Genomic DNA, 57,671 nt, shown 5'->3' with positions numbered 1-57,671 from the left:
TTCACCTCCGAACTTTCATTCAGCACTTCAATGCCCCATATCTGGATTTTTTTAGGATTCCAGTTATGATAAGAGTCATCGCGCGCGTAAGTCTCGAATCGGGTAAGGTTCGTAACCACATTCAGGTCGAACATCAGGTGTTGGGGTACGCCGGCTCTGTCTCCACTGTGGAACTGGTTGCCGCCGCCACGGAAAATACCATCAAAGACGCCCGTATATGCCCCATCATATCCCGTAGTGGCATATTGTCCCCAGGGTACATGCTTGATCCTGGTCTTGTCCACGGAGAACTCTACGAAATCGGGAAATTCAAGGGGAGCACTCCACGCAGCATAAAGGGTGTCAATCGCCCCTTCGGGAAGGAAGATGGTCCGGGTTTGTATCTCACCGGACAACTTCCAATCGGGTAATAAGGTAGTAGCGGCTTTTGCATCTACTTTTGTATAGGTCTCACCCCCGTTGGTTTCATGCTTTACCTCCACGCCTACTGCTTCTTCCGACATACTCCAGGTTAACTGCATGCCTTCCGGTAATGGTTTCATCTGGGTGATGAATTTTGGGGTAGCACTGAGGATATATTGTTCTCCGTATATTGTGCCGCTACACTCGAGATTGAGGGATTTGTTACCCTCCTTGTCATAGGTTTGCACGAAGAACCGTTGGGTACCCTCGGTCAATCCTTCTATCAGGACCGATAAGGTATCGTTATTGGCTTTCCATTCGGCAGCCTGCACCACCACGGAGTCTTTCTTTCCCTCTGTGGTCCATCTGATGATACATTTCTCGGCACTGTTGGCATAATACATCATACCCTGAATTCTGGCACGTTCGTAGCCGCCCAATACGACCAGCGTATCCGCTCTGCCCACGTATATCCGTTCGCCCCTGTCCAGGAAATCCTGGTGCGTATCGTTTATGTCGCTACAATTATACAACATAACGATAAAAACTGACAATATTATTAATTTTCTCATACGATTTATCCAGTTAAAGTTATTCTTTCACTTCGCCGTAAAATGCCAGTTCGCTCACAACGGAACATAGCATGCCGGACCATGACTCAAGCATTTCGAATCGCACGTACCTTACTGTCGGTATATCACGAGGGAAGACAAATTCTTCTCCTGCCGCGGCAAAAGCTTCGTCTTCGGCGGAGTTCTGGCCGAGAGGCAAACCGGAAGGTTTGAACGAACGACACTCTTTCAAAAGTATCCACCCCTCCAGCGGATCATTTGCATTGCCGGTGCCCGGGTCGGTGGCACGGCCATACACCCGGTAGTGCTTGGGTGCTCCATGTTGATACAACACGTCAGCTCCGGGACGTTGCCATAACAGGAAGCGGCTGAGTTTTGCATCCACACCCAGGTCAATCGTATATCTATGGGGAAATTCAACCGGAAAGGCGGTATGTATGAAGTTGGTATTTCCCACCACATCATCGAACGCATTACGGGTAGGGTTCCCACTATAATGATTCCATGTCTCATCTCCGGCAATATAAATGTATTTGAACAGCTTCTTGTCCAGGTAATCTTCACGCCATGGGGTCAGGGTGAAGAAGAGTGTATCGGAGATGTTATCCCACCTGTCACGCACATAAATACCAAACCTGTTCTCTTCGTCGGGAAGACCCCTCACTGTCAATGTATCGCTTTGCTGGGAGGTATAAAGTATCTGGTGTTCTACCATCTCGCCCTGGCCTTCCGTCTGTTTCAGCACGTAGATGCTCACTTCCTCTTTTACATCATTGTCTTTGAATTGAAGAAGAAAGCCTCCGAAATCGACCGAATACTCCATCGAATTTCTGATTCGCTCAATCGGAGGAGCCAGAGGATTGATGGTTACTTCAACCGGCTGGGAGGCGATCTCCTTGCGGTTGACGGTATATAACCTGACCGTTCTCGGGGATGTGTCGCCCAGTCCGCTAATAGACAGTGTGTCAATATAGGACGATACTTTTACATCCCTTAATTTTCCCGTTGAAGTGGTAAATTCTGCCCTGACATATTGTATGTCCACATTTTCAGGCAATTCGTAAGCCAGCACCGCGCCTCCCGGTGTATTGCGTAATACACGCACCTCCTTTACCGGATCGGGTGCGGAACCTCCTTTTCCCCCTATCGGTTCATGTTCGAAATCACCGTTGCATGAAAAAAGGAAAGATAGGCAAAATAATACTATATATATATGTTTCATTTCTATCGTTGTTATAGGTTAATCCCATTGGGGACTTTGTACTAATTTATCATTTTTGTACAGATCTGCATTGCTGATAGGCCAGAAGTAATCTTTCAGTAAGAACCTCCTTGTGGCAATGTAGTTCACCTGGTAGTAGCCCAACTCATCTTTCTGGCTTACGTTCCAGCCCCGGATGGGCTGATTGAGATATTGCATGGCCAGTCGCCAACGCCGTAAGTCGTAGAAGCGTTGTCCTTCGAAGGACAATTCAATCAGTCTCTCCCGTCGGATAATCTCCCGCATGCCTGATTTTGTGGTCGGTTTGGTCGGATTATTGGAATATTCCACCCATGTCTCCACCAGACCTCCGGTCTCTTTGTCCAAACCCGCTTTGTCGCGCACTTTCTGTATATATTCATATACCTCATTGTCCGGCACTGATTTACATTCATTCAATGCCTCGGCATAAAGCAGGTAAAGATCCGCTAAACGGATGATCGGAAAGGCATAACTGATTGTATTCCCCGTATCCTGTCCTTGCCTCATGATCAGTTTATAACTGACCAGCTTTTTGGCGAAGTATCCAGTGATACTGTAGTTATCCAGCGCCCTGCCTGCGATTTGTCCTGCCTTATTATGGATTTCAAATGCTTTTTTGTCACTGGCAGCCTCCATATTGAACCACTTTCCCCCGTCAAATCCCAGATAGGCATAGTAACGCGGTTCCCTGTAGAAGTTGAGATAGGCAGTCTTGAAATCCTTGATCAGGTAGTAATCATGATTTTCCGGCACATCCATCACCTTATAGCGGTCATCATAATGATAGGTTTTGTCTTCGTTGATCGGTACGCCATGCTGGGTATAGAACTGCTCTACCACATTCAAGGTGGGGTTATGCATTGATTTCACCCATGGGATCTTCTGGCCTTGGTGATAGGCGGTAAGAGGTGCGTTCACGATGCCTTGCAGGGTTGTTACATCGTTATTGCCCAGTCCCCAGATCAACTCTTTCGAGAATCTGGATGTGATGGTATTACGGAGTGTCAGCTCGAGCAGGGTAGTATCGGAAACAGCCTCTTGCAGGCCTGTCAACCGGTCGTCAAACTCATACAACTCATGTCCTGCCGTGTGAGCCACATCAATCGCTTCTTTAAGGGCGTCACGTGCTGCCTCCCATTTCGTAGGATCTTCTTCGGAAGCGATGTAATTCACTCCCTCCTTGTTCACGTAATCTTTAAAGTCGGGATTTCCATTGAAAAGCGGACTGGCTGCAAGCGTCAATACTTTGGCTTTTATGGCCAAGGCGGCAGGAAGGGTGAGGCGTCCCATCTCCGTGGCATACGCTTTTATCGCCAGGGGAAGCGCCGGATCAATGAGCTCTTTGTCTGCCGTGGCTTCATCGATCAACTCCACGATATATTTTACCACTTCATCTACCGGTTCACGTATCACTTTTACATCTTCCACAGATGCCGATACCGGGATATTCTCCCGGATAATGGGGATGGGTCCGTATAACTGCATCAGGAAGTAATGATAGAAAGCTTTGAGCACCTTCACCTCTGCGATCCACCGGTCCCGTTCGGAAGACAAGAGATCGGGTACCTTTTCGATATTTTCAAGAAAGATATTACAATCGCGTATGGCTACAAACAGGTTTGTCCCGTCATTGCTCCCGCTCCAGTAATTCAGGTAAGGACTGTTTGTATTCTGTAATCCTTTCGCAATCCTGAAACTTGTGGTGTTGGAGTAGTAATAGGTTACCTCGGCACAGTTCCATACCTCGTCCCCTGTAGATAAGGCCGGATTTCTCCATACATTTCCATGGGGAGGAATATAGGAATAGCAGGTAGCCAGAAACCGTTCTGCATTTTGTCTGTTGGAAAAAGCCAGATCCATTGTAGGCACATCGTCGGGTATGATATCCAGATAATCACTGCAAGAGGAAAGGGACAATATCCATATTCCGATTGCAATTATAGTAAATTTCGATGATTTCATATGATCAAATTATTTTTTTCTATTCACATTCGTTACCTATTAAAAACTGAGATTCAATCCTATATTATACACTTTCTGTACAGGATATCCTAATCCGTTTCCACCCATTTCCACATCCCACATTTTGAATTTGCTGAATGTCAATAGATTTATTCCACTCAGATAGATTCGTAAGGAGGCAATATTCATCTTCCTGGATAACTCTTTGGGAAGTGTATAACCAAATTCGGCCGATTTGAGTCGCAGAAATGAACCGTCTCTCATATACCAGGTGCTCCGTTGTGTGTTGTTGGATTGTATTGTCTCTGAAAGACGGGGCCATAAAGCATATATGTTCCTGTTCTCCTCCGACCAGTAGCTGTCGGCCCAGGCTTGCAACATCGCGTTATTTTGTTTTTTTCCGGCTACTACGTTATTGACATCCAGGAAGGGACCTGTCCTGACAGGATCAATAAAAAATGCTGATTGACCGGATCCCTGGAAGAAGAAAGAAAAGTCGAAATCCTTGTATCCTGTAGACAATCCAAATCCATACATGATTTTTGGTATTGTAGGATAACCTATCGGTACATTGTCCTGACTATCGATAATGCCATCATCATTTACATCCATGTATTTGATATCACCCGGCAGGTAATCGCCGAAAGTTTGTAAAGGTGAATTGGCAATATCGGCTTCATCAATAAATAATCGTTCCGCGATAAGACCGGTGGCCTGGCTCATGTTCAATCCTACCCATGATAGCCAGGGATAAGGATACTTCGGTTCATCATACACCTTGAATTGATTGGTGGTATAGACAAAGTTGGCCCTGCCGGTGACCCAGAAATCTTTGTTGAAACTATGGTTCCCGTCGATCGAAATTTCATATCCGGAAGAAGAGGCTTCCCCCACATTGGCTCGCAGAGGAGCCTGTAAACCCATGGTAGAGGGTATGGAGGATCGGTCCATTAAAATATTTTTCCGTTCCTCGGTAAAATAATCAGCCTGGATATCGATTACATTGAACAGCCCGATTTCTATACCCAGGTTCAGTTTTGCGGAAGTCTCCCAGGTAATATTTTCGTTGGCATACCGGGAAATGGAAACCCCGGCCGGCTTATATTCGAAATCCTGTCCAAAAGATATCGGTTGCTTATCCGGATTCACCAGATTTACTTTGGATAAGTAGAAGAAACGGTCGTTCTGGTCCCCGATGGCATCATTCCCCACCAATCCATAGGTAGCTTTCAGTTTTAACTTACTGATATTTTTCTTCAATTCTTCATTCCAGAAACTCTCGTTGGAAGCCAGCCATCCCACTCCTACAGAGGGAAAGAACCCGAAGCGTTCATTCTTGGAAAACCTCTCTGAACCATTGTATCCGAAGTTGAACTCGAAGAAATACCTGGAATCAAAAGCATAGGTGGCACGACCGGAGAGACCCATATTACGGTGGGCCAGGGTTGCCTGCAGATCGTCGGTTCCTGCCGAATGCAGGGACTCCCTCATGGTGCCTACCAACAGTCCCGATACGGCATGTTTTTCGGCAAAAGTCCTGTTATAGTCTGCTACTCCCTCGAAATAGAAGGAGGTGCTGATCCGTTTTTGATTGGGATCGGTGGCTTTGGTAGAAAGAAAATCAGTGCCGGTCTCCGGATTCAGGTTCGTCAATGAATATTTATCCTGATACCTGTCATAATAGCCTACAGAATAATAAAAGGGCTGGTAACTCCTCACTATATCGAAATAGGCATCCCTTGTAGTACTTCCCATACCTCTCACCGCCAGTCCCTGGGTAATAAAATCCAGTTTTTGCTTAAATTCCACCTGTGCTATCATTACCGATTGCGAATAGTCTTTATATCCTCTCACCATCTCGGCATAGGGATTGAGATATTCACCTTCACCTCCGGAGTTCCCGAATAACGAGTGTTTCGCGTACGAAAATTCGGGTGTAGGTTCGTAGTATTTGGGAAACTTGACCGGGTTTGCAGCCATTACCATATTATAAACCTGTGTTCCCGAATAGATGGGTCCCGTATAATCCTCAAATGTTCCGCTCACCTTCACGTTCAATTCGGTGGTACTGGTCAGGTTGAGGTTCGTATTGGCACGGATCTGTATCCTCTGCAGATCGATATTGTTGTTGTAATTGTTTTTCGGGTCTACCTTCAATACCCCACGGTCTTTGGTAGCGCTTCCTGCCACATAGTAACGCGCCACTTTACCACCTCCGTTGAGGTTTAAATTGACCCGCTGGTTGGAAGTTACATCTTTGAACAGTTCATCATACCAGTTTACAGCCGGATAGACATATGGATTGGTTCCCCTTTTGGTAGCATCGATCTGTTGGTTGGAATATTCGCGCCGGGGATTTCCTCTTGTCAGTTTCGCCTCGTTGTGTAATATCATATAGGAGACGGGATCTACGATATCTATTTTCTTCGTAGCCATGGAAAAGGAATTCTCTGCACGGACATTAAACTGTACTTTCCCTTCCCTCCCTTCTTTGGTGGTGACTAGGATCACACCATTGGCACCCCGTGCTCCATAAAGGGCTGTGGCGCTCGCATCCTTCATGATGGAGAAGGTGGCAATGTCATCGACCTGTAGGCGGGCCAGGTCGGTTGAAGAGAGCTCCACGTTATCAATCAGGATCAGCGGGTCTTTCTTGTAGCCGAATGTGGTTACCCCTCGAATAAAGAACTCTGCATTATCGAGCCCCGGTTCACCGCTCCTCTGATAGGAAACAATACCGGCGATCCGGCCCCCCAGGGCAGTGGTGAGGTTGCTGCTCGGGGTTTTCAGTTCAGATGGCCTGATCGTGGATACTGAACTGATCACGCTTTCCTTCTTCTGCTTGGCGAAAGCCACTACTGTCACTTCGTCCAGTTCACTCACCTTTTCCTGCATTACTATTGTGATGGTTGTTTTTCCGGCTACAGGGATTGTCTGACTATCCATGCCTATAAAAGAAACTACAAGCAGATCTTTTTCAGTAACATCCAGTTTGAAGGTCCCGTCCATGTCTGTCAGAACTCCACTGGTTGTTCCGTCAATAGTAATGGTTGCACCCGGAAGGGGCTCACCGTGAATATCGATCACTTTGCCCGTTATTTGCCGTTTAACGGATTGCTGTGGAGTCTCTCCTGCATTCAATAGTCCGGGATACAACAGACCAAGGAAGAACAGTAACATGATTATTCTCCAGCATGGCTGTTTCTCAGCAATGGAGACTTTTCTTAATCGTTTCTTGTTCATACAATAAATTTAGGTAGTTTAAAAATTAGGTAACTGATTAGTAATTATACGTCTATAAATCATTTTACAAAAGATTTTACCATCACAGCCGGTTTGTTCCCTTTATTGACAAGCGTGTAGCGCTTGGCAGCTGCCGGTACCACAAAAGTTTCCGCATAGTTGAAATCACGTTCCATCCCATCTTCTGTTTTCAATGTAACAGAACAACCTTCAACCAGCATCCATACATGACATTTATCTTGTGTTTCTATACAAATTTCATCTTCGAACGAATAGCGGTGGACATCATAAAAATGTTCCCTGTGCGTAGGGAGGTGTTCTAATGTATAGGAATCCGTTTTCTCCAGTATGTAAGGATGGCATATCAACTCTTCCGATACCATATCGCCCTGACGATCAAAACGGACATTATTCATACCATGTCTAATATTGATCGGACGGGGCTTTCCATCCATATCAAGCCGCATCCAGTCGTACATCTTGAAAGTAAAAATATAAGGAGCACTGCTGATCTCCAGTACCAGATTATTCTTTCCCGAAGCATGTATGGTCCCGTTGGGTATAAGATATAGCTTATGCTTTTCTGCCGGAAATACCTGGACGTAGTGCGGTATGTCTATTTCCACCGCTTCACGCTGGCTGCGTACAAGATCATTATAGAACTCCTCCTTGTCCACTCCTTCACGGAAACCAAGATACACCATTGCATCCTCTTTCCGATCCATTATATAATAGGTTTCGTCCTGAGTGAACGGCATCCCGAAATGTTCTTTGATATAGGCATTGTCGGGATGGCACTGTACCGATAGATTGCCTCCGTCGAAAGTGTCCAGGAAATCAAACCGGATAGGGAAGTCATACTGAAACCGTGCTGCAGCATCTCCCAATACCTCCCGGTGATTGTTATACATCAGGAAATCAAAAGATACCTCCAGTAACCGTTCATCACTCTCGAACAATAATCCATTCTCCAGGACCATCAGTTCAAAGGACCATGCCAGATTATCAGCCACATCCTTCAATCCTTCGAAATGCTGTTTCATCCATGTGCCACCCCATACACCCGGCTCGAACCAGGGCCGCGGCCTGAAATAGTTCCGCCCCATTGCATCTAATCCTTCTCTCAATTCATCTCCCGACATAAAGAGATAGTGATCGATCCGTTGTTCGTCCACAATCAGGTCTATCTGCGGCAATAATTTCCTTTTATGGTCATTCAGAACCCGCCAGTCGATAAAATAGAACCGTTTATACATCTGTTTTGAATCCATCGGTTCTTCAACTCCGAGATTCGTTATGCATTCCGCTCTCATCCGGAATTGCAGTTCATTTTTCGGTAGATCCACATATATCAGCGGTGCCTGCCATCCGCAGAGGGAAGCGCCACAACCCACTACGATGTTTATGTCGGCATTGGGATCAGGTTTTATACTCTTCAGTTTTTCATTATCATACCAGTCGGATAACTGCCTGTCAGTAATTTTCCCGAAAACCGGATCATCACCGCCAAGGAAGGGTTCGAGCATCCCTTCGATTATAACAGGTGGGTGAAGGGCTGCATCTACATGAAACCACAAGGCTTTTTTACCCATCTTTACCAACTCCTGATCTATGCTTGCCATCAGGTTTTCCCACAAAACTCCCACATAGCCCTCTATGACTACTGTTTTGTGTTGTATGATCCATTTTGCCAGCTCTTCGTTTCCTGCTTTTATCTTTCCGTTTCCGAGCGGAAAACCGGGGTAGATATTGTATTTCCCCGGTGTTGTATGGGGAGCCTTTTCGGGAATAAGTGGCTGCGTGGTCTTTCTTTTCTCGCTATGGGTAGTTTGGTTATCGATTTGATAAAGGTGCATAGCGGCTCCCACTACCGGCGCATTTTCCCACAGCTCGTTTGTTTTTATGCATACTTCACTTCCTATTTGAGCGATAAGCCTGTCCAGAAAAATATCGGAAGCTTTGCTGATATTTCCACCAATGACAACTGTATCGGCATTGAACCGCTCACTCCAGTAACCCAATACCTGTGCCAAATTTGCGGTGAAACGATCAAATATATCCAAAGCTGCCTGATTCCCTTCCCGTGCTTTTTCAGCCAGTTCTTTCACACCCTCTGCCCTCGTCCCCGTCTCTTTCAGCCACTCCTGGATAAACCAGCGGGTAGATAATTTATCATCCGCAATGCCGTTGTCCAAAGGCCAATTGTATAAAAAACCATTTTCAGGAACTCCTTCACCACAGGTCTGAGGGATGCCGTCTATCAGGAAGGCAGAACCGAATCCTGTACCCAGTGATACAAATATTGATCGTTTGGATCCGCGTAGGGCTCCCCCATAATATTCTCCCAAAGCGTAGGCTGCGGCATCGTTGATGAACGAAACAGGGGTAGCGGCATTCTTGAATACACGCTTTATGCACTGTTTGACGTTCAATCCGAATAAAGCCTCATATTTTCCCACTCCGGCAATCTTCGATATCCCTTTCTCATAGTCAAAAGGCCCCGGCATAGCTATCCCTATACCGGATATATTCTCTTCGCCATGTTTATCGACCACTCCGGCTATAAATGAATCCCAACTGTTTATTATCTGGCTTGCTGAAGCCTCAGGATTTATATTCTCCTTATAAACAGTATTGCCCTTTACATCCCCGTTTCCACATTTTATCAGCGATGAAGAGATATGAGATCCTCCTACATCAATGCCTATGTAATATCTACTCATGATAGTTTTAAATTATAATAAGTATATATGTTTATATGTATAGTCATATATACATAATGCAAAGAAATAAATATCTTTTTTCACAGGCAAGGAAAAAGAAATCAATTTTAAAAAATAGGAGGTTAAATAATATTAATAAGGCTGATATTCTATTCTCTATCACAAATAAAATTTAATTATGCAGTATGCGATATCCAAGATTTATCATGTATATTTGCTGAAAATTATGATTGTTCTGTACATAGATAATAACGGCATCAAAATATGATTCATTAGCATGAAGATATCCATAGATTACGACAGTCCTGTCCCATTGTATGCACAAATAGAGGAGCAGTTAAGAATTATAATCACACAGCCGGAATATAAGAATGGAAAGAAATTACCCAATGAAGTGGATTTGGCCAAGCAGTTGGGTGTATCCAGGAACACCTTGCGTCAGGCGATCAACAAATTGGTTTTCGAAGGACTGCTAAGCAGGAAAAAGGGAATTGGAACAGTTGTGGAGAAGACATCCATTAGTTCAAAGGCAAAAAACTGGCTTAGTTTTTCACAGGAGATGAAGGCCCAGGGAATAACGCCGACTAATTATGAGTTACATATAAACTGGGAAAGGCCACCCAGTGATGTCTGTGCTTTTTTCGACCTGAAAGAGAACACGAAGATATTGAAACTGGATCGTTTGAGGGGTAATCCTGAATATCCGTTTGTCTTTTTCCGCTCCTATTTCAGCCCGAGGGTAGGGCTTACCGGGAACGAAGACTTTTCCCGCCCTTTGTACGACATATTGGAAAAGGAATGTAATTCTATCGCCAAGACTTCGAAGGAGGAGATAAGCGCTTTGGCGGCGGACAAGTTTTTAGCCGATAAACTTGACGTGAAAGTAGGAGACCCTATCCTTAAGCGGAAACGTTTTGTGTATGATCCCGGTGGACGCGCGTTAGAATGGAATGTCGGTTACTATCGTGCGGATAGTTTTATATATACCCTGGAATTTGAGCGGAATATATAAAACGAGCATAGGTTCTTTATCACTCCATATTAATGTGACTTCCCTGCTTTCTTCCACCAGATGATAAAACCGGTTATCGGCAGGGAGCAGCCAATAAGCGATATGAGGGAATACAAAATAATTCCGGGCAGACCGATAATTTCACCTGTGTGAAGAGGTAGCGATATTTCAATAAATTGCCGATGGAGAGGCTTGTCCCTGAATCGGTCCAAAGAGCGCATTTCTCCCTTCTTATCGAAAGTAACAACATCATTCACCTTTGCCCCGAGGAGATTATTCGTATTGATCTTCCTTACGGTATACCTGGGGGTAGTTTCGTCAGGCATCACAATTGTGGTAGTGGCGTGATAATTAAGATACTCATCCGCCATCTTCTGCACTTTCTCAAGAGGAAATATCCCCATACTTACCGTATCTGTCTTTTCTGCTTCTTTTTCCAGCATTTCCTGAAGGAGGGCAGCGAAAGAATCGGAAACTTCATTATTGGCAGGTGTCTCTTTTTTCAGGATGGACTCTCCTCCGAGGGTTACGATAATGGCATTTTTCATCCATGGATAGGTTATGTATAATCCGGTGATAGCCATCAATAGAAGTATTAACAATGCATAGAACCCGAAAATCTTGTGCAAGCCGAGGATTACCTGAAATGGTTTGGCTTTCCATCTTACAAGGAGGGAGGTCCTGAGTGTCCTCCATTTCCACGACCTTGGCCACCATAGAACCAACCCTGAGATAAGCATAAAAATAAATATCAGCACGGAAGCACCTACGATTTGTTTCCCTCTCTCTCCCAAGGAGAGGTTGCGATGCAGGCTCAGCATAGTCTGGAAGAATCGGTCCGAACTGTGGTCATAGGTGCCTTTTATTTCCTCGCATGTGTAAGGATTGAAGTAACCCGTACCTGCCGAATGGGTATTTTTGTCGGTATAGCTTATGATAAGGTTCTTTCTTTTGCTTGCAGGAATAACGATTGACCGGATTTCAAGATCTTTGGCCTGAAAAATGACTTCTATCTCATCTATACCAAGCAAGTCTCCCTGTGTAGGAATGGAAGCATTGATCAGTTGCCTGTTCGTGAAATCCTTGAAAGGAGAACGGAAGGCATAGATGCTCCCTGCAAGGCAGATGATGAATATCACAATGGTAGAGAGGAGTCCCAGCCAAAGATGTGATAACGACATAACATATCTTAGCAGGGACTCTTTTCTTCCTTTTTTTCGGAATAACGATCTAACCAACCGCATAGTGGGATATAAGGCTTATTTTTTACCGGGCGAAGTAATATCTTTTACGATTTCCAGGTATTGCTCATATTGTGCTTCTGTGAAAACCTGTTTGAGGACATTCTTCCTTTCGTCATCATATTTTTTCCAATACTCTGCGGCCAGTTCAGAATTACCATGATAGAAATCGTGTGCATCGTGGAATGATTTTTCAAATGCTTTGTTGGCTGCTTCGAGCATTTGTGCCTGCGACTCATCCAGTTTCAGTTCTGTCTTTATCCGGGTTACTATCTCTTCGGAATATCCGGGACGTTTGCGACTGTTCTTTTCTATAAATTCCTCGTATCGCCTGGTCTGGTCCGTGTTCAGGAATGTGGCCACTTCTGCAGATTGCTGTTTACGTACTTCATCCATTTTTTCGAACATGGCGACCCTGTCTACTTTACCGTCTGCTCCTGTATAGGATGCGCGGTTTGCTTCTCCGATCAGACGGTATTTCTCAATTACTTCGTCGAACTGCTTTTCCTGTTCCGCCGATAGACCGAGTTCCTGCTTGAGTGCGTTGTAATCGGGGCCTCTTCTCCTGTTTTGCTGGTTATGACTTACTGAATCTGCTTTTTCTGTTCCGGCAGCAGACTCTTCAGCATTTGTACTTTTTTTTCCATTGCAGGAAGGGGTAATCAATGCGATCACAAGGGCGAAAATTGTAATTTGTAAGATTTTCATTATATACATTTTTAATAAGTTTCTATTCTTGATATGACATCGTTTTACAAGGTACAAAAATACATGTGTAATCGGTTATGTACAATCGCTATTTATAATTAAATTTTATCTGATTTTATCTTTAATAGATAGAAAAAATACCTACTAATGGTAATCTGACAGGATAAAATCGATGTGTGAATACTCAAAAATGGCTATTGCGGGGAATAAAACCTACCTATACCTTTGTAGCTGAATAAGTCGGCATTTACCCCTTCTCCATAATACCCATATTATATAAGCATGTTGATGGAGATTTTAAGGAAATGAATGCATGCTGTTGTTTAAGGTATATCGTTGTAATGAATATAAGAATCATAGTTCTGTCCTTTTTTTTCCTGGTAGGAGGTTTGATTGTATTGGCATTCGGTGCGGACCTCCCTGTTTCCGGCGTGGTACGTTCATCGAATGGTGAACCGATCGAGATGGTGCAGGTGTATGTGAAGGAGATCGCTTCCGGTGTGATGACGGATGACAAGGGTGTTTTTCGGTTGGATCTGCCGGCCGGAGAGTATGAACTTACTTTTTCACATCTGAACTACGAAAGCGCACTCCTGCGAATCAGTGTGAAGAATGGTGGTACGAATACAATTCCCGATGTGATACTGAATGAAAATCCGGTGATGTTGGCCGATGTGGTTGTCACGGGTAGCATGGCCGATGCGATGGAGAAGAAAGGATTTGCGGTGAATGTGATTGAAACGCAGACAATAGCCTTGCAATCCGTGCAGGTGAACGAAATTCTCGACCGTACGGCAGGTGTGCGCATTCGTCAGGATGGAGGCATGGGATCGAGGGTGAACTACAATATCAACGGGTTATCGGGGAATTCCATCAAGATCTTTATCGACGGAGTCCCCGCATCCAATTACGGACCCTCTTTCTCCCTGAGTAGTATACCATCCGCCCTGATCGAGAGGATAGAGGTCTATAAAGGTGTTGTTCCAGGCTATCTCTCCGAGGATGCTTTGGGAGGAGCGATCAATATTATTCTGAAGCAAAGAAGAAAAAAATCCCTGACCACATCCTATTCTGCAGGTTCATTCAATACGCATCAATGGAATGCGGCAGGAAGTTACCGGTGGAATAACGGTTTCACGGTCGATGCTTCTGCATTTTACAATTACAGCGACAACAGTTACAAAGTATGGGGGAAGGATATCACTTTTACCGATACGGATACATGGCATAAGATAGATTCCAGGGGCGAAAAAGTGACCCGTTTTCACGATGGTTACCAGTCGTTTGGTGGTAAGTTCAATATTGGTTTCACAGATGTGAAGTGGGCGGATCAGTTCCTCTTGGGAGTTGTCCTGTCGCAATCCTACAACGAAATTCAAAATGGAGCTACCATGCAGGTGGTATATGGGAATCGGCATAGTCGTCGCAAGTCTGATGTCTTTACATTCGATTACAGTAAAAAAGATTTTCTGATTGACGGACTGTCGCTCAGGATCGATGCGAGTTATTCCTTCCTGCATCGTCAGACAATTGATACGGTGGGTATTCAGCACGACTGGCGTGGACCGATCATGAAAGATGGTGAATACATATACTACCTGTATGCAGGGGAAGTGGGTGCAGAAGCAGGAGGTCGCAAGACCGCCGCGATTGACAAGGATTACGCCACTATGGTGCGGGGTAGCCTGAGTTATCATATCAATGAGAATCACGGTTTTTTTGCCAATTATATGTTCAATGACTTCCGGAGGAAAGTGTCAGACGAATTCCAGCCGGCGGCACTGCAAGCGTTGGCAAATACACGTGATTTGCAAAAGAATACGGTTGCTTTCACCTACGAGAATATAGCGTTCTCAGGCAGATTAAGAACCAACCTGTTTTATAAGCATTACTTCCAGACTGTGGTATCCAACGAGCCCAAACTGCAGAATAACGAATATATACTGGATCAATTCCGGAGGGAAATCGATCATAACGGCTATGGTGCGACCTTCTCGTTTGCACTGACGCCCGATTTATATTTACTGGCTTCGATGGAAAAAGCCTTGCGCCTGCCCAGTGCCAATGAATTGTTTGGAAACGGCTCCGACAATTCGCTTGCCGCGCTCACACTAAAACCCGAGAGTAGCCTTAATGCCAATCTGGGATTTAATTATGGTTTCAAGGTCAACAGGGTACACTCTTTCAACTTCAACTCATCAGTTTATCTGAGGGATACGAGAGATATGATCAGGGCGACACTCAACGGACATTACAGTTTTACCTACGCAGAAAATCTGGAAAGTGTGTTTACAAGGGGTGTTGATGCCGAGTTTGCCTATAATTATGCCGAGAAAGTAGATTTCCGGTTTAATATCTCCAAGTTCGATGTGCTGTTCAATACAAAATACGACCAGAAGGGGGATCCATACAATTTCTACCGGATGCAGATAAAGAATGAACCGTCATTCAAATTTAACGGGCAAGCTGCTTATTTCTTCCGTAATATTCTGCAACACGGTTCCAAAACTTCGGTGTATGGCAATATCAATTACGTAAATGGTTTCTACCGGAATTGGTCGAATGTGGGCAGCAAAAATCAGGATTATATTCCGGAACAATATCCCGTAGATTTTGGAATTACCCATACTTTCCCGGAAAGTAAGTGGGTTTTTAGTCTTGATGCAAAAAATGTACTGGATCAGCAGGTTTTTGACAATTTCGGCTTGCAAAAGCCTGGTAAAGCGCTTTATGCAAAAATAACGTACTTTATTTTTTAGAGTTATATAATCACTTTATTCAAATTTTTAATAAACAACAATGAAATACTTAACATTCAAATCAACATTGGCAGCCTGTACTATGGTATTGGCGCTGTTCGTTTCATGTGAAAAAAATGACGCAGGTCCTGATGATAATGGAAATACAATTGAATACGATTTTCATATTGCTTTTGCCAATGGATCGGAGTCCATTTCCGGAACATTGGTACAGGGAGTGGAGGACTTAACCCAAGGGACTATCAGTCCTAACGTAGGATGGGAATTAGAGTCGTCACGTACGGCACGTATATTCGCATCAAAAGATGGTTCTACAATTTACAGTCTGAATTATACGGTAGGAACCATCGAAAAATTGACCTATCACGGAGGTGATAATTATTCGAAAGTTAATACCATAGATACTTCTATTCCGTTAGGAGCAAAAGCGGTACGTTTCACAAAAATCAATGAAGATATCGCTTCGGTGCATTATATCAGTGCAACGGCACAATATGAAAATCCCGCCGATACCAAGAGTAAATATTTAGGACATAAAATGGTGGCAAGTATCGGGATTCTTGATCTGAAAACAATGCAGCTTAAATCCGGATACAACAATAACATTATTGTAGATATGGGTGAAGAGCTGGCAGCGCAGGGATATAATATTACCCGTATCGATTGTCCGGTACTCTCCGGTGGTAAATTGTATTATGGGGCAGCCGTAAGCAAATTCAATCCGGAGACAGGAAAAAATACAGCTACCGACAAGACATTCACCCTGATAATAGACTACAACGATTTAAGTAAAACATCTGTTATCTATACCGACAAGGTAAAAGGTGCTACTAACGGTTACCGTACCCCTACCCAGCATGTGAACGAAGCAGGAGAAATCCTTCAGATGGTCAGTGGTGTAAACCCTGATACAAAAAAGAACGAAGTACATATCGTGAAGATCAAAAACGGTCAATACGATGAAATGTTTGATTATAACCTGAGCACAAAATTAGGAAAAGAGTCCAGTAGTAACGGTTGGTTCTATGCCGGTAACGGTATCGGATATATTCCTTATGAAGATTTGACTGCAGATAAGATACAGATGGGTGTTAATCCTAGTGGAGAGCCAACCTATTCTGCTATGTGGAAATTTGCTCGTATGGATTTCAACAAAGGTACGGTTGTCGACCTGAATGTGCCGGATGATCTGTGGCTCACACAATATCAGAATGCACCGGTACGCAATGGCAAGCTCTATATCGCACTTTCGCCGGTAGGCAAAGACGGACACGTTTATATATTTGACGTGAAGTCAGAGAGCAAAGATGGAACCAAAGGGGCAAGTATCACAGGTACCGGAGCCGATCAATACTTTATCGGTATTTACTAAAATTTAAAAGGTTACGCATTGAGAAGAATCTTTCTTCCATAACAAAAAGTCCGGTAAACATTTCTTTACCGGCTTTTGTTGTTTTTTAATGTGGTAGTTTTGGTTTTGACATGTTTCATACGCCCCTATAAAAAGTCAGGTAGTTGCATGAGGACGCTTATTCTTACGCTTGTTTTACTCATCTCTGCTGTAGTATCCCTGTTCGTGGGAGTGGCAGATATCTCTGTTTCCGATATTTTACATTGGAGTGCAGATAAAATGACCTTGATTTCCATCAGTCGTATTCCCCGAACTGCTGCTTTGATACTGGCAGGGGTGGGGATGAGTATCTCGGGGGTAATTATGCAGCAGATGACACAGAACAAGTTTGTCGCCCCCACTACAGCCGGAACGCTCGAAGCGGCTAAGATGGGGCTGCTTATCTTCCTTATTTTTATTCCTATGGCAGGATCGGCTATAAAGATGCTACTTGCTTTCCTTTTTACATTTATCGCCAGCCTTATCTTTTTAGCTATCGTTCGTAAGATCCGTTACCGTAACGTGGTATTTGTACCGCTGGTAGGGTTGATGTTCGGAGGAATTATCGGATCTATATCCACCTTTTTCGCTGTGAGAATGAACATCGTGCAGGATACCAATGCCTGGATGATGGGAGACTTCTCGGGAATTCTGCAAGGGCGCTATGAGTTGATTTACCTGAGCTTGCCTGCCATCATCATCACTTACCTCTATGCGAACAAGTTTACCGTGGTTGGGATGGGGGAGGATTTTACCAGGAATCTGGGATTGAATTACAAGTCGATCATGAATATAGGTCTTTTTTGTGTATCTCTCACCGTAAGTGCGGTGGTGATTACAGCGGGGGCTATACCCTTTCTGGGATTGATCGTACCCAATGTGGTGAGTCTCCTGTTTGGAGATAACCTGAAAAAAACATTGCCATTAGTCGCCCTTTCAGGTGCTATTTTCCTGCTGTTGTGTGATATTGTCGGACGGATAGTAATCTATCCTTACGAGGTGCCGATCGGAGTGACGGTAAGTATTATCGGGGCCATCATATTTCTCATATTGATTTTAAGGAAGAGATGAAGGGAATAAAAAAGAATTTTCTGATTACGATCCTGTTGCTGTTGGTTATGGCAGCGCTCTTTCTTTTCTATAATATGGGGAATAATTGGGAGTTCGCTTTGCGGTTGCGCGGCGTAAAGATCGCTGCGATCCTCGTCGTCTCTTGCTGTGTGGCCTACTCTTCTGTGGCTTTTCAGACACTTACCAATAACCGCATCCTTACACCCTCCATCATGGGATTTGAGTCAGTGTACCTGTTGATCCAGACTATCATCGTATTTGTCTATGGTGATCAGACCTTCAGGGTGCTCGGTAGCCTGGATAACTTCTTCCTGTCGGTATTGGGAATGATAGGATTTGCTTTCCTGCTCTATTTGCTGATTTACAAAAAAGGCAAAGACAATCTCTATTTGCTGTTGTTGGTAGGGATTATATTGGGTACGCTCTTCAACAGCCTTAGTTCGTTTATGCAGTTGCTGATCGACCCGAACGATTATTTCATCGTGCAGGGAAAGATGTTCGCCAGCTTTAACAAGATAAACCGGGATTTACTGTGGCCTTCGTCGGCAGTATTGGTAGTGCTTCTGGTTATTGGTTTCCGTACGACCAAATATCTGGACGTTTTGGCGTTAGGAAGGGATCATGCGATTAATCTGGGACTGAATTACAACCGTATGGTACAGCTTTTTCTGGTAATCATCGCCGTGTTGGTGTCGGTCTCCACGGCGCTGGTCGGACCAATCACTTTCCTGGGCTTGCTGGTGACCAATCTCACATATGAGTTGTTTAAGACACACCGACATGGCATTATCATTGCTGCCTGTTGCCTGGTCACTGCCGTTACGCTGTTGAGTGGGCAGTTCGTGATGGAGCGGCTTTTTCATCTATCCATTCCTGTAAGCGCTATCATCAATCTGGTGGGAGGATTGTATTTTATGTTTTTATTGTTACGTGTAAGGAAGCTATGATTGAAGTAAAAAATATATCGAAACAATACGGGAGAAAAATTGTGCTGGACGGTGTCGACCTGCAATTTCCCATAGGGAAGATCACTTCGCTTATAGGGAGCAACGGTGCCGGAAAAAGCACCCTGCTCTCTATTGTCAGCCGTTTGCTGGCACAAGATGGGGGGATTGTGACGGTGGATGGGAAAAACGTGGCCGAATACAAGAACAAGGTATTGGCACAAAGGCTCTCCATCCTGAAGCAATCCAACCACGTGCGGTTGAAACTGACCGTACGGGAACTGGTATCTTTCGGCCGGTTTCCCTATTCGCAGGATAAACTGACTGACGAGGATCAGGAAAAAGTGGACAGGGCGATCCTTTTTCTGGACCTGAAAAAAATTGAAGATGCCTATATTGATGAATTGAGCGGAGGACAGAAGCAAAGGGTTTATATGGCGATGGTGGTAGCACAGGATACCGAGTATGTACTGCTTGATGAGCCTCTCAACAATCTCGATATGAAACATTCTGTGCAGACAATGAAAATCTTGCGCAAGTTGGCGGATGAGTGGCACAAGACCATCATCATCGTGTTGCACGATATCAATTTTGCATCCCACTACTCCGATTATATTGTTGCACTAAAGGATGGTAAGGTGAAATATTGCGATACGACGGACAACATTATCAACGAGAAAGTGTTAGAAGATGTGTTCGATATAAAGATCTCCGTTTCGGAGTTTAACGGCAAGAAAGTGTGTAATTATTTTATGTAAGAGTCAGGAATTTAGATTTTCAATTGTTATTCAATTGATTTTCAGTTGTTGTTCAATAGTTGTTCGATTGTATTTATCCCGCAAGACGGGAAATAACATGAACGAAGTGAATGAATAACTCCGAATCATCCCGCAAAGCGGGGAATAACTACTGAATAACGTGAGCGAAGCGAGCGAATAACAATCGAATAACGGCGAAGCCGAATAACTTCCAAGTTCTCAATCATCAAATCAAAAAATTATGAAATCAAGAATATTCCTTTTCGTATTGGGTGCAGTTATCGCCCTGTCCGGTTGTACCGGCAATCAGCAGCAGAGAGAGACAACAGGGAAGACTGTTACAGTAATCCACAGTTTAGACACTGTAGAGGTGCCTGTAAACCCCCAACGGGTGGTGGCGCTTGACTTTTCCGCACTGGAAAATCTGGATTACCTCGGTATTAAACCTGTCGCCATTCCAAAATCAGGGGTACCGGGTCACCTGATCAAATACAAGGATGATCCTTCTATAGCCGATGTAGGTACGGTTGTAGAGGTCAATTTAGAGAAAATCAATGAACTGCACCCCGACCTGATCATTATCGGTGGTCGGTTGGCCGATTTCTATAAAGACCTCTCCGCAATTGCGCCGGTAATCTATCCTACTGTGATGGGAACTACCGATTTCCTTGGTGCTTTTAAAAGAAATCTGGATGATTTAGGGCGGATATTCGACAAACAGGAAGAGGTAGACCGCGCGTTTGCGGAGATCAAAACCAAGGTTGGGGAGATAAAAGAAAAAGTGGCTGCTTCAGATGATCGTGCGCTGATACTTCTTCACAACAGGGGACGGTTCAGCGCATATGGTAGTGGTTCTCGATTCGGTATCATCCATGATGTAATGGGATTCCAGGAAGCAGAAAAAGGATTGGGCACTCATGTTCACGGTACTCCGGTATCGAGTGAATTTGTCCAGAAAGCCAATCCGGATATTATCTTTATTGTCGATCGGAGTATGATCGTGGGAAATGCCGTGATGGATAAGGAAGAGGTGGAAAATAAGCTTGTGAAGCAAACCAATGCTGCTCAGAACGGGAAGATATTCTATCTGAATCCGGAAGTATGGTACCTTGCCGGTGGCGGGATCGCATCAGTCAATATGATGATAGACGAGGTGTCGGAGGCACTTTAAAATAAAACTATCGCCTTACGTACGGCTGTTGCTGTGGTATTGATCGTGGCGGGTCCTTTACAGAAAAAAGATGACCTCCCCCAAAACTAGTTATCAGGTAATTTGTAATTATTATCTTTGTATCTGATGCTAAAATTATGATCTCTATATTGATTATTGAATGAAACTGAAAATAACCCTGATCCTTTGTTGTTGTGCCGCTTTACTGTCTGCACAGCAGAAACCGTCGCAGGAGTGGCTCGACCGTAAGTTTTCCATGTTTATCCATTTCGGATTATATTCCGTGTATGGAGGTGTATATGAAGGTGAACCTGTCAAGTGGGGCTATAGTGAACAGATACAATCGTTTGCGGGAATTTTCAGCGACTGGTATGGAAATACTGCGACCAGGTTCAATCCTATCCATTGGAATCCTGATAGCATTGTCTCCCTGGCAAAGCAGGCCGGAATGGGATCGATCGTATTTACATCCAAACATCACGACGGATTCTGTATGTACCATTCCGCCCATACTGAGTATAATATTGTAGATGCTACTCCTTACGGCAGGGATTTGATGAAAGAACTGGCCGAAGCTTGTCAGCAGGGTGGAGTTGCATTTGGTGTTTACTTTTCATTGATCGACTGGCACTTCCCGCAAGCCTATCCTATCTCGAGCCATAACGCCGATCCGCTTACCCCCGAGCACTATGCGTTCAACCTGAAGCAGGTGGAGGAGATCATGACTAACTATGGACCTCTCTCTGAAATTTGGTTCGATATGGGGTCACTTACCCCCGAACAGAGTAAGGGGTTGTATGAACTGGTCAACCGGTTACAACCACAATGTATGATCAGTGGCCGACTGGGGAACGATTATATGGATTTCTCGGTGATGGGCGATAACGAATATCCCGATTACCAAATCGGTGTACCCTGGCAGACAGCCGCCTCTATATTCGATGAGACCTGGGGTTACCGTTCGTGGCAAGAGAGGGGAGAGGTGGCTCCCAAAGTCAGGGAAAAAATAGAGAGTCTTATCAAGGTTATCAGCCGGGGGGGTAACTTTTTGCTCAATATCGGTCCGAAAGGGGATGGCGGTGTGGTCGATTTCGAGCGTGAGGTATTGACTCAGATCGGTCAATGGGTAAAAGCCAATAGTGAAGCGATCTACGAAACCCAATCCAACCCCTTCCGTCATCCATTCTCTTGGGGTGATATCACTACTAAAGCAGACCGTTTGTATGCTTTTGTGGAAAGAATGCCTGACTCAAAGAAAATAAATCTGTCCGGATTTAAGGCTAAAGTAAAAGGGGTGAATCTGTTGTCATCCGGAGAGTTGTTGCCCTACGCGCAAGAGAAAGATCAGCTGAAGATCGATCTTTCTGCTGTTACTCCCGATAAAACTATCCCGGTGCTGAAGATTACTTTTGAAAATGGATACAGTATCATACCTCCTTCAGTTGTTATGAAAGGTGTTATCAGCCCCCGAAATGCGGTCTCCCTCTTTGGCCATTCGAGCCTCAACTATTATGCCGGTTATAAGAGCGTGATCGGTTACGATTGGTTGTTTCGTTCCGGTAAACGCTCCGTTTCTCCACAGATTATTTTCACCGAGAATGAGAAGGGAAGATCCATAGAACTGGCAATCGAAGGCCAAAAGGAATCCATCATCCTGCAGCCTGATGCGTCCCGGACAGTCAGGTTGCCAGAAAATAGCGTGAAATGGGGTAACGTATATAGAAAAGCGGGAAGAGGTGTCTTTGGTAACGTAGAAGAAGAAGGTATACAAGAGGTGGATGTGAATGCCGTCGGTTCACGGTGGGTAGCAGTTGATGATTTCCGTTATGGAAAGAGCTATACCGAGCTAATTCTCCCGCGCGCGAGTGTCGTCTTCCTGCAGGAATTGGAGTCGGCACGCGAACAAACAGCCGCGGTCAGGATTGAAAGTGGCAATGCCGTTTATATCCTGCTCAACGGAGAGTATATTACGGCACATTTCTCTCCCGACAGGATAAAACAGCAGGAAGAGATCGTACTATTACCGCTGAAGCAAGGAAGAAACCAGCTTGTCATTAAATATTATAACGGATTTGAAAAAGAACTCTCCTACGGAATCACACCTTTGGATGAGTGGACGGTTTATAACCGTAAGCTTTCTCCGGTCACGCTCGAAAGAGTGGATGATCATCGCGTTTCCATCCGTTCCGGAGATTCATCTTCCAATGTTTCACCGTTACGGATGAACAATATCAGTGTGATTTTGCGTTAATTTTAAAATTCGCATCTCATTGATTATCTTTGCATAATGAAACCAATATTTATACAATATCCCAAATGCGGCACCTGCCGTAAAGCTGTCAAATGGTTGGAAAAAAACAGTGTGGATGTGATTTCAAGGCACATTGTGGAAGAGAATCCAACCTGCGAAGAACTTGCGGAGTGGATCGACAAGAGCGGTCTGCCTATCAGTCGTTTTTTCAATACATCGGGACTGGTCTACAAGGAACAGAACCTGAAAGAAAAGGTGAAAACGGCTTCCCGTGATGAATTACTCGATATTCTCTCTTCCAATGGTATGGTGGTAAAACGACCTATTATCGTGGCTGACGATTTTGTGCTAGTCGGCTTTAACGAAATAGAGTGGAAAGAAAAGTTAGTATGAAGATTGCCCATATAGAATTTCCGGATAATCCGGTATTCCTCGCTCCGATGGAGGATGTGAGCGATATAGGCTTTCGGCTGTTGTGTAAGCAGTTCGGTGCTGATATGGTTTATACCGAATTTGTGTCGAGTGATGCCCTTATCCGCGACATAAAGAAGACTAAGCAGAAGATTCTCTTTAGTGAGGAAGAACGCCCTCTCGGAATACAGATCTATGGCAGTGATCCCGATGCGATGGTAGAAGCGGCCAAGATATGCGAAGAGGCGAATCCCGATTTGATTGATATCAATTTTGGTTGTCCGGTAAAGAAAATTGCCGGCAAGGGCGCCGGATCAGGAATGATGAAGACTCCTGACGTGATGCTTGATATCACATCGAAGGTAGTCAGGGCGGTAAATAAACCGGTCACAGTCAAGACCCGGTTAGGGTGGGATGATAACTCCAAGATTATTGTATTATTAGCAGAGCAGTTGCAGGACTGCGGTATAGCAGCATTGACCATCCACGGGCGTACCCGCTCGCAGATGTATAAAGGAGAAGCTGACTGGACGCTGATCCGGGAGGTGAAGGATAATTCCCGTATGCATATTCCTATTATTGGCAATGGCGATGTGACTACAGTAGAGCAATGCCGGCGGCGATTCGACGAGACCGGTGTGGATGCCGTGATGGTCGGGCGCGGGAGTATCGGTGCTCCATGGATATTCAGAGAATTGAAGCATTATTTGCAGACCGGCGAACATCTTCCCAAAGAATCGTTTCATTGGTACCTGGATATCCTGAAAAAGCAGGTACTCGAAAGTGTGGAACGAATCGACGAAACGCGGGGAATCCTCCATATGCGTCGTCACCTTGCCGCTACGCCCATATTCAAGGGTATCCCCGATTTCAAGGCTACTCGTATTGCCATGCTTCGTGCCAGTACTCTTGAAGAGTTATTCACTATCATGGATGAAATCCCGGAAAAATATCAGATGTATTAAAAAGAGTATCCTTTTTACTTTTTTATCAGGTTTTTTATCTCTTCTCCCCGGACATCATCATACATCTCAAACCGCTGTCTTTTGTCCCTCAATTTAATGGAGACTTGTTTATCCACATGTGATGAACGGAATGGTGTAGATATTGTAGATGCGCGTGTTGATAATAGTTTTTGTCCGCTGATAATTGACAATGCTTCCCCAAGGAGAGGGTCGTTCGTATCTCCAAAATCAAACAAGAACAGAATTTCCAGTTCATCAATCTTATAATTGGGATTAAATCCGGCTGTGAAATCTGATTCCCCTTTACTATTGTAATATTTTACTACGATCGGCTGCATTCCCCATTTGTTTTGCGGATCATTTTTTTCATAAAGGGAAATAGAACCCACATTTTTCCCATAGGTCGTTTCACCGATAAGAATTACCTCCATATAAGGTTTTAATCCGTTGATAACGAATTCGCTGGCAGATGCTGTCCATCCGCTGGTCAGTACAAACAGACGAGGCAAATTCAAGGATGGAATCGGGATTGAAGTATCCATGATCTTATCAATGAAATAATTCTTGTTGTAATCGGCTCCATGTTCTTTTTGTAACTCTTTATGAACGATGCTGTTATATTCTGCAGTAACCAATATATTTTTGATAGACCTGTCTTTTACCAATGCACTCGCCAGGGCTATTGCGGAAGATACGGCTCCTCCACTGTTATAGCGAAGATCGAGTACCATCTCATTGATTCCTTGAGATTGAAAATTGTTGAGTTTTGAGATCAAAAGTTTATCATAGTCGTTACTGTCGTCTCCTTTATCCCGGGCGAAAAAATTATATACCAGATAGCCTATTTTTTTATCTCCTAGGGTATATACTTTGTCAAGATAGACCGGATTTTCGGCAAATTTCGAATGCATTTGAATGGATTCCTCTCCCGAATCCTCCAGATAATAACTTTTTTCATCCGGGTGGTAAGTCCAGTCTGCCATGTGCAACCGTTTTGTTCCGCTGCCACCGAATAAACTACTGTAATTCTTAGGTGTAATATCTTTACCGTCTACCTGCATAATAAACCTTCCCCTATTGATCCCTTTTGCTTCTGCATCTGTTCCTGCCTTGGGGTAAAGCACCAGGGCAAAATATTTACTGCCGGCCTGGTCAGCCTTTATAAAAATATATTCGAATCCTATTTCTGCGGAGCTTATACCGCTAAGATTATCCAATAAATCGACATAACTTTCCTGAATCCACGAAAAACGGTCACCGTCAGGATTGGTGGTAGGATGGAATGTATATAAAATGGATCTGAAGAAATTTCTTGGATTGAGGGAATAGTTCGGTTTTGAAGGAATCTTGTTATTCCATAAATAATAAACAGACATTTCATCATATATCCATTCATTGACGTAATTGATGTTTTTTTTGGTGGCAGTGAAAGCCGCTCCCGTAACAGTTGCATTATTTGTCCATACTGATCCGCCGTTTTCTAAAATAGCGCTGGCAGTGGGAGGGTTTGTCGTATTGTCAATTATAGCTGGGTAGATTTTTTCACTTCCATTATTGTACTTTACAGTAAATGATTGATTTGTAGCGTTGTATGTAGCTGAAACAACATTTTCCTGATCTGTATCAGGTGTATCTTTCGGATCGCAGGATGAAAATCCAATTATCAATGTGGTAATGATAGAGAAAATGAAAAATAGTTGTTTCATAATGACGGATTTTTTTAAAATATTGATCTGTTTTACTACGAAAGTAGAAAAGATTTGACTATTGTGTACGAAATTTCAGATATTTAACGTCCCTTTACCTTGTCGAATGATCTCCGGTTCGTCGGAAGTGCAATCCACTACCGTAGAAGGCTCAATCCCTCCAAAACCTCCGTCGATCACTATATCGACAATACCTTCCCATTTCTCATGGATCAATTCGGGATCGGTTGTATATTCTATCTCTTCATTATTTTCTTTCAACGATGAGTTCAACACAGGGTTGCCAAGAAGTGCTACAACTTCCCGGATAATATTATTGTCGGGTACACGAATACCAACTGTCTTTTTGTTTTTGTAGATTTTAGGTAACGACGAGGTGGTAGGTAAGATGAAAGTGAACGGCCCGGGCAGATTCCGTTTCATCAGTTTAAAAACTGGCGTATTTACTTTGGCATATTCACTGATAGCACTCAAGTCGTTGCAAATAATCGAGAGATTACTTTTTTGAGGATTGATCCCTTTCAATTCGCATATCTTCTCTACCGCCCGCACGTTTAACGCATCACATCCCATACCATAAAGGGTATCGGTCGGATAGATCACAATACCTCCCTCCCGTAATACCGAAACTACTTTTTCAACTTCCCGGGGATTAGGGTTTTCATTATATATTTTTACTAACATAGTCTGCAAATATAGCGAAAGCCGAGAGAAATGCCAAACTTGTTTGACCATTTCCGAGGCTCCTCTCATATTTTAAAATGTATATAAAAAAAGCTTCGACCTTATCAATCGAAGCCTTTTTCTTTATAGTTGCCGGTATATTATCCGTAGATTACGTTTCCGTTTTCATCGCGGTTCTCATCCAGACCGTTGCTGTATTGTTTCATTGCGCGGAGACTCATACCCATGCTCGAAAAACCTCCATCGTTGTAGAGATTCTGCATGGTAACCTTACGGGTGAGATCGGAAAACATCACGATACAATAGTCGGCGCAATCGTCGGCATCGGCATTTCCGATAGGAGACATCCGTTCGGAAAAATCCATCAGGTCGGTCATCCCTTTTACACCGCTACCGGCTGTAGTCATTGTAGGTGATTGTGAAATGGTATTCACCCGTACTCCCTTGTCACGCCCATAGATGTATCCAAAACTACGGGTGATTGATTCGAGCAGCGCTTTGGCATCGGCCATATCATTGTAACCGTAAAATACACGTTGGGCAGCTACATAGGTAAGTGCAAGCATTGAACCTCCTCTTTCAACAGCATCCAATTTGCGGGCTACCTGCAGCATCTTGTGAAAAGAGATGGCTGAGATGTCGAGTGTCTTCGCCAACATATCGTAATCGAGATCGTCATATGTTCGTTTCTTGCGGACATTGGGCGACATGCCAATGGAATGGAGTACGAAATCAATCCTTCCTCCCAGTATCTCCATCGATTTGGAAAAGACCATCTCCAGATCTTCCACATTGGTGGCATCTGCCGGAAGGATCTCTGCGTTCAGCTTCTCTCCCAGTTTTGCCGTATCACCCATGCGGACTGCTACCGGAGTGTTGGATAAGGTGATGATAGCACCCTCTTCAACGGCTCTTTCGGCTACTTTCCAGGCGATAGACTGATCGTTTAACGCACCGAAGATAATACCTCTTTTACCTTTTAATAAATTGTGAGTCATATTTTTTCAATTTTCAATTTTGCCATGATTCTCATCGAAAAACTGCGCAAATTTACAAAAAATGTGCAATTACTAAACGTTTAGAGTGAAAATAAGTTCTTGATATCCGTAAAAAAGAGGATAGAACCTCATGAATGCGGAACCCCCCGAAAGTTTAATAAGAAACTTTCGGGGGGCAGTTCAAATTTTTCCCGGTACGAAAATTATGCAGCTTTTACCGCATCATTTTCTACTGTGATTCCTTTCCATACAATGGCTGCAATCGCGGCACCAATCAGCGGTGCTACAATGAATAACCAGAGCTGAGCCAATGCTGCACCTCCTTCGAAAATCGCCGGTCCTATGCTACGGGCGGGATTCACTGAAGTTCCCGTGATGGGGATACATACAATGTGTACCAGTACCAATGCCAATCCGATCGCCAGGCCGGCAAACTTATTCAGGCCATTCTTGGCCGTCACCCCCAGTACAACCAGTACGAAGATGAAAGTAAATACCGTTTCGGCTACAAAGGCTACACCTATCTGTCCTTCGGCAAAACCATTAGCCCCGGTAAGGGTAGTGGTAGAACCGGAATCTTTTGCAAGAAACCAAAGGATGGAAGAACCTATAATTGCACCGATCACCTGAAAGATCATATACATGCCTGCATCTTTGCCGCTCATCCTACCCAAGAGAAATACTCCCAGCGTGATAGCCGGATTGATATGACATCCCGAAATACTACCGATAGCATAAGCCATTGCCACTACCGAAAGGCCGAATGCAAACGCAACGCCTAACGTACCCACAGAATCAAAAGGCTGCCCTGCCCCTGCAAACACGGCTGCGCCGCAGCCCATTAATACCAGTACCATTGTACCGATCATTTCTGCTAAATACTTCTTCATGAATTTTTGATATTTTGATGAAACATACACTACGTTGCAAAGAAAGAAAATAAATTGTAATAATATACAGATTATGAAGAAAATTGAGGATTCACTCCCCAATTTTTTTCTCTACCATATTATCACCTTTACCAATAGCCTGTTTTGATTGTTTTTACCAAATTTTATGTGAAACCCAATGAACATTTGCCCAGTCAATTGTTATTATTGATAGAAATTTTGCTTATGACGGTCACCTATATATATCATAGTTGTTTTTTGATTGAATTTGAAGGATTTTCGTTGCTCTTCGACTATTATAAAGATGCGCCCCGTGAAGACGGTTCGGAATGGATAAAGGATTGGCTCCTCAATAAGGAGGAGGAACTTTATGTATTGTGTTCGCACTCGCACTACGATCATTTTAATCCGGATATTCTTTCATGGAAGGAGCGGAAAAAGAATATCCGCTATATTTTTTCCAGTGAATTGCGGGAGAGTGGAGTAACCATGGCAAATGATGCTATTTATCTTGAAAAAGAAGAAATCTATCGTGACCAGCGTCTTATGATAAAAGCATTTGGATCTACTGATGTGGGCGGCTCTTTTTTGATAGAATACAATAACAGACAGTTTTTTCATGCCGGCGACCTGAACAATTGGCATTGGATCGAAGAGGTAAGTACCGAAGAGGCACTTTCCTACGAAAATAATTTTTTATGTGAACTGGAGCTGTTGGCGGAGGATACCAATCGGCTTTATCTGGCGATGTTTCCCGTTGATCCGAGGTTGGGAGATTTTTTTACGCGGGGTGCCGAACAATTTGTTGCACGTATAAAGACCGATCTTTTCCTGCCCATGCATTTTGGAGATAATTATGACAAGGCGAACCGATTTGAGGAGGTTGCTGCGCGGTACGATTGCCAGTTTCTGCCATTATCGCATCCTGGACAATCGTTTAGATTTGAGTAAGAAGAACCAAGACTATTAGAACCAGGACTTGGGATTTAAATTTCGCCAATTTTCAACTTTCAATTAAAAAAGATTATGGAAATAAAAGCAAGATTCGACCATTACAACATCAATGTGTTCGATTTACAGAAAAGTATTGATTTTTATGACAAGGCATTGGGTCTGAAAGAGATCCGGCGGAAAGAAGCGTCTGACGGCTCCTATATAATCGTCTTTCTGGGAGACGGGGTTACGGGTTTTTCACTCGAACTCACCTGGCTTCGCGACTGGGACAGGCCTTATAATATGGGTGATAACGAGCAGCACCTGTGTCTCCGTGTGGAAGGAGACTATGATGAGGTAAGGGCTTTCCATAAGGAAATGGGCTGTGTCTGCTACGAAAATCATAAAATGGGACTTTATTTTATCATCGATCCTGATGGATATTGGATAGAAGTATTACCTTTGAAGAGATAAATAGAAAACTATGGATTTTTTCAATTACAATCGCCGTCCTACCATCGATGTGCATGTAGGAAACATCACTATGGGCGGAAATTGGCCGGTTGTCGTGCAGACAATGACCAACACTAATACGCTCGATACCGAAGGAAGCGTAGCCCAATGTGAAAGGATCATCGCGGTGGGTGCCGACCTGATCCGTCTGACAACTCAGGGTGTGCGTGAGGCCAATAATTTACGTGAAATACATCAACAATTGAGAGACAAGGGATATGTCACCCCTCTCTCTGCCGACATCCATTTTAATCCCCGTGCAGCAGAGGTCGCCGCTACTATTGCCGAAAAAGTACGTATTAATCCCGGCAATTTTGTAGACAAGCAAAAGACTTTCGCAGAGTTGATCTATACCGATGAGGAGTACGCTCAGGAACTGGAAAAAATACGCTCCAAAGTGATCCCCTTTCTCCGGATATGTAAGGAGTATGGGACGGCTGTCCGTATCGGTGTGAATCATGGTTCGCTGTCCGATCGTATCATGAGCCGTTATGGCGATACACCCGAAGGGATGGTGGAATCCTGTATGGAATATCTGCGGATCGCTGTGGAAGAAGACTTCACCGATATCGTGATATCAATGAAAGCTTCCAATACATTACTGATGACCAAAGCGGTTCGTTTGCTGGTGGCGACCATGGATAAGGAGGATATCCATTTTCCGCTCCATCTGGGAGTGACTGAAGCCGGGGACGGAGAAGATGGACGGATGAAATCGGCTGTTGGTATAGGAGCTTTGCTGAGTGACGGATTAGGTGATACTATCCGGGTTTCGTTGAGTGAAGATCCTGAAGTGGAAGTACCCGTGGCAAGGAAATTGGTGGATTATGTAAACCTGAGGAAAGGGCATACCCCCATTTTAGGAAATCTCTATCCCGGCTTTTCCCCTTTCTCCACAGAAAGGCGTGCAACGGATACCGTATGGAATATAGGAGGAGAACATCTGCCTGTGGTAATTTCCGACAGGAGTAAAATCGACGATATGTCGATTAATCCTCATTTCATTCCCGATTATATATATGTAGGAAGCCGTATACCGGCTAATTTTCCCAGAGGAATGAAATCTATCGTCGATTATCCCTGCTGGGAAGAAAAAATAGATAATTTCCCGCTTTTCATGGTCACTTCTATCGATAAGGTAAGAGATTGCAATGCGGCTGTGAAATTTCTGCGTATTTCCTATTCCGAACTCTCGGATGAGTTGATTGGTTTTCTGAAAGATACTCCCCGGATTGCGGTGATTCTTACTACCACCCACCAGAATGGGGTTGGTGAGCAGAGAGCATTCTTCCACGCGCTATTGAACGCCGATTGTCGTGTGCCGGTTATCATTCAACGGAGTTATACTGAGGATGAAGCGGAAGATATTCAGGTGAAAGCCGGTGTGGATTTCGGTACGGTTCTCCTCGACGGGTTCGGGAACGGTATTATGATGAGTAATCAAGGACAGATTGATATTGCCAATATCGATGCCTATGCTTTCGGTATTTTGCAGGCTGCACGTGTGCGGACAAGTAAGACCGAGTTTATCTCCTGTCCCAGTTGTGGAAGGACCTTATTCGATTTGCAGACTACGGTTGCTCTGGTGAAACAGCATTTCTCCCATCTCAAGCACTTGAAAATAGGGGTGATGGGTTGCATTGTGAACGGACCCGGTGAGATGGCTGATGCCGATTACGGATATGTAGGTGCCGAACACGGTAAAATTTCATTATACCGGAAGAAAGAGCTGGTAGAGAAAAATATCCCACAGGCTGAGGCTGTGGAACATCTGATCCGACTAATCAAAGATCATGGCGACTGGGTTGAGCCGGAAAGAAATTGATCTGTAGTGATTGTACCGGTCGGCTTAGAAAGATAATCACTTAAATGATAAAATGATTGTTGCAATTTTTTGGAAATTTCCAAAAAAAGCAGTAATATTGCACCCGCTTTCCGTGAAACTAAAAACTGAGAGAGGTCCCATAGCTCAGTTGGTCAGAGCACCTGACTCATAATCAGGGAGTCCTTGGTTCAAGCCCAAGTGGGACCACTTTTTTTAAAAATAATCGGCTGTATATCAATAATATATACAGCCGATTATTTTTAAAAAGGTAATATATCTGATAATAAATTTCAACCGATATCTTTTCCTTCTCTTCTTTGCAAATCGAAAAAAAAATTTCTATTTAGTGAAAAATCACGTTTGATAGCTGTTTCTTTATTTCTGTCATCCCCTTGATAGAAGGGTGCCCACCTATTTTATCGATATTCTTAAGTTGTACAGATGTTGTCTTATAGTGTGAACAGAGTGATGTCTGGGTATTTGTTATTTCAGCTTTCAGATCTGAATTTATTACATTCACAATTTTTGCTTTAGGATATTGTTTGGTCAGATAGTCGAGCATATAGGCAAAGGCGGGTCGGAATGATTTTAAATCGTCTTCAGTCCAGTCATTGTATTTATAATTCCCCAGAGGAACGTTCGCCCAACTATCGTTGGTACCGCCAAAAATGATAATCAGGTCGGGACTTCCTAAATTTTTCATTCTTGTGATAAAAGAAGAAGCGGTACTATTTGCACCATTATATCCGGTATTACAAATTGTAGATCCGGAATATGAATTGTTTATTTCCAAAATAGCTTCGCCCTCCTGTAAGAGTTGATGCCACCACGTTTGCTCCACTTTTACAACATCATTTATATTGTTCCAATCCGGATACCAATAAGGGTTTGTATTGGGGTTCACAAAATCCTTGAAAGTAGAATAGGAATCTCCCAATATACTTACTTTACTACCCTTGCCTATGGTTGTATTTTGTGCAACGGTTATTTCTTTTTTGCGTTTGTTACTAACTCCATCCCTATTTTTTACAGTCAGCGTTACATTGTATGTTCCTCCTGATGCGTAGGTATAAGAAGGATTTGTTGCCGTAGAGATTCCTTTATTATCTCCAAAATCCCATGTGTACGTAGTGGCATGTTCGGATTCGTTCTTGAAATTGACCCTGAGTGTATTCCCTGTATCTATGGTGTAGGAAAAGCCGGCTACCGGGTCAGGTAGGGATTCTTTTGTATCGGCACTACAGGAAACCCCGAGGAATAAAACCCAAAGAAAAGTATAATAACGAATTGTACAATATTTTTTCATTTTGAACTTGATTTTTATTTCCACCCTAACACAATGGTCTCTTCGGGCTGGATAGTAAGCCGATTTCTCTTTATTTGCCCTGTTTTATCCGAAAAAATAACTTCGGCATTCAAACGGGGAGTTTTTATCTTTACTCTCTTTTCTGTAGTACTTTTATTGATGATCAAAGAGAGGTATGATTTATCATTTTGCATGGTTTGCATGAATAAACCTTCCTCATGTTTCTCAAAACGGATAGGCTGATCGGGTTTGAGCTCCTCCAACAGGAGTTTCGACAGGTTTTCCTTGTCTCCGCTGCGCCATGCTCCCAATCCTGCAAGAGAGGGTATCCATATGACTTCCCCTTTGCCGAATTTATTTTTGGTCGCTGTGATATATTGATTTTCTTTTGACAAGACTTCTCCTGTCGTATTGTAAATATACCCTTTCCAGAGATGAACAGGCAGTGGATATTTAATGTTCATCTCGAAATCACCCGGAATACAGATTGCTTCCTTCAATGTTCCTCCGAAAACATCCTGCAGAGGAAAACCGGTATTGAAGAGGCTTAGCATATTCTCATCATAAAAACCGGTTAGACCTTCCACAAAAAGCTTACCTCCTTTTTTTACGAAATTATGGATATGCTCCCATTGATAGGAGGGTAGGGATATTTGATTTGCCACAATGATACTCATCCCGCTATAATCATTTTTCGACCAGTCAAATTCATTGAACTCGGACATGTCGGGGACTATGCCGTTTTCAGATAAAAGTTCATAATAGGCCAATGCCGATTTTATAACACCTCCCGGCTGGCGGCCTTCGTAATCATCGTGCTCTCCGTATTGTACTTTCTTTTCTATCCATAACGATTCCCTGTTATACAAAATAGTGATGTCCGATTCAAGCGGTCTTATCTTTTCAAAAAGTTCTTTGTTCTTTATAAGGGATTTGCTTATCTCATGTACGGCAATCAACCTGTCGGATGGATTGTTCTGGAAATCGAGTAACGCCCATTCACCGGCTTCTTCTCCTATCGACCGGGGATTGAAGCACCAGAAGATGATTCCTTCCGCTCCGGAGGCAATACTTGTCCACAGCCATTGTGTGATTTCTTCGGAGGTAGGACAAAACGGATTATTTCCTGAATAGGTGTTATTCCCTCCCTGAAGCTCTGTTACCCAGAATGGTAGTGGACCGGCACCCGACCGTATTATATTGCAGTTGGCAGACAGGGCAACCGTATATTGGGGCCGCTTGAAATAACCGAAGTGCCAGCTCGGATGTGCCGATGCTCCAAGTGAGTTTAGGAATTTTCTCCATGCCGGAAAGTCATATTCGGCGATGTTCTCAAAAATCTGATGATTATTCACATGGATATGGTGCGCTGTATCATAGCGGGCTATTTCCTGTGCAAGCCAATCGAGATACCATGTATTGTAATCGACAAGAAATTTCTCTTTGTCAAAATTCTTCAATAGGGGGTATCCTTTGCTGTTATATTCAGGTGTTTTTTGATTCTTTTTCCATTCTGCAAATTTGTTGCTAGTATAGTTATTCTCCGGGACATACCCTCCTGTTCCGGGTTCATTGATCAATACCCAACCGTATAGTGATTTGAAATGCTTATACTGGTTGACTGTTTTCTCGATATATATTTTTATTTGATCTTCATGTTCCTGACTCTCCGGGAATTTAAAACCACCTATGGAATTGTCAGGGGTGTAAGGGAAGAGGGTCCCGAAAATCTTCACCCCATATTTTTCTGCTGCCAGAAAGGCTTGATCGAATAATGAAAAATCCCAGGAATTATCGGCGTTTTTCATATAGTCTTCAAACATGCGAATACGGCATATGGTCATTCCGTTTTCACTAAGTCTCTTAAACCATAGGTCTATCTCTTCATTGGTTTGTCCCCGTTCGAGAAACATTTCCGCTCCAATCATGATGGGGGAGCTATTCACCTGAGCGAACGATGTCCGGGCACAAAGAAAAAATGCGACGAGCACAAGCATAGCAATAATTCTTGATAACTTAAGCATAAGAATATATTATAGTGGACGTTTTCGTTAAACAGTACGAGCAGAAGACAAATTTGTTTGTATTATGCCGCTGCGAGAAAACGACTAATGAAATTGGACAGATATGTAGTATGTTTCACGAAGAGCTGGTTATAATTATTTTATTTCTTTGATAAGTAACTTCACCAATTCTTCCGGATTGCTTTGCTGAGGGTTATGGTCTGCGGTCATCACAACCATTTTCCAGCCTCTTTTTCTCGCTCGTTCCGAAAAAAAGTAGAAATGATCATCCTCCGGTTTCCTCCCTTCGTCTACGGTAAAGATATAGGTAGCAGGTAATTTCAACGCTGTCGGATTTTTGCGGGATACCGGCGTAGTAAATGTCTTTAATGACTGGGGCACGTCGTGGGGGAGCGGATCATTTTCATTGATCCAGTAGGGAATCACAAAACCGCTGGTGGGTGTATGTTCAGGGCCGGTCCTCCCATCCCTGCGTGCACTGATTACACTTTCACCGTCATCAGGTACCATTGCATCCAGGTAAATCAATTGTCTGATCCGTTCCGGGATACTGTCGGCCACGCCGGTGATGACCATACCCCCGTAACTGTGTCCTACAAGTATGATATCTTGCAGGTTCTCATAGAGGATTGTATTTACTACATCAAGAATATGTGTGTTGAGGTCGATATCGGGTGAAGCGAGGTGTACGCTTTGTCCCTGACCGGTAAGATTGGGCCGGTATACGTTATACCCTTTTGAAGTGAGGATTGAGTCTGTTTGCTTGAATGACCAGCTACCGCCCCATGCCCCATGTACAATAACGAATGTGGATTGCTTCTGCGCAAAGGTTGTTAGGATGGTTGCACAAAATGTGATGACCAGTAAACCTGCTTTCCTGATTGTTCTTTTACCTGTTTCCATTTTATTTCTTTTGAGTAATAATGATTTCACCTTGATATATATTATCTGACGAAGCTTTTAAAATTATTTGATTGTCTGTTGTTCCTGCAAGCAGTATTAACTGGCATTTCCCATTGAACAGACTGCGTTGCCATGCACTGTCAGCACACTTGTCGGGTTCATGGGAAGAGGGGTCGCCATTTCCCACACCGATTATTTTAGCATCTCCCGCAACTGAAAAGCGGATCAATTCATTTGCATCGGGGATTTCGTAACCTTTTTTGTCCACCACCGCCACATTTACTACAACAGCATCTTTTCCGTCGGCAAGAAGCGTCGTTTTCGATGGGGTCAGTACCACCTGATATGGCTCTGCGGTAGTTTCGACTGTTTTTTCAAACTTTCTACCCTTTTTTACTGCGATGGCTTTCAGTTTTCCCGGTTTGTAACGAACATCCCATTCCAGATGTCTGTTCCGGGGCATTTCCTTTTTGCCAAGACTCTTGCCGTTTAAGAACAGTTCGACAGTCTCTGCATTGGAGTTTACCCATACTTTTATTTTCTCACCTTCTCTGCCTTTCCAGTTCCAGTGTGGTGCGATATGTAACACATCCTTGTCTGTCCACCACGATTGATAATAGTAGTAGATGTTTTTGGGGAAACCACACATATCCATTATTCCGAAATGGGAATTGATATTGGGCCATTGGAATGGAGTCGGTTCACCCCGGTAATCGAAGCCGGTCCATACAAAGCCACCCATAAACCAGTCCCTGTCGGCAGCCATCGTCCACCATTGTTCGGCGGTGGATGCCCAGGGCGGGTAATTCTCATCAAAATCGGTCAGATAGTAATTCACCGTGTCTTTGGTATAAATACCGCGGGTAGTGACGGTACTTCCCACTTCCGAACCGAAGATAGGCTGGTCCGGACGGGACAAACGGTAATCGTCAACTCCATAAAGATTGTAATTAAATCCGCGGATGGGGATGACTTCGTTTACTCCGGTGATTACGTTGCCCACATTGGCACCGTAAGTTGCCACACGAGTAGGATCCAGTTGTTTCAGTTTTCTCATCATGGACAAAGCGATCCGCTTCCCTTCTATGATCGATTGATACACTTCCTCTTCATTGCCTATCGACCACATATAGACCGAAGGATGGTTGCGGTCGCGTAAGACAAAGGTTTCAAACTGTGCCATATATTCCTTACCGGAATTCATCAGCCTTGTCTCATCCAATACCAGCATACCCAGACTGTCACAGGCATCCAATAACTCGGGCGTAGGCGGATTATGAGCGGGACGATAAGCATTAACCCCCATCTCTTTCAACAATCCGATGCGGTAGTACTGCAGATAATCAGGCAAAGCACTTCCCACTCCGGCATGATCCTGATGGCAACAAACACCCTTTATCTTTATGTTCTTTCCATTGAGGAACAGTCCTTTGTCTACATCCACATAAAGATCACGGATACCGAAGCGCGTTTCTACCCGGTCGATAATTTTATTGCCCGATTGAATGATCGAAACAGCTTTGTAAAGATGAGGGGTGTCAAGATCCCATAATTGCGGTTTGTCGATTGTCAATTGTTTTTTCAAAGTAGCTTTTTCTCCAGACTCCAGACTAATGCTTTCTTCTTCAGTTTGAGCTACCTGTTTACCTTGCTGGTTATATATGCGGGTAATGATGCTACACTCTTTGGGAATATCATATTGATTCTCCGTTTCTGTCTGAATTGTAAGCAAAGCTTCTGAAAAATCACTGTTCAGATTGGCATACACAAATATCCCGTTTTCCGAAAAATGGAGATTGTCGAATAAATTCAACCATACATGGCGATATATGCCCGCACCTTCATAGAACCAACCTTCGTATTTGGTCGCATCGATACGGACCACAATTATATTTTCCCTGTCGTAGCGTATAAAATCGGTAATATCGTATGAAAACCCTGTGTATCCGCTGAAATGGCTACCACAGTAGAAATTATTGACCCACACCTCACTATTCCGGAAAACACCGTCGAAAGTAAGTACAACCCGGGAAGTGGTATCTTTAACCCCACTCATGTCGAAACTCTTGCGATACCATCCGATGCTGTTTTCAGGATAAAGCCCACCTACAGGTTTATAGCCGTGTGACATCACATCCCCATTGGGCGTGTATTGGAAAGGCAACCCGGCTACCCAGTCGTGCGGGAGGTTAATATTTTCCCATGCGCTGTCATCAAAATCGGGGCGAAGAGCTGTGCCGTAGTTCTCAGCGGTCTTGGCAAAGAGGCGTGCTGTGCCATAATTAAAATCCTTCTTCGGATTTGTGGCATGGCCGAGGTGGAACTTCCAGTTTTCATCCAGGGAAAAGCGTTGACGAGGTATATTTTGCTGTGCCTTCACCGATTGAACTCCTAAAATGACCAGAAAGCCGTATAAAAAGTATTTAAAAATAGTATTCATACTCCATATCATAATTTGAATGACGCACAAAGACCCTGTTAGTCTTCTGCCAGAGCCGTAAGTATTTTCTTCCTGATTTTCCTGAAATGGGTAATGCTGGTATCATACCAATCGAACTTGTACACGATGCTATCCGCCATCTTTTTAGCCAGTGCCGGTTCTTTTGCTTCAAGCATTCTCAGTAGTGTATTGTCGTTGATCCCATCACGCATAGCTTCTAACCGGATAGAACTGTATAATTTACGGTATCCGGGGTAAACGATCCATGCATCTCCCGGCGGTAAAAAATTACCTACAGCGTCGTTGGTGTCGGTAGTATCTACAAAAGGGTTATCATTCCACCAGTTGAAACCCCAATGGAGGTAGCCATCAATTTGATACTTATAGTTTATCCAGTGCATGATCCTTGTTTTAATCAACGGAAGGTCAATAAACCGGTTGGCATAATTGCCCTTTGGCGCCAGGCAGGTATAGAACCACACTTCATCACCTGCTTTTTTACGTTCCTCATAAAAATCAAAATCTTTGTTCAGGAAATCAACCTGGGGTACCCATAAGTCGATGATATCTGCCAGGTCTTTGGTATGGCACGCCTCTCCGATTTTAATATCCGGTGCAATGGATTTAATATATCTTGCAATCTCTATATAGGATTGTTTGTTCTCTTCGATAGGTTCGTCAGTGAGATATTGGTAATAGTCCGACATCCACTCTTTTTCTTTCAGATGTGCTACCAACGCCTTGAAAAACCGGCTGTAAAAATTCTGAGCACGGGGATCCTGAATGGGTAGATGCAGGAACAGAGTGGAATCTGATTCCAGATCGGGTACATATACAATAAAAGGACTTGTCCAATTCCCGGTTCGTTGCCCTATATGTCCCCCTTCGATTCTACCTAATACGCCGGCTTTCCTGAAAATTTCGACTACACGGTCGAATCTGGAGAAATCAAATGCAATCCGGTCTCCCTCCTTTTTGTAAATTGCCAGCTCCAACGGTGAGATCATGGCGGTATTCTGACCATAATCTGCCATCTTCTCTGCCAATATTTTCACTAATTTCCAATACAGATCACTATAAAGTACGACTTCTTCCCCGTTGTTCAGATGAGTTAAGCGTTTGGGTTCTAAAGTATACCAGTTCGCTATCCATAGCCTCTGTTTTTCGAGTGTGACATTGTGTATATGGATAATAAACGACTTTCGGATGATTTCATTATCTGTAGAAACGGTTATTGTTACCGTATAAGTACCGGCTTTGGCATCGAGGGGAATTGTAATCCCAATAAAGAAGGTCTGTGCCTGTCCGGCCAAAAGGTCAACAGGCTGATTATCCATAATAGGATCGGGATAGAATCCTGTAATCGAAGTAATCCGGTCGATTGCAGGATCAGTATAAGGTCGTTCCGCACGCACATAGCCGATAGGCCCATAGGAGATAACTGCCCCCGGCAGGTTTTCCACTTCCACGGTTACCTTCACTTGGTCTCTATCCTGCACGCTTCGTAGTATAAGTTGTGCGCTGGCCACTTCCCCTTTTGCCACATCAATCTCCCTGAAGCTCTCAATAGGAATAACCGTTTCAGGGAATACTTTTTCTAAAGGGTCTACCAATGTTGCGGATACCTGAGCCTGTACAGATAAAACATTGAGAAAGCCATTTAAAATGAATAATGCCGCGATAGTTTTTTTTACATTCATATTCCTTTGGTTGATTGTACAAGAGAATCAGGTCATCTATAAAATCTTATTTTTTCTGATAAATCCGGACATAATCGATCTCGTACTTCACAGGAAAGATCGAGTCGTCGATCTCTCCACCCCAATCCCCTCCTAATGCGAGGTTCAGCAACAAATATTGCGGCTTTTTGTAGATTGATCCGGCAAGTCGTATATCAAAAGTATTGAGGGTAATACCATCCATAAGGATTACTATTTTGCTTTCATCCCATTCCATGCTATATATATGAAAATCATCAGAAATGCCTGTAAAATCTTTGCTCTTCATTTGTGTAGCGTATTTGCCATCCGTTGCCTTTTCATAATGTATGTTGGTATGGATCGTATTGGGTTCGAACCCCACATGTTCCATAATATCGATCTCACCGCACTGTGGCCAGCCCACTTCCCAGACATTATTTCCCAGGGTCCATATGGCAGGCCATACCCCTTTACCCTTGGGGAGCCGGGCCTTCACTTCTACTTTTCCGTAAGTCCATGAGAACTTACCCTTGGTCATCACGCACGCCGAGGTATAGGACGCAAACTCATCTTTTGTCTTCCATTCTGTGCTTCCCGGTTTGTAAGCACCGTTAGGATACTGCTCTTTACGGCCTGTGATGACCAACGTGCCATTATCGACAGAGATATTTTCAGACCGGGCTTTGGTATAATATTGACTCTCATGGTTTCTTACAAAACCTTCTTCATAACCCCATTTGGCAGGATCCGGCAACCCGGTATAATTGAATTCGTCACTCCATACAAGTTGCCACTCTTTTGCAGGTGGAGGTAGTGGATTTTCTTCCTCCGGAAGCTCTTGTGATTTTGTACAGGCGGTACAAAATGATGCATACCCTATGAAAAACAGAAAAATCAGCGATCTCATATTCTATAACTATTTAATTGTAATATTATCACGATGAAGCCGGAACAGAGACAAAGATACATACCCGACAAAACAGTCATTTATCTTTTTTTTATATTTTGTTATCAAATATCGATATATCTTCGTTATGGTCATCAATCTCTTTTTGTCTTACTTGCCAGATATTCACGTGGAGCCATATTGAAATACTTCTTAAAGGCCCGGCTAAAATTGGATAACTCCTGATACCCGACTAAAAAGGCCACTTCGGAGATATTATAATTGCCTTCTCTTATCAGGGTGGCAGCATGCGTCATCCGTATCTGGATAATTACATTATAAGGAGTGGTGTTCATTAATGCCTTTACCTTTCGCAACAATTGATTCGGACTCATTTTCAACTCGTCAGATAACAGCTCTATACTGAAGTCTGTCTCCGAAATATGTGCCATTACCACTTCGCTTATCTTTTTTATGAAAACCTGCTTCTGTGGGTTTTCTGCCAATTTTTCTTCATATTCATCCAGATCTTTCGATTGTTTATATTGCTCCCAGATTTTTTTTCTGGATAGCAGCAGGTTTTGTATTCTGGCATTAAGTATCGTTGCAGAGAAGGGTTTGGTGATATAGTCCTCCACCCCGATTTCATAACCTTCCACCACTTGAGAATCATTGTGAAGAGAGGTGAGTAGTATGATTGGAATGTGGTTGGTTTTTTCATTATCTCTCAAAGCCTTTACCATTTCAATACCATCCATGCAGGGCATCATAATGTCGCTGATAATCAAATCGGGGATTATATCCAGTGCCATCTCCAGCCCTTCCTGACCATCTTTGGCAAGCACAACATTAAACTGACCGCCCAATATATTCTTTATATAGGACCGCATATCGTAGTTATCTTCCACGACCAATACCATATCTGCATCAGATACTTCTTCTCCGTCGGTTTTTCCATCAAATATTTCGGGGAGACTCTCATTCGATGAATGCTCGATAATAGTTTTTGTCGTTTCGGTATGGTTAACGGGTAATTGAACTGTAAAAGAAGTACCCTCGTTTACCTTGCTCTCCACGCTTATTTTCCCCTGATGCAGATCTATCAGTCCTTTCGTGAAAGCCAATCCTATACCCGATCCCCCTTCATGCATTGTTTTCTGGCGTTTACCCTGATAAAACAGAGTGAAGAGCTTCTCCATCTCGCCTGTGGAAATACCTACTCCGGTATCTTTTACCTGCACTTGTAAATACCTTTTTTCTTCAATGATTATCTCGGAAAGGAGCATATCTACCTTCCCCCCTTCGGGTGTATAATGAAAAGCATTGGATATCAGGTTATACAGGATTTTATCCAACTTATCCGCATCGAAATTCATCCACAAGTCGGGTATGGTGGATACAACCGTATACCGGATCTTCTTCTCGGCTGCATGGAATGAAAACGTACCGGTTAAGTTGGTGATGAATTTAATGATGTTATCGTATTGAAGATTCAATTCCAGTTTGCCCGCCTCCATTTTCCTGAAGTCAAGCAACTGATTGATTAACCGCAACAGACGCTGTGCGTTGCGGTGCATTAACATGTACAACTCCTCCTCCTCTTTCCTGTAACTTTTTTTATCGATGATCTGAGTCAACGGTCCCAGGATCAGAGAGAGTGGCGTACGGAATTCATGCGATACATTGGTAAATAAATTGATTTTTATTTTTTCCATCTCACGAATACGATCCGCCTCTATCTTCGCGATATGAAGATTGTTCCGGTCCCTTTCCCGGACGGTGAAATATTTGATTATTAGATAAATTATCCCCATTAATAACAGCATGTATAAAAGATAGGCGTATACTGTTCTCCAGAAAGGGGGCTTTATGGTAATTCTCAGTTCGACTGGTTTTTCGTTCCAGATACCGTCGTTATTGGAAGCTTTTACCTTGAATTTATATTCTCCCGGATCCAGGTTCGTATAGATAGCAGTACGCTGTTCTGAACCAACTTCAATCCAGTCCTGGTCAAAGCCCTCCATTTTATAGGCATAGCGGTTCTTCTGTGGTGAGATATAATTCAGCCCTACAAATTTGAATGAAATGACAGAATGCCGGTGATTGATGATGATTTGTTTTGTTTCACTGATCGATTTCGAAAGAATACCTCCTTCTTTTGGAATAACAGGCTGATTAAATATCAGGAAATCAGTGATAACCACTGCCGGTTTACGGTCGTTTACTTTCAGCTTTTCCGGATAAAAAGAGTTGAAACCACCTTTGCCTCCGAAAAATAATTCACCATCTGCCGTCTGGAAAAAAGCTCTTTGTTGAAAATCTAAGCCTTGTAATCCGTCTGATTCGTTGTAGATATGAAATACAGCTGCTTGTATATCATATTTAAGAATACCGGATGTGGTACTTATCCATAAATTATCCGACTTGTCTTTGCATATACCAAAAACAGGATCACCATACGTCATATCAAGACGTTTGATCAGTTCAAAATGCTCTTCCTTTTTATCAAAGCGGTGCAGTCCTCCCATTGTCCCAATCCAGAATATACCATCTTTATCTTCGTATATATCTGTGATAAAGTTGTTTGTAATGGGTTTCCCGATACTGTCATATACTGTATAGATATGCTTTAATTTCAAATTCCGGCCGTATCGCCTCAGTCCCCTTTCTGTTCCTATCCAAAATTCCATATCCTGGTCACGGTAGATTACACGCGATTTCTCATCGGGATATATGATCTGTTTACTCTCGAATAAAGGTGTAAAAACACCTGTGTACGGATCATAATGTATTGTTCCCAATTCGGTGGCAAGCCAGAGCGTACGATCCCAATCTTCATATATATTATAAATGTTCCGATACAAAAAATCGGTGTTCGCAGGAGAAGGAATCTTGATTTGAGTGAAACTGTCATTCTGTGGATTGTATTTCATCAGATAATTGGAATATCCGCCTATCCATATGTTCCCCGAACGGTCCTCACATATTGCCTGATTGAAGCGGAAAAGGTCCGGATGTTGGGAACTGTTCCCCAATTGATAGCGTTTGATTGTTTTTCCGTCCGCGCTTATCTTGTCAATGCCGCTTACTTCCCCCACCCATAGATTACCTTTGCTATCTTTGAGCAGTGACAGCACCTGATTCTCCGATAATGAACCGGAACCGTAATGCTCTTTCTTTACCAATGAAAACTGAGACAATAGAGGACTGTAGTAATTAACCCCTACGTGAGTCCCAATCCATATGATACCGGTATTATCCTTATAAATGCAATTGATATTATTGGAGAGCAGGTTTTTCCCATCGGTCTCATTCGAATGGACATGGGTAATCCGTCCTGATTTCTTATCAACGATATTGATTCCCTCGTTGGTCGTGGCAATCCATAAATTGCCTTCTTCGTCTTCACAGACCGAACGCACCATACGGGTATTGATACCCTCCTCTGTATTGTCGGAAAAAGCGTATTGCCGATAGTCCTTATTCTTTTCGTCTAATGCGTAGAGTCCTCCATGTGCGGAGGAAACCCACAATAAATCATTCTTGTCGCCGTAGAGCGAGAAAATATGTTTGCACACACTTTCATCCGGTTTCTCCTGCTTCCAATAGGGATGAATTGTAAAATTCTTATTTGCGGTATCAAAGCAATATATTCCTCCTCCCCATGAACTTAACCATATGTTTCCGTTATTGTCGAGCTCGATATCTGTAAGCGCATTATTCAACGATTGGTTGAAATGTGAATCAAGGAGTGGATAATGGGTAAAAGCTTCCGTAACCGGATCGAACATATCCAGCCCGCCCCTGTCTACTGCAATCCATAGCCTCCCCTCTTTATCCTCAACAATCCCCGATACATCATTATAACTGATCGTATTTTCTGAATCACCGTAACGGAAGGATGTATATTGCCCTGTGCTTAAATTCAGCCTGCATAAACCATCGCCTTTGAGTCCTATCCAGAGATTATTCCGGCTGTCTTCAAAAAGGCAACGAATAGAATTTCCGACAATGGAGTTTGGTATCTGCGGGTTATGCCTGTATATGGTAATTTGGTAACCGTCATACTTATTCAATCCGTCTTCGGTACCTATCCACATAAAGCCTTTGCTGTCCTGAAGAATGCAGGTAACTGAACCACTCGACAGTCCGTCACCGATAGTCAGTTGGCTGAAATTAAAGGCATCCTTGGCAAAAGCTGTACAAAAAATATGTACAAAGGATATGGTAAGTATGATCAGTTTTCTTTGCATGTCGCCAAGATACTACAAATCTATTTAGATCAAATTATTCGGATCAGACTTCTTATATCTTATTTCAGGGCTCATACTTGTAAACCGCTACCCAGTCAACGATCAGATTGCCCGAAGCTCCGGTGCTGTTGCCTTTTGTCTCGGTCTGCAACTGCCAGCGCATAGGCGTATCCGGTACCCCTGTATTGGAGTCCAGCACCACTTTGCCATCAAGGATATATTTGATATTACCGGGACGCCACTCGATTGTGTAGGTGTGCCATTCCGTAAACTTTTCATTCGTGTGCACTCCCTCCTGACAACTGGGATAACAAGAGGGGTTTTCTGCTTCCGGACCGGCAAAATGATGAAAGCCTCCGATATTTCCGGCCAGTCCCCCTTCCGGCCAATCCTCTTCACCGTCATATGGCCATCTCTCGGATTGCGGCCACAATAGCCATGCTGCATAATATTCATGCAGATTGGGGCTGTCCACCTTGAATCTCGCCGTATAGCGCCCGTACATCTGATACTGGTTGCCATCGGAACCGATGACAGGTGACGGATTGGCTCCGGCAGGCTCACCATCTACGGTATGCAGGTAAAAGTGGAGGGCGCCATTCTTTACCGATAGGACTTTATCCGAACGATATGGTCGTTTTTGGTAAGTATCCTTATAGCATTTAGGGTATGCCCTCCATTGCTGTCCCTGCTCGCCCACATAGACAATCTTATGAGGATCACATTCGCTTCCCCAGGAACCGACCGGAGCATCTTTAGTGAAATCATCATAAAAGATCTGTTTCCACTCCCCTATATCTCCAATGGGTACAGGCTCTCCGGATACGCTGACGATGGGTATGGGAATCTCTGCTTTTCTGCTGTCGGCCACACCTGCACTATTCTTTACCGTCAGTGTCACACTATAGATTCCCTCCGAAGTGTATGTATGGGATGGATCTTTTTCGGTGGAAGTTCCGGAGTTATCCCCAAAGTCCCATGAATAGGATGTCCCATTCTCGGAGTGGTTCGTGAAGTTGATCTTAAATCCGTTATCCTCATCCCTCTTGAACGAGAAATCGGCCTTTGGATTATTCGGTGCGACGGTTATATCTATCTTTTTGCTGTCGGTTGCGCCTGCACTGTTTGCAACCGTCAGTGTCACAGGATAGGTACCGTCTGAATTATAGAGATGCGAAGGATTTTTTTCTACAGAAGGTTTGGAGTTGTCTCCAAAATTCCAGGTGACCGAAGCATAATTCTCCGACTCGTTGGTGAACTGGATATTAAGTTTGTTGGTCTCATCTGCCCTGTATGAAAAACTAGCCTTCGGGTCAGGTACTTTGTCTCTATGTTCATTGTCTTTGCCACAGCTTATAACCGATGGAGCAAAAAATATCAACATTATCAATATCAGCCCTTTTAACCTAAGAGAGGTTTTTGGGTATAAACTACTTGCTTCTTGTCTCATACTCATTTCTTTATTAATAAATTTCTTATCATTTACATTTCCTTGAGATAAAGATTGTCAATGATAATGGAGCCGGGACTGTCCCAACTGCCAAAGCGGAGTATAATATATCCTTCTCCTGAGAATTTCGCGGTAAACTCTCCTGAGGGCCTCTCTATATTCACTACCCATGGAGCAATTTCCTGCAATTTTCCTTTCAATTTATTACCCAGTCCGGTCGACTGCCAATTGTCTATATACAGAAACAATATTTCATTTTCCCAGTTGCCTCTGTATATATCGTACCAGACTCTTTCTTGCGGTTCATAGTGGTCAATGATTAACTGGAAATCCTGGGCGGTAGCGCCTCCGTTAGATGAAAAATCAGCTGTTAATTTGTATCTTTTATCTTTTTCCAGTTCAATCTTTTGATATACCATCACAGCTCCTCCACCTTGATCTGTTCCGTAATCGAATGCCAGATAACCATTGGTTATCACTGCCATATTCTCATGGAAGCCGTCGCTATCCTCCCCGTTGATGATTGTCCAGAACTGTTCGCTTCCGGGACCGAAATCCCCGCCTTTGATGAGATTACCCTCCGGTTCGGGTTCGGGATCAGGAACCTCAGGCCCTTCAGGTGTTGTGGAGGTTGTTTCCTCAAACTTCAGGTTGTCCAGGTCAAAGTATCCGGATCCGCCGAACCCACCGGCTTTGAACGTCACATAAACAGTGCCGGTGGCGGTTGCCTTGAACTCTTCCTTACCCCAGCATTTATGCTCTCCAATCGTACCTGATGCCGGTAGCGGACAACTCCACGAAGGATCGGGACCGAACTCCCATCCCGGCATATCTCCATTGGGACTATAGTCCGTACCATCTACAGGCTGGGTCGCATGCACGTAAAATTGAGCCCAAATATAGTTATTAGAAGCGAAACCACCATTAAAAATTTCTCCCGATAGCTTGTAGGTCTTGCCCGCTTCTACCTGTACTGCCTGGTAAATAGCCCAACTGGCATTATCCATACCTTTTATCCTCAGTTTCCCATCTTCAATACTTAAAGGTGACGGGCCGCCCATACCCATATTCACAATCGTCCAATAATTAGAATCGTCTCCGAAATCACCGTTTCTAAGTAGATTTCCTTCCGGCTCTACGGGTTCTTCAGGTTTGGGTATGACATCAATAGAATTGATAGTTATCGCGACCGTAGCATGCGTCTCGTCGATGCCGTAGCGGCTTGGCCGGGCCACCACCACCGCTATTGCCAACTGCTTACCATATAGGTGGGGATACTTCTCGATCAGTATATTGCGGTTGATGGTCAACTGAAAATCAACCTCCTTCTGGCCGTCCGGAACCTCTACCGTTGCGGGCACATTGTACAGGTCTGCCGGCATGGCGACAGCATCTTCAATCTCATCCAGTTTCTGCTTTAATAAAACAAGATTGGGCTGTACCAATACCGAGAATGCCTGCGGATTATCCTGTCCGGAGAGAGACACAGCCAAGGTAAATTGTATTGTACCCTCTTCCTCATTGAGGACGTAATCCTGCGAAACCTGCGACAGGGATATTAACCCCGGCTCCTGTGTGTCCGGTGCATCTTCCTCACAGGAGGAGATAAAGGCCAAAAGCAATAGAACTATGGTGTTCCTGAATAGATATTTTGTTTTCATTATGCTATCTGTTTTGTGTAACCGATCAATCTTCCAATTCTAAAATTTTCAAATTATCCACTTCGATCTTGCCTATCGAACCGTCCCAAACGCCTGCTTTCATCACAAAAAAGACAGTGCCGCTGAAATTGGAAGTAAATATGGCTCCCGGTGCAGCGCTTCCTCCACAGTAAAGATCCTGGATATTCCCTGATATGGTTCCCAGACAACCCTCTGTCCAAGAGGTAAACTCAAGAAATCTACCGAAACTATAGTCTCCTCCATATTCCGGTTCATTGGGATGCAGGAAAAACTCAAACCAACCATTGGTTACATTCTCCGTTTCTATATCTCCCCTCAATTGGTATTTTTTGCCCTGTACGACCTCTACAGCTTGATAAACTGCATAGTTGGTTTGAAGTGAACCGGGAGATGTGGAGAATCTTAACTTTCCGCCGGCGAAACTAATGTCCGTATCATGTGTCATGGGATCTTGCTTTACTACGGTCCAGTATGCCTCATCGCCCGGATTAAACTCGCCTCCGGCAAGAATATTGGGCAACACCGGTTCGGGCACAAACTCCGACATGTTGATGACTACGACTACTGTGCTCAGCTTATCATTGAGTGTATACCTTGTCGGCTTGTCAATAGACAAGGCAATTATCATGGATTTGTTCCGGAGATGACCGTATTCTTCCAAAAGCCTTTTCCTGTCTATGGTCACGTAAAAGTCTGCTCCTCGTTTCCCGTCGGGTACATCTACCGTGGCCGGAAAGCTATACAGGTCTGCCGGCAATTCGAAGGAATCTTCTATCTCTGCCAGCTTTTGTTGTAGCACTGCAGGGTTGGGCAGCACCGATACCGAATATCCCTGCAACTCTTCCAAACCGGAGCGGTACACGCCCATAATCACTTTTATCGTGTTTGTTCCGGTGGAGTCGATGATATAGTTCTGTAATGCGGCATTTTTGTCAAACGGTACCGGATAATGAATGGTATTGCCTCCGTCTAACAAGGCTGCCTGTGGCAGATAGATCAGCGAGTTGCCCCAGTCCTTGTCCGAATCGGCCTTCTCACAGGTGATAAGTGCTGCCAGCAGCACAACGAGGAGAAGAGAGTATATATGTTTTGTTTTCATTAGTCTATATTTTAAAAAATTCATTACCAACCTTCATTTTGCGTCAGGACCCCTTCTGATTTATTAATCTCAAATATCGGAATAGGGTGTCGGTACATACGGGGTGCATGGAAGGTTCTATTCTCCACGTCGACCATCTGGTAACTAAACGTGCTTCCCGTATGGGTGATCCGTATTCCCTTCAGCGGTTGGTTCAACACCGTTTCAGCATCTTTCCAGCGCAACAGGTCCCAATAGCGGTGATCTTCAAAAGCCAGTTCTATCCGTCGTTCGTGCTTGATACGTTCTCGCATTTCCATCTGGTTGGCAGCTATCACATCCGGCATACCGACACCGGTTCGCCCTCTCAGTTGGTTGATAGCCTGACGTGCTGAAAGGCCATATCCATTATCATTGTCGGGACCATAAGCCTCGTTCATCGCCTCTGCATAGTTCAGGACGATTTCTGCGTAGCGAAACACAATCCAACTGTGCAGTTCCGTTTCGTTCTGCGTCAGATTGAGCGCAGGATTGAGAAATTTTTTCAGATAATAGCCCGTACGGGAACTATTGAGATTGGCAGGGTCATCATTCCCACCCGGCCATATCTCTATTGTCCGGGCATTCCATGTACTGTTATTGTACACTATAGTCGCCGATAAACGAGGATCCCTGTTGGCATAGGGATTCTCCGGGTCTGGAGTCCCAAGATATTCGTATGCCTGTACCAGGTTGTGTGATGGAGTGACACCACTTGCTCCACCGGGCGTACCAATGGGGTAATTCATTTTTTCAATATCATTGTTACCTCCCAGGCGGATGGCGAATATCGATTCGGAACTCCACGTGGAATTGTCGCCCAGGAACAACTCCCCATAATCGGGGTGATAACTGTATAGCCCCAGACTGATAACATCGTGTGCTGCCTTGGCTGCCTTGCGCCATCTATCCAGATCATTGCCCGGATTGTTTAACGGGCTGGCTGCGTAGAGCAGGGCACGGGATTTTAGTGCCAGTGCTGCCCCTTGGGTAAAGCGGCCGTCGCGTCCGGCATCAAATTCTTTCCAGTCTACCTGCAAATCATCCTTCACCGCATCGACTTCCCGTACGATAAAGTCAATGATATCATCGTAGCTGTTCTGGGGCAGATGGGTATTCTCTCCATATTGTAATACTTTCGTGACCAAAGGTACACCTCCGTACCGCTTGATCAGATCGAAATAAAAATAGGCGCGTAACACCCTGCTCTCTGCCCTGAGCCATCCAATGTCCTGTACGTCGAGTTGATATTGCCATTTTTCATTCTCGCTAATCGTATCCCTGTTGTGTTTTAGCCTTTCTACATAATCTTCCGAATTTTCAAGGAAATAGTTGGCTGCACGTATGCCCGCATAATTATTGGAATAGGGATTGTCAGGATTGACGTAAGGAGAGATCGCTCCCAAATTGAACATCTGGGCATCTGAACTCGGATCGGTATTCTCCCCTTCATCGGTAGCGGCTGCAAACAGGTTGCCCGACAAGGTATAGAATCCGCTGTGCAGGAAACTATACGGCGCATAACCGAACCCGAACAAGGCTGAGTAACCTGTCTCGATCGTTTCATCGGTAGCCTGCGTATCCAATCGCGTATCCAGATGATCACAGGATACACCAAACAAGATAACGGATAACAGACATAACTTTATATATCGTTTCATAATCATTTAAAAACTAAAGGTTAAACCAACATTATAAGATTTCAGTCCCGAATAACCTGACAGGGTCTCCGGATCAAGGCCATATTTATCTGTCAGTTTGCTAAAGGTGAACAGGTTGACCCCACTGATATAGATCCGGGCATCTCTTATCTTCACCCTTTCCAACAGGGAAGCCGGTAACTGATAACCCAGTTCTATATTGCGTATGCGCAGAAAATTGGCCGATTTGATCCATAACGATGATGACTGATAGTTATTGAGATTATAGGCCGTAGACAAGCGAGGATAAGTCGCTGTATTACGGGTATCTATCCCCTCAGAAGGGTAATATGCCCATCTGTTGTTGGCAATGGCATAAGCATTGCCAAAATTATTAAAAGCCAATACCTGGCTGGCGGCATCCAACAAATCGATTGAACGGCCTCCCATACCCTGTGCCAATATGGACAAGTCGAATCCCTTGAAATCAAATCCAAGGTTGAAAGCATAGGTCAGGCTGGGTAACCAGGGTTTACCAATCTCTATCTTATCCCTTTCATCTATAAAACCGTCTTCGTTGACATCCCTATAACGTACGTCTCCGGGTTGTACAGCACCGAATGACGGAGCGGCTATGTTGCTGAGCAGCTGTCCCGAACCATCAAAATCGTTCACATCGTAGAACCCTATAGCATCGTAACCAAAGCGCGTACCAATGGTACGGCCAGTCTGTGTGATATTGGGAGTGGCAGGGGTGACCTCGGCCATGTACTCAATACGGTTGACCGCATAAGAGGCCATTGCGCCGATACGGTAGCCAAATTCATTTGATTTGCCCCGGTATTGTACCGTTAACTCGCCTCCTTTATTGTTCACTTTGCCAATGTTTGCGACCGGTGGGATGGTACCGAATAGAGCGGAGAGGGAGTTGTCGGTGGTGGGAATCCCCGACCTGTTGTCCACAAAAGCATCTATGGAGATATCCAATCCCTTGAACAGGGTCAGATCAATATCCAGGTTATATTTCATGCTTTTTTCGGCAAAAATCTGTGGATTGGGTGTATATAACTCCCCTTGACCCTGATTCCACTGAGGCTCTCCGTTTCCTGTCGGGTATGAACCCAAACCGGAATAATAGCGTTGGTAAAGATATCTCCGGCTTCCCACATCTCCGTCGTAACCGGACAGGCCTGCTGAAACACGAAGCTTAAAGAAGTCGATATAGGCTTGCTCACTGAGGAACTCCTCTTTGTGTAGCAGCCAGCCCAGCCCAACGGCCGGATAGAATCCAAAACGGTTTCCTGGTGCGAAATTGTCTGAGCCACTGTATGCCAATGACAGGTCTGCCAGATATTTGTTGTCGAAACTATAATGTACCCGTGCGCTGAGGTTCTGATTTGCATAGACGGTGTTGATGTCTGCGACGGCGTTACTGTTCGCATCATTTTTGTAGATGGACTGCTGAAAGTTGACTATGGCATGCAGTTTGTTTGCTCCAAAAGATGTTTCATAACCCCCTTCTACAAACCAATGGTTGTAACTCCATTGGTTGGTACCCCAATCATCACTGATGATATAATCGGTATCCACGTCCGGGGTCTGCCGTACCGTACCGATATACCGCGCATAATTGCGGGTCACATCATAGCTTCCGCGCGACCAGGTGCTGAACGATATAGCCTGACGCAGATATAACCCTTTTTGGATAAAATCGAGCTTCTCCTTGAGTGTGAAATTGGCCTGTATTGTACGATCGTGTGTGGAATTATAACCTTTTGCGTGTATACTGGCTACCGGATTGTCGGGGTAGTTAAGCGTGCCTGTCCAGGAGCCATTTGAGTTTTTGACCGGATAGATATTGCTCGGATAAGTTGCCAGATTATGCCATAGGGTACCCCCGGTATAGTTTGGGAAACGGCGGTCTTCGGTGCGTCCGCCCATATCAATCTTTCCCTCCACAATATCAAAGGCATTAAAATCGACATTGGCACGCAGATTGAACTGCTGCAAGCGTGCGTTGCTGTGCGTATCATCATTCGGGACATCGTACAAGCCATTGCTGTTCATATAACCGGTGGTTACAAAATAGCGGACAATCTCATTCCCTCCAATAAACTGTAGATCCGTCGTGGTGAAGGGTGTCTGCTCTTTCAGCACCTCGTCATACCAATCCACATTGATGCCGGAGCGGTTTTGATAGCTCTGCAAGTCGGCAGCAGAATATACCGGTGTCCATACACGGCCATTGTCGTTGCTGTAGGCCTCGTTGTAGAGTGTCGCATAGCCGTAGGAGTCCAGCGGCTTATTGATGTGAATGGGTCTTTGGAAGCCGGTACGGGTTTGTACCCGCACTGTCGGTTGCTGTTCACTTCCCCGTTTGGTTGTCACCCATATTGCTCCGTTTGCACCTTTCATGCCCAGTGAAGCTAAGGAGACCGCATCTTTCAGTACATTCACCGTCTCTATCTCCGTGGGTGAGAGGTACTGAAAATAAGTCCAGGTGGTCTGGAAACCATCTACGAAAATGGTGTAGTTACCACCATTGTACGAACTCATGCCACGGATAAAAAGGCTGGCACCGTCATAGCCAGGTTCCCCCGATCCCTGTATCACTGTAAGTCCCGGCAAAAGGCCATATAAGGTGTTGGACAGGTTGGCAGTAGGCGTCTTGTACAGTTCGCTGCCCGAAACCGAAGAGACAGCGCCTGTCTGTTCGGTGAGGGGAATGGCCAACAGGTGGTTTTTTACCTGTTGGTTGTCGTTATTCCGCAGGCTGTCAGGTAAGGTAGATTGTGCGAACAGCGTACCTGCTATAGCAGAAAATCCCACAAAAAAACAGGCCCTGGTCCATAACTTATCTGTTTTTTTCTTGTTCATCTTATAATTAATTTTCATGTTAATAGCCCGGATTTTGAATGATATAATCTTTATTAACCTCGCTTTTGGGGAATGGCGAGAGATACTGGTTCTGTGCCCAAAAACCGTTATATACTTCCTGTACCGTATAGCCCAGATAATCACTCTCTGTCCAGCCATCGTTGCCGTTAAGGTAGGTAAATGCGAAAGCTTTCTTCGACCCTCCGATGATACCATTACCGATATCTTTCAGTTTCCAGTGCTTGACATCGTACAGACGGTGCATTTCTTCGTAAAATTCGACGGCCCATTCCCGTTGGATAATTTTGCGGAGCGCATCTTTGTCCGTTACCGTCACATCGGGCAAGCCGGCTCTCCGGCGTATCACGTTCAGGTAGGTAAGTGCATCCGCAGGTTTATCCAGTTCGTTATACGCTTCGGCCACGTTCAGATAGAATTCAGCCAGACGATACAATGGGAAATTAAACCAATCCCTGGTGCCGGCACGGTACCAAAACTTGACCCGACGCCCGCAGGCTTCATTTCCGGCACGTCCTTCCCAGTTGGAACGTCCTGTTACATTGTTGCTGGACCAATAAGTATCACCCGGATTGTTCCAGGCATCTCTGCCGGCTGCCATGGCTGAAGCCTTATAGCGTGGCTCCATCTCCTCCATACGGGTGTAATAATCCACCGCATTCCGCTCCTCTCCTACGGCAGGCCATTCCTGCTCTGCCCCATCGACTTTGAGATATTGCTGCAACTGGTAAAAGCTCATGCCATTGCAGCCGCCTCCTTGTGAGTTGCAACTGTAGTTTTGCTGCCCAAAACCATCTTGCAGTTTGTATGCTAATAATACCTCTTTATTGCCGGGTGTTGATACCGCTATACCGTAATCGCGTAACGGATCACCGGTATTGATAATCTGGTAACCATTGGCCGATGCCCATTGGATGACCTCCAGACTGGCATCCACCGCGTCCTGCCATCGTTGCTTATCGGCCGAGCCAAAGCAGATCAGATTGTTGTGTGAGCCCAGAGACATATAGGGAGTGGAGCTGTTAAACAAGGGTCTCGCCGCATAGATCAGTGCTTCAGCCTTGACGGCTAATGCTATCCCTTTGGTCATGCGGCCTTCCATGCTTTGATCATGCTTGTCCGGAAGATAGGGATAAGCTTCATCACATTGCTCCAAAATATAATCCAGCGTTTCCTGCAAGGTCGCTCTCGGAATCTTCACATCCATATCGGGAGTAAGTATCTCTTTGACGAGAGGTACACCACCGTAACGCTTGAACATCTCCTGATAGCGGTATGCCGACAGCAGTTGCATCTCGGCTTTGACTATTCTTTTTTCTTCATCAGACATGTCCGGTACCTTGTCGATATTCTCGATGACCAGGTAATTTTGCCGTATGGATGCATAGTTGAACCCAAAACCGTCATCACTCCGTGCAAGACCCGATCCGTCGTCGGCTACCATACCTCCACGCTGGATAAGCCAGCTATCCTCCCAATTGAACTTGGTAGCATTGATCTCGCCCGACAAATGGCCTATGGTTCCGCCACGCAAATTCCATGTCCGATCATTGTCCCAACCGGAGATATTGATACCCGAAGCCAGCGAATTACCGTAAGCCTTGGCAATAGCGGACATCGCCTTCTGCTTGGTGGAAAAGATCGAGTCCACATTCAAGTCGCTGCCGATCGGTTTGCGCAGAAAATCATCTTCACAGCTAAAAAAGCTACTGATAACTATCATGAGCAACGTGGCACTTATTATATATTTGAAAATCTTCATCGTCTTAGAATTGTAATTGTAAACCAAAATTGTAAATCCGCATCATCGGGTACACATATCCCTGAGAGGCACCCCCCGAATCCTGTTGCTCGGGATCAATACCTTCTATCAGCCTGCGGCTATTCCATGTATAGAGGTTATTGCCGTTGGCATATATCCTCAAACCACTCAAGCCTGCCCGCTTTACCCAATCACCATTAAACAGATAACTCACCTCCACATTCTTGAGTCTCAGAAAGCGGGTAGAGGCAATCCAAAAATCAGACTCAACACCACTGATCGTGGAATAGGTGCGCATAGACGCTCTTGGGAAAGTAATCTCCTCGCCGTTTGCGGCTTTCTCCGGGGTCCAGCGCCCGTCGTACTGGAACTGCAGTGCATTTCCCTGCGTCATGTAGAAAGGGTTGAGCAGGTAGAAATCCCGTATCCGGAAGGTACCCTGGTCCGAACCTATGAACAATACCGATAAATTGAACCCTTTGTAGCCCAGATCGATCGTACTGCTGTAGCCCACACGGGGGTGGTTGCCATATCCGATGGGGATATTATCGTTGATATCCAGCTTACCGTCCCCGTCAATGTCTACATAGCGCAGGTCGCCTGACTGCACTTTGTTGCCGTCTATGGCCGAATAGGGCCTATTGTATGCCTCCTCGGCCGACGTATAAACTCCGTCCGATTTCCAGCCTTTGTATTGGTCCAGCGAAAATCCTGTGCTGTTCATCCATTCATAGGGGAACAGAGGTTCATCCTGAAATATAATGGTGTTTTTGGCATAAGATATATCTCCCCTGATGCCATACCTGAAGTCGTTGATCTGATCCGACCATCCTAATTGAAATTCAAAACCCCGATTGTGGACTATACCGATATTGGCCGGTGGCAGTGAGGCCGCCACGATGTCCGGCACAGTACCCAGATACCACAATATGTTGTCTCGCTTTTCCCTGAAAATATCTCCCACAAAAGAGAGTCTGTCTTTGAACAGGTTGACTTCCATGGATAAGTTGGTTTTGCGTGCCCTTTCCCAGGTTACGTTGGGATTGCCAACCACACTTTCATAAGCTCCCGGATAGAATGGGTCTTTGGTACTGCCATTACTGTTACCAAAATAATAACCATTCGGCCAGCCTCCCTCATTGGCCCATGTGCTGGGTAGATAGAGGAATCTGCGTCCGGCCAGCTTGTCATTACCCACTTCTCCATATGATGCGCGGAATTTGACGAATGAAACGTAA

Annotated in this window: 38 protein-coding genes and 1 tRNA gene (2 of these 39 only partly in view); 14 read left to right on the top strand and 25 right to left on the bottom strand. The window is 44.3% G+C overall.

What is annotated here, in order from left to right; translation table 11 throughout:
* The 5 genes in view from VB073_RS04950 to VB073_RS04930 are tightly spaced (at most 59 nt apart) and all read right to left on the bottom strand, a layout consistent with a single transcriptional unit that may run on beyond the window.
* Positions 1–974, bottom strand: partial view of a DUF4998 domain-containing protein gene (locus VB073_RS04950; protein ID WP_323403033.1) — the 5' portion only. It extends 241 nt beyond the left edge of the window; the window shows 974 of its 1,215 coding nt (coding positions 1–974); it begins with the start codon at positions 972–974; its stop codon lies beyond the left edge, outside the window.
* Positions 975–993: 19 nt separating this feature from the next.
* Positions 994–2,196, bottom strand: a complete 1,203-nt coding sequence (locus VB073_RS04945) for a DUF5000 domain-containing lipoprotein (RefSeq protein ID WP_323403032.1) — start codon at positions 2,194–2,196, stop codon at positions 994–996.
* An 18-nt stretch (positions 2,197–2,214) separates the two neighbouring features.
* Positions 2,215–4,179, bottom strand: a complete 1,965-nt coding sequence (locus VB073_RS04940; protein ID WP_323403031.1) for a RagB/SusD family nutrient uptake outer membrane protein — start codon at positions 4,177–4,179, stop codon at positions 2,215–2,217.
* 39 nt (positions 4,180–4,218) lie between these two features.
* Positions 4,219–7,422, bottom strand: a complete 3,204-nt coding sequence (locus VB073_RS04935; protein ID WP_323403030.1) for a TonB-dependent receptor — start codon at positions 7,420–7,422, stop codon at positions 4,219–4,221.
* A gap of 59 nt (positions 7,423–7,481) precedes the next feature.
* Positions 7,482–10,145 (bottom strand): ROK family protein, encoded by a 2,664-nt coding sequence (locus VB073_RS04930; protein WP_323403029.1) that lies wholly within the window; start codon positions 10,143–10,145, stop codon positions 7,482–7,484.
* Between the two features lie 283 nt (positions 10,146–10,428).
* Between VB073_RS04930 and VB073_RS04925 the strand changes: the two genes are divergently transcribed.
* Entirely contained in the window at positions 10,429–11,157 is a 729-nt protein-coding gene (locus VB073_RS04925) for a GntR family transcriptional regulator (protein ID WP_323403190.1), read from the top strand.
* A gap of 29 nt (positions 11,158–11,186) precedes the next feature.
* Here VB073_RS04925 and VB073_RS04920 read toward each other — a convergent pair whose 3' ends face one another.
* Positions 11,187–12,338: a PepSY-associated TM helix domain-containing protein gene (locus VB073_RS04920; protein WP_323403028.1), complete on the bottom strand. Its 1,152-nt coding sequence runs from the start codon at positions 12,336–12,338 to the stop codon at positions 11,187–11,189.
* A gap of 78 nt (positions 12,339–12,416) precedes the next feature.
* The gene (locus VB073_RS04915; protein ID WP_323403027.1) at positions 12,417–13,106 is read right to left on the bottom strand and encodes a hypothetical protein; all 690 of its coding nucleotides are present in this window, start codon (positions 13,104–13,106) and stop codon (positions 12,417–12,419) included.
* A 341-nt stretch (positions 13,107–13,447) separates the two neighbouring features.
* Between VB073_RS04915 and VB073_RS04910 the strand changes: the two genes are divergently transcribed.
* From VB073_RS04910 to dusB, 9 genes are all read left to right on the top strand, one after another.
* A complete protein-coding gene (locus VB073_RS04910) occupies positions 13,448–15,865 on the top strand; it encodes a TonB-dependent receptor (protein ID WP_323403026.1) in 2,418 nt (805 codons plus the stop codon).
* A 40-nt stretch (positions 15,866–15,905) separates the two neighbouring features.
* On the top strand, positions 15,906–17,237 hold the full coding sequence (locus VB073_RS04905) for a hypothetical protein (RefSeq protein WP_323403025.1): 1,332 nt from the start codon (positions 15,906–15,908) through the stop codon (positions 17,235–17,237).
* Between the two features lie 147 nt (positions 17,238–17,384).
* A complete protein-coding gene (locus tag VB073_RS04900) occupies positions 17,385–18,326 on the top strand; it encodes an ABC transporter permease (protein WP_323403024.1) in 942 nt (313 codons plus the stop codon).
* Positions 18,323–19,273, top strand: coding sequence for an iron chelate uptake ABC transporter family permease subunit (locus VB073_RS04895; RefSeq protein ID WP_323403023.1), 951 nt, complete (start codon positions 18,323–18,325; stop codon positions 19,271–19,273). Before VB073_RS04900 ends, VB073_RS04895 begins: the two co-directional genes overlap by 4 nt.
* Positions 19,270–20,028 carry an ABC transporter ATP-binding protein gene (locus tag VB073_RS04890; protein ID WP_323403022.1) on the top strand — a complete coding sequence of 253 codons (759 nt, stop codon included), beginning with the start codon at positions 19,270–19,272 and terminating at the stop codon, positions 20,026–20,028. The genes VB073_RS04895 and VB073_RS04890 overlap by 4 nt, the downstream gene beginning before the upstream one ends.
* Positions 20,029–20,269: 241 nt before the next feature.
* Positions 20,270–21,199 carry a siderophore ABC transporter substrate-binding protein gene (locus VB073_RS04885; RefSeq protein WP_323403021.1) on the top strand — a complete coding sequence of 310 codons (930 nt, stop codon included), beginning with the start codon at positions 20,270–20,272 and terminating at the stop codon, positions 21,197–21,199.
* 160 nt (positions 21,200–21,359) lie between these two features.
* Positions 21,360–23,450: an alpha-L-fucosidase gene (locus VB073_RS04880; RefSeq protein WP_323403020.1), complete on the top strand. Its 2,091-nt coding sequence runs from the start codon at positions 21,360–21,362 to the stop codon at positions 23,448–23,450.
* 36 nt (positions 23,451–23,486) lie between these two features.
* Positions 23,487–23,843: an arsenate reductase family protein gene (locus VB073_RS04875; RefSeq protein ID WP_323403019.1), complete on the top strand. Its 357-nt coding sequence runs from the start codon at positions 23,487–23,489 to the stop codon at positions 23,841–23,843.
* Positions 23,840–24,826, top strand: a complete 987-nt coding sequence (gene dusB, locus VB073_RS04870; RefSeq protein WP_323403018.1) for a tRNA dihydrouridine synthase DusB — start codon at positions 23,840–23,842, stop codon at positions 24,824–24,826. Before VB073_RS04875 ends, dusB begins: the two co-directional genes overlap by 4 nt.
* Before the next feature lie 14 nt (positions 24,827–24,840).
* Here the strand turns inward: dusB and VB073_RS04865 are convergent, their stop codons facing one another.
* The 4 genes from VB073_RS04865 to VB073_RS04850 all read right to left on the bottom strand — a co-directional run bounded on the left by VB073_RS04865 (position 24,841) and on the right by VB073_RS04850 (position 29,104).
* Positions 24,841–26,532, bottom strand: a complete 1,692-nt coding sequence (locus tag VB073_RS04865) for a S41 family peptidase (protein WP_323403017.1) — start codon at positions 26,530–26,532, stop codon at positions 24,841–24,843.
* 75 nt (positions 26,533–26,607) lie between these two features.
* On the bottom strand, positions 26,608–27,216 hold the full coding sequence (locus VB073_RS04860) for an L-threonylcarbamoyladenylate synthase (protein WP_323403016.1): 609 nt from the start codon (positions 27,214–27,216) through the stop codon (positions 26,608–26,610).
* Positions 27,217–27,356: 140 nt separating this feature from the next.
* Complete coding sequence (locus VB073_RS04855) at positions 27,357–28,214, bottom strand: enoyl-ACP reductase FabI (RefSeq protein ID WP_323403015.1); 858 nt, start codon at positions 28,212–28,214, stop codon at positions 27,357–27,359.
* Positions 28,215–28,417: 203 nt separating this feature from the next.
* A complete protein-coding gene (locus VB073_RS04850) occupies positions 28,418–29,104 on the bottom strand; it encodes an MIP family channel protein (RefSeq protein WP_323403014.1) in 687 nt (228 codons plus the stop codon).
* Between the two features lie 225 nt (positions 29,105–29,329).
* Between VB073_RS04850 and VB073_RS04845 the strand changes: the two genes are divergently transcribed.
* The 4 genes from VB073_RS04845 (at position 29,330) to VB073_RS04830 (ending at position 32,582) form a co-directional block, all read left to right on the top strand.
* On the top strand, positions 29,330–30,055 hold the full coding sequence (locus tag VB073_RS04845; protein ID WP_323403013.1) for an MBL fold metallo-hydrolase: 726 nt from the start codon (positions 29,330–29,332) through the stop codon (positions 30,053–30,055).
* A 75-nt stretch (positions 30,056–30,130) separates the two neighbouring features.
* Complete coding sequence (locus VB073_RS04840; RefSeq protein WP_323403012.1) at positions 30,131–30,511, top strand: VOC family protein; 381 nt, start codon at positions 30,131–30,133, stop codon at positions 30,509–30,511.
* Between the two features lie 10 nt (positions 30,512–30,521).
* Complete coding sequence (locus VB073_RS04835; RefSeq protein ID WP_323403011.1) at positions 30,522–32,375, top strand: 4-hydroxy-3-methylbut-2-en-1-yl diphosphate synthase; 1,854 nt, start codon at positions 30,522–30,524, stop codon at positions 32,373–32,375.
* A gap of 133 nt (positions 32,376–32,508) precedes the next feature.
* Positions 32,509–32,582: transfer RNA gene (locus VB073_RS04830), tRNA-Ile, on the top strand.
* A 136-nt stretch (positions 32,583–32,718) separates the two neighbouring features.
* Here VB073_RS04830 and VB073_RS04825 read toward each other — a convergent pair.
* The 14 genes from VB073_RS04825 to VB073_RS04760 form a co-directional block, all read right to left on the bottom strand.
* On the bottom strand, positions 32,719–33,681 hold the full coding sequence (locus tag VB073_RS04825; RefSeq protein WP_323403010.1) for an SGNH/GDSL hydrolase family protein: 963 nt from the start codon (positions 33,679–33,681) through the stop codon (positions 32,719–32,721).
* 14 nt (positions 33,682–33,695) lie between these two features.
* Positions 33,696–35,705, bottom strand: coding sequence for a beta-galactosidase trimerization domain-containing protein (locus VB073_RS04820; protein ID WP_323403009.1), 2,010 nt, complete (start codon positions 35,703–35,705; stop codon positions 33,696–33,698).
* Between the two features lie 135 nt (positions 35,706–35,840).
* A complete protein-coding gene (locus tag VB073_RS04815) occupies positions 35,841–36,608 on the bottom strand; it encodes an alpha/beta fold hydrolase (RefSeq protein WP_323403008.1) in 768 nt (255 codons plus the stop codon).
* 1 nt (position 36,609) lies between these two features.
* On the bottom strand, positions 36,610–39,048 hold the full coding sequence (gene galA / locus VB073_RS04810) for a beta-galactosidase GalA (protein WP_323403007.1): 2,439 nt from the start codon (positions 39,046–39,048) through the stop codon (positions 36,610–36,612).
* 38 nt (positions 39,049–39,086) lie between these two features.
* Positions 39,087–40,748, bottom strand: a complete 1,662-nt coding sequence (locus VB073_RS04805; protein ID WP_323403006.1) for a glycoside hydrolase domain-containing protein — start codon at positions 40,746–40,748, stop codon at positions 39,087–39,089.
* Between the two features lie 46 nt (positions 40,749–40,794).
* A complete protein-coding gene (locus VB073_RS04800) occupies positions 40,795–41,655 on the bottom strand; it encodes a glycoside hydrolase family 16 protein (protein WP_323403005.1) in 861 nt (286 codons plus the stop codon).
* A 134-nt stretch (positions 41,656–41,789) separates the two neighbouring features.
* Positions 41,790–45,887, bottom strand: a complete 4,098-nt coding sequence (locus tag VB073_RS04795) for a two-component regulator propeller domain-containing protein (protein WP_323403004.1) — start codon at positions 45,885–45,887, stop codon at positions 41,790–41,792.
* A gap of 64 nt (positions 45,888–45,951) precedes the next feature.
* Entirely contained in the window at positions 45,952–47,337 is a 1,386-nt protein-coding gene (locus VB073_RS04790; protein WP_323403003.1) for a PKD domain-containing protein, read from the bottom strand.
* A gap of 32 nt (positions 47,338–47,369) precedes the next feature.
* Positions 47,370–48,998 carry a hypothetical protein gene (locus VB073_RS04785; RefSeq protein ID WP_323403002.1) on the bottom strand — a complete coding sequence of 543 codons (1,629 nt, stop codon included), beginning with the start codon at positions 48,996–48,998 and terminating at the stop codon, positions 47,370–47,372.
* 25 nt (positions 48,999–49,023) lie between these two features.
* Positions 49,024–50,118 carry a hypothetical protein gene (locus VB073_RS04780; RefSeq protein WP_323403001.1) on the bottom strand — a complete coding sequence of 365 codons (1,095 nt, stop codon included), beginning with the start codon at positions 50,116–50,118 and terminating at the stop codon, positions 49,024–49,026.
* Between the two features lie 23 nt (positions 50,119–50,141).
* Positions 50,142–51,797, bottom strand: coding sequence for a RagB/SusD family nutrient uptake outer membrane protein (locus tag VB073_RS04775; RefSeq protein WP_323403000.1), 1,656 nt, complete (start codon positions 51,795–51,797; stop codon positions 50,142–50,144).
* A 6-nt stretch (positions 51,798–51,803) separates the two neighbouring features.
* Complete coding sequence (locus VB073_RS04770) at positions 51,804–54,653, bottom strand: SusC/RagA family TonB-linked outer membrane protein (RefSeq protein ID WP_323402999.1); 2,850 nt, start codon at positions 54,651–54,653, stop codon at positions 51,804–51,806.
* A 19-nt stretch (positions 54,654–54,672) separates the two neighbouring features.
* A complete protein-coding gene (locus VB073_RS04765; RefSeq protein ID WP_323402998.1) occupies positions 54,673–56,433 on the bottom strand; it encodes a RagB/SusD family nutrient uptake outer membrane protein in 1,761 nt (586 codons plus the stop codon).
* A gap of 4 nt (positions 56,434–56,437) precedes the next feature.
* Positions 56,438–57,671, bottom strand: partial view of a TonB-dependent receptor gene (locus tag VB073_RS04760; RefSeq protein ID WP_323402997.1) — the 3' portion only. The gene runs 2,063 nt beyond the window's last position; the window shows 1,234 of its 3,297 coding nt (coding positions 2,064–3,297); its start codon lies off the right edge, out of view — the gene reads right to left on this strand; the stop codon is at positions 56,438–56,440.

It is taken from the genome of Proteiniphilum sp. (assembly GCF_034927365.1).
Taxonomy (GTDB): Bacteria; Bacteroidota; Bacteroidia; order Bacteroidales; family Dysgonomonadaceae; genus Proteiniphilum.
Note: the sequence above shows the minus strand (reverse complement) of the source record. Positions and strands in the feature narration are given on the sequence as shown.

Excerpts from the sequence above, each read along its gene's own strand:
- VB073_RS04780 (WP_323403001.1), bottom strand. The coding sequence starts at position 50,118 with ATGAAAACAAAACATATATACTCTCTTCTCCTCGTTGTGCTGCTGGCA.
- galA (WP_323403007.1), bottom strand. The coding sequence starts at position 39,048 with ATGAATACTATTTTTAAATACTTTTTATACGGCTTTCTGGTCATTTTA.
- VB073_RS04850 (WP_323403014.1), bottom strand. The coding sequence starts at position 29,104 with ATGAAGAAGTATTTAGCAGAAATGATCGGTACAATGGTACTGGTATTA.
- VB073_RS04765 (WP_323402998.1), bottom strand. The coding sequence starts at position 56,433 with ATGAAGATTTTCAAATATATAATAAGTGCCACGTTGCTCATGATAGTT.
- dusB (WP_323403018.1), top strand. The coding sequence starts at position 23,840 with ATGAAGATTGCCCATATAGAATTTCCGGATAATCCGGTATTCCTCGCT.
- VB073_RS04945 (WP_323403032.1), bottom strand. The coding sequence starts at position 2,196 with ATGAAACATATATATATAGTATTATTTTGCCTATCTTTCCTTTTTTCA.
- VB073_RS04820 (WP_323403009.1), bottom strand. The coding sequence starts at position 35,705 with ATGCTTAAGTTATCAAGAATTATTGCTATGCTTGTGCTCGTCGCATTT.
- VB073_RS04845 (WP_323403013.1), top strand. The coding sequence starts at position 29,330 with ATGACGGTCACCTATATATATCATAGTTGTTTTTTGATTGAATTTGAA.
- VB073_RS04920 (WP_323403028.1), bottom strand. The coding sequence starts at position 12,338 with ATGTCGTTATCACATCTTTGGCTGGGACTCCTCTCTACCATTGTGATA.
- VB073_RS04800 (WP_323403005.1), bottom strand. The coding sequence starts at position 41,655 with ATGAGATCGCTGATTTTTCTGTTTTTCATAGGGTATGCATCATTTTGT.
- VB073_RS04910 (WP_323403026.1), top strand. The coding sequence starts at position 13,448 with ATGAATATAAGAATCATAGTTCTGTCCTTTTTTTTCCTGGTAGGAGGT.
- VB073_RS04915 (WP_323403027.1), bottom strand. The coding sequence starts at position 13,106 with ATGAAAATCTTACAAATTACAATTTTCGCCCTTGTGATCGCATTGATT.
- VB073_RS04880 (WP_323403020.1), top strand. The coding sequence starts at position 21,360 with ATGAAACTGAAAATAACCCTGATCCTTTGTTGTTGTGCCGCTTTACTG.
- VB073_RS04895 (WP_323403023.1), top strand. The coding sequence starts at position 18,323 with ATGAAGGGAATAAAAAAGAATTTTCTGATTACGATCCTGTTGCTGTTG.
- VB073_RS04890 (WP_323403022.1), top strand. The coding sequence starts at position 19,270 with ATGATTGAAGTAAAAAATATATCGAAACAATACGGGAGAAAAATTGTG.
- VB073_RS04825 (WP_323403010.1), bottom strand. The coding sequence starts at position 33,681 with ATGAAAAAATATTGTACAATTCGTTATTATACTTTTCTTTGGGTTTTA.
- VB073_RS04855 (WP_323403015.1), bottom strand. The coding sequence starts at position 28,214 with ATGACTCACAATTTATTAAAAGGTAAAAGAGGTATTATCTTCGGTGCG.
- VB073_RS04790 (WP_323403003.1), bottom strand. The coding sequence starts at position 47,337 with ATGAGACAAGAAGCAAGTAGTTTATACCCAAAAACCTCTCTTAGGTTA.
- VB073_RS04815 (WP_323403008.1), bottom strand. The coding sequence starts at position 36,608 with ATGGAAACAGGTAAAAGAACAATCAGGAAAGCAGGTTTACTGGTCATC.
- VB073_RS04885 (WP_323403021.1), top strand. The coding sequence starts at position 20,270 with ATGAAATCAAGAATATTCCTTTTCGTATTGGGTGCAGTTATCGCCCTG.
- VB073_RS04835 (WP_323403011.1), top strand. The coding sequence starts at position 30,522 with ATGGATTTTTTCAATTACAATCGCCGTCCTACCATCGATGTGCATGTA.
- VB073_RS04940 (WP_323403031.1), bottom strand. The coding sequence starts at position 4,179 with ATGAAATCATCGAAATTTACTATAATTGCAATCGGAATATGGATATTG.
- VB073_RS04900 (WP_323403024.1), top strand. The coding sequence starts at position 17,385 with ATGAGGACGCTTATTCTTACGCTTGTTTTACTCATCTCTGCTGTAGTA.
- VB073_RS04930 (WP_323403029.1), bottom strand. The coding sequence starts at position 10,145 with ATGAGTAGATATTACATAGGCATTGATGTAGGAGGATCTCATATCTCT.
- VB073_RS04865 (WP_323403017.1), bottom strand. The coding sequence starts at position 26,532 with ATGAAACAACTATTTTTCATTTTCTCTATCATTACCACATTGATAATT.
- VB073_RS04935 (WP_323403030.1), bottom strand. The coding sequence starts at position 7,422 with ATGAACAAGAAACGATTAAGAAAAGTCTCCATTGCTGAGAAACAGCCA.
- VB073_RS04905 (WP_323403025.1), top strand. The coding sequence starts at position 15,906 with ATGAAATACTTAACATTCAAATCAACATTGGCAGCCTGTACTATGGTA.
- VB073_RS04775 (WP_323403000.1), bottom strand. The coding sequence starts at position 51,797 with ATGAAACGATATATAAAGTTATGTCTGTTATCCGTTATCTTGTTTGGT.
- VB073_RS04875 (WP_323403019.1), top strand. The coding sequence starts at position 23,487 with ATGAAACCAATATTTATACAATATCCCAAATGCGGCACCTGCCGTAAA.
- VB073_RS04795 (WP_323403004.1), bottom strand. The coding sequence starts at position 45,887 with ATGCAAAGAAAACTGATCATACTTACCATATCCTTTGTACATATTTTT.
- VB073_RS04840 (WP_323403012.1), top strand. The coding sequence starts at position 30,131 with ATGGAAATAAAAGCAAGATTCGACCATTACAACATCAATGTGTTCGAT.
- VB073_RS04785 (WP_323403002.1), bottom strand. The coding sequence starts at position 48,998 with ATGAAAACAAAATATCTATTCAGGAACACCATAGTTCTATTGCTTTTG.
- VB073_RS04770 (WP_323402999.1), bottom strand. The coding sequence starts at position 54,653 with ATGAACAAGAAAAAAACAGATAAGTTATGGACCAGGGCCTGTTTTTTT.
- VB073_RS04860 (WP_323403016.1), bottom strand. The coding sequence starts at position 27,216 with ATGTTAGTAAAAATATATAATGAAAACCCTAATCCCCGGGAAGTTGAA.
- VB073_RS04805 (WP_323403006.1), bottom strand. The coding sequence starts at position 40,748 with ATGAATGTAAAAAAAACTATCGCGGCATTATTCATTTTAAATGGCTTT.